The sequence below is a fragment of the Streptomyces sp. NPDC004126 genome (assembly GCF_050275515.1).
In the GTDB taxonomy this organism is placed as follows: domain Bacteria; phylum Actinomycetota; class Actinomycetes; order Streptomycetales; family Streptomycetaceae; genus Streptomyces.
Window position 1 is genome coordinate 1 of sequence record NZ_JBNNPF010000049.1, and the last position, 55,157, is coordinate 55,157.

Consider the following 55,157-nt stretch of genomic DNA (forward strand, 5'->3'; position numbering starts at 1 on the left):
CCGGGGGGGCTGTATTTCCGCTGCGCTAAATCCAGCCGGCGCGTCTTTTTTGCCCACCGGGCGCGGAGCGCCCGGTACCGGGGTCAGGGGCGGAGCCCCTGGGAACGGTGGAAGGGCGGGGAGGGGCCCCAGCCCCGCGCAGCGGCACCCGCACGGCCCGCCGCCCCAGGCCCCCGGCGGGCCCCCGCAGCACAACCCGCAACAGCCCGCGCACGCGTACCCGTACAGGAGGAGTGAGCAACCCATGAGCACGCCCTACCCGTTCACCGCAGTGGTCGGCCAGACCGACCTGCGGCTGGCGCTCCTGCTCAACGCCGTGAGCCCGGCGGTCGGCGGTGTGCTCGTGCGCGGCGAGAAGGGGACCGCCAAGTCCACCGCCGTGCGCGCGCTGTCGGCGCTGCTGCCGCAGGTGGACGTCGTCCCCGGCTGCCGGTTCTCGTGCGCGCCGGCCGCGCCCGACCCGGCCTGCCCGGACGGCCCGCACGAGCCCGGCCCCGGCGCCGACCGCCCCGCGCGGATGGTCGAGCTGCCCGTCGGCGCCTCCGAGGACCGCCTCGTCGGCGCCCTCGACATCGAACGGGCCCTCGCCGAGGGCGTGAAGGCCTTCGAGCCCGGCCTGCTCGCCGACGCGCACCGCGGGATCCTCTACGTCGACGAGGTCAACCTGCTCCACGACCACCTCATCGACCTCCTCCTCGACGCCGCCGCCATGGGCGCCTCCTACGTGGAGCGCGAGGGCGTCTCCGTGCGGCACGCGGCCCGGTTCCTGCTCGTCGGCACCATGAACCCCGAGGAGGGCGAGCTGCGCCCGCAGCTGCTCGACCGGTTCGGGCTGACCGTCGAGGTCGCCGCCTCCCGGGAGCCCCGGCAGCGCGTCGAAGTGGTGCGCCGCCGGCTGGCCTACGAGGACGACCCGTCGGGCTTCGCCGCCCGCTGGGCCGGGGACGAGAGCGAGGTGCGGGCGCGGGTCGTGGCCGCGCGGGCGCTGCTCCCGAAGGTCCGGCTCGGGGACACCGCGCTGCTGCAGATCGCCGCCACCTGCGCCGGGTTCGAGGTCGACGGCATGCGCGCCGACATCGTGATGGCCCGTACCGCGACCGCGCTGGCCGCCTGGGCGGGGCGGACCTCGGTGCTCAAGGAGGACGTCCGGCAGGCCGCCCTGCTGGCCCTCCCCCACCGGCGCCGGCGCAACCCGTTCGACGCGCCCGGCCTGGACGAGGACAAGCTCGACGAGATCCTGGACGGCTTCCCCGACGAGGAGCCCGAGCCCGAGCCCGACCCGGAGCCCGAGGGCCCGGACGACGGCGGGGACGGCGGCCCCGGCGGGGTGCCCCCGCAGGCGGGCGGCCCCGAGACCGGGCACGCGCCCGAGGAGACCCCCGCACCGCAGGAGGCTCCCGAGCCGCAGCCCTCCGCCCCGCAGCAGGGCGGCGGGGCCGGCGGGGCCGAGCAGGCCGCCGTGGGGGCCGCCGAGCCGTTCCGCACCAAGATGCTCAGCGTGCCCGGCCTCGGCGAGGGCGCGGCCGGGCGGCGTTCGCGCGCCCGTACCGCGCACGGCCGCACCACCGGCGCCCAGCGCCCCCGGGGGCAGCTGACGAAGCTGCACCTGGCGGCCACCGTGCACGCCGCCGCCCCGCACCAGAAGGCGCGCGGCCGGGCCGGGCGCGGCCTCGTCGTGCGCCGGGACGACCTGCGCCAGGCCACCCGGGAGGGCCGCGAGGGCAACCTGGTGCTGTTCTGCGTGGACGCCTCGGGCTCGATGGCCGCCCGGCAGCGGATGAGCGCCGTCAAGGGCGCGGTGCTGTCCCTGCTGCTGGACGCCTACCAGCGCCGGGACAAGGTCGGCCTGATCACCTTCCGCGGTGCGGACGCCGAGCTGGCGCTGCCGCCCACCTCCTCGGTGGACGCGGCCGCCGCCCGGCTGGAGAAGCTGCCGACCGGCGGCCGCACCCCGCTCGGCCCGGGCCTGCTCAAGGCCCACGAGGTGCTGCGGATCGAGCGGCTGCGGGACCCCTCGCGCCGTCCGCTGCTGGTCGTCGTCACCGACGGCCGGGCCACCTCGGCCGGGGCGGTCGGCGGCGATCCGCGCGAGCTGTCGGGGCGCAGCGCCCGGCTGCTGGCCGCCGAGGGCATCGCCTCGGTGGTCGTGGACTGCGAGTCCGGGCCGGTCCGGCTGGGGCTCGCGGGGGCGCTGGCCGCCGATCTGGGCGCGCCCGCCGTGACCCTCGACGGGCTGCGGGCCGACTCGCTGGCCGGGCTCGTCAAGAACGTACGTACCGCAGTGACCCACGATTCCTCCAGGAGGGCCGCGTAATGCCGCAGGGACAGCCGACCGTCGTTCCGGACGACGGGCTCACGACGCGCCAGCGCCGCAACCGTCCGCTCGTCTTCGTGCACACCGGGCCGGGCAAGGGCAAGTCGACGGCCGCGTTCGGCCTGGCGCTGCGCGCCTGGAACCAGGGCTGGCCGATCGGGGTGTTCCAGTTCGTCAAGTCGGCGAAGTGGAAGGTCGGCGAGGAGAACGCGCTGAAGGTGCTGGGCGCCTCCGGCGAGGGCGGGTCCGTCGTCTGGCACAAGATGGGCGAGGGCTGGTCCTGGGTCCAGCGGGACGCCCAGCTCGACAACGAGCAGGCCGCCAAGGAGGGCTGGGAGCAGGTCAAGCGCGACCTGGCCGCCGAGACGCACAAGCTGTACGTGCTCGACGAGTTCGCGTACCCGATGCACTGGGGCTGGATCGACGTGGACGAGGTGATCGAGGTGCTGCGGAACCGCCCCGGTACCCAGCACGTGGTCATCACCGGCCGCAACGCCCCGGAGAAGCTGCTGGAGTTCGCGGACCTGGTCACCGAGATGACCAAGGTCAAGCACCCCATGGACGCCGGCCAGAAGGGCCAGAAGGGCATCGAGTGGTGACGTCCGTGAACGTGCCCCGGCTGGTCATCGCCGCGCCGTCCTCCGGCAGCGGCAAGACCACCGTGGCGACGGGCCTGATGGCGGCCTTCGCGGAGCGCGGCCTCGCCGTGTCCCCGCACAAGGCCGGGCCCGACTACATCGACCCCGGCTACCACGCGCTGGCCACGGGCCGGCCGGGCCGCAACCTGGACGCCTTCATGTGCGGGCCGGAGCTGGTCGGCCCGCTGTTCGCGCACGGGGCGGCCGGCTGCGACCTGGCCGTGGTCGAGGGCGTGATGGGGCTCTACGACGGCGCCGCCGGGCGGGGTGAGCTGGCCTCGACGGCCCAGGTGGCGAAGCTGCTGCGGGCGCCGGTGGTGCTGGTGGTCGACGCCTCCTCCCAGTCCCGGTCGGTGGCGGCGCTGGTGCACGGCTTCGCCTCGTTCGACCCGCAGGTGCGGCTCGGCGGGGTGATCCTCAACAAGGTGGGCTCCGACCGGCACGAGGCGATGCTGCGGGAGGCGCTGGAGGAGGCCGGGATGCCGGTCCTCGGCGTCATGCGGCGGGTCCCGCAGGTGGCGACGCCGTCCCGGCACCTGGGCCTGGTCCCGGTGGCCGAGCGGCGGGCCGACGCGGTCGCCGCCGTCGCGGCGCTGGCCGAGCAGGTGCGGGCCGGCTGCGACCTGGACGCGCTGATGGCGCTGGCGCGGACGGCTCCGGAGCTGCAGTGCGAGCCGTGGTCCGCGCAGGAGGCCGTCACCCCCGTCGGGGGGCCGCGTCCCGTCGTCGCCGTCGCCGGCGGCCCCGCGTTCACGTTCTCGTACGCCGAGCACGCGGAGCTGCTGCGCGCCGCCGGTGCGGAGGTGGTCACCTTCGACCCCCTCCGCGACGAGGCGCTGCCCGAGGGCACGAGCGGGCTCGTGATCGGCGGCGGCTTCCCGGAGGTGTACGCCCCGGAGCTCTCCGCGAACGAGCCCCTGCGCAAGGCCGTCGCGGACTTCGCGGCGGCCGGCGGGCCGGTGGCCGCCGAGTGCGCCGGGCTGCTGTACCTGGCGCGTTCCCTCGACGGGAAGCCGATGTGCGGGGTGCTCGACGCCGACGCCCGGATGTCGGAGCGGCTGACCCTCGGCTACCGCGAGGCCGTCGCGGTGTCGGACAGCTCGCTCGCCGCGGCCGGGACGCGGCTGCGCGGGCACGAGTTCCACCGCACGGTGGTCGAGCCGGGCGCCGGAGCGGCGCCGGCGTGGGGGTTCACGCACCCCGAACGCCGCGTCGAGGGCTTCGTACGGCAGGGCGTGCACGCCAGCTACCTGCACACCCACTGGGCGGCGCAGCCTTCGGTCGCCCGGCGCTTCGCGGAAGCCGCGGCAGCGCACCGGTGACCGGCCTCCCCGGCCGGGGGTCAGTCCGCGAGGCCGACCACGAGCCAGATCCCGGCCACCCCGCCCACCGTGCACATCAGGGTGGACAGGGCGGGGTGCTCGTGGTGCGCCTCGGGGAGGATCTCGGCGGCGGCCAGGTACAGCAGGGCCCCGCCGAAGAACCCGAGGTACGCCCCGAGGGGTTCCTCCGGAAGGGTGAACAGCAGGGTGGACGCGGCTCCGACGACCGGGGCGACGGCGTCCGCGAAGAGCATCAGCAGGGCCTTGCGGCGGGCGTTCCCGTAGAGGCGGGTCAGCGTGTAGGTGTTGAACCCGTCGGCGAAGTCGTGGGTGATGACGGCCAGTGCCACGGCCACGCCCATGCCGCCGCCGACCTGGAAGGCGGCGCCGAGGGCCACTCCGTCGGCGACGCTGTGGCCGACCATCGCGGCGGCCGCGGTGAGGCCGACCTGCGGGACGCGTCCACCGCCGTGGCCGTGCCCGTCGTGGCCGCCGTTGTCGGCGGCGCCGTGCGCGGCCTGGCGTACGGCGAGCAGGCGCTCCACCACGTGGGCGACGAGGAAGCCGCCGACGAAGAGCAGCAGGGCCAGCGGGACGCCGAACACCTCCTGGCCGGCGGCGTGCATGGCCTCCGGGAGCAGGTCGAGGCCGACCACGCCGAGCATCAGCCCGCCGGCCAGGCCGAGCACCAGGTGGCGGCGGTCGGTGACGCGTTGCGCCGTCCAGCCGCCCGCCAGCGTCATGAGGAACGCGCCCAAAGCCACGATCACCGCCATGTGCCCCTGAATACCGACTGGCGGCCGGGTGCGCACTTCCGCGCGCGGGTGGCGGGCGGCAGCGTGTTGACGAAGACAGACGGACGAGGGACGGAGGAGGTATCCCGGTGGGCGAGTACGTGACGCGGCTGGTGGTCGGGGTCGGCGGGCGTGCGGGGGTCTCCGTCGAGGAGGTCTGCGCGCTGGTCGAGGAGACGCTGCGGGGGGCCGGGCTGGCCACCGGGGCGGTGACGGCGCTGGCCACGGTGGATTCGAAGACCGGTGAGCCGGGCATCGTGGGGGCGGCGGAACGTTTCGGCGTACCGCTGGTCGGCTATCCGGCGGACCGGCTCGCCCTGATTCCGGTACCGCACCCCTCGGCGTCGGTACGCGCCGCCGCCGGCACGGCTTCGGTGGCGGAGGCGGCGGCCCTGGCGGCCGGCGGGGAACTCCTCGTGCCGAAGCGGCGGTCGGTGGCGGCGACGTGCGCGGTGGCCACCGCCGAGGAGCACGACCTGCGCCACCACGGGGACGCGGAGGTCGCGGACGCGGGCGGGTCCCTGGTGGACCTCGCGGTGAACGTACGCTCCGACACGCCGCCGCAGTGGCTCAAGGAGCGGATCGCGTCCTGCCTGGGCGACCTGGCGGCCTACCCCGACGGGCGGGCCGCACGCGCCGCGGTGGCGGCCCGGCACGGGCTGCCGGTCGAACGGGTGCTGCTGACGGCGGGCGCGGCGGAGGCGTTCGTACTGGTCGCGCGGGCCCTGGGGGCCGTACGGCCGGTCGTGGTGCACCCTCAGTTCACCGAGCCGGAGGCGGCCCTCCGGGACGCCGGGCACCGGGTGGAACGGGTCCTGCTGCGCCCCGAGGACGGCTTCCGGCTGGACCCGGCGGCGGTACCGGAGGAAGCCGACCTGGTGGTGGTCGGCAACCCCACCAACCCGACGTCGGTCCTGCACCCGGCCGGTGTCCTGGCGGCACTGGCCCGGCCCGGACGGACCCTGGTGGTGGACGAGGCGTTCATGGACGCCGTCCCGGGCGAGCGGGAGGCACTGGCCGGGCGGATGGACGTGCCCGGCCTGGTCGTCCTCCGCAGCCTGACCAAGACGTGGGGGCTGGCGGGGCTGCGCATCGGGTACGTGCTGGCCGAGCCGGAGGTCATCGCGAAGCTGGCCGCCGCGCAGCCGCTGTGGCCGGTGTCGACGCCGGCCCTGGTGGCGGCGGAGGCCTGCGTCTCGCCCAGGGCGCTGGAGGAGGCGGAGGCCGCCGCGCGGCGGACCGCGGTGGACCGGGAGCACCTGCTGGCGGGTCTGGCGGAGTTCGAGGAGGTCTCGGTGTCCGGGGTCGCCGAGGGCCCGTTCGTCCTGGTCCGCATCCCGGGCGCGGCAGAGGTACGCACCCGCTTGCGCGCCCTGGGCTTCGCGGTACGCCGGGGCGACACCTTCCCGGGCCTGGACCCCGACTGGCTCCGTCTGGCGGTCCGCGACCGCGCGACAACGGGCCGCCTCCTCCAGGCCCTGGACCACGCCCTGGCGCTGGGCGGACGGTAGGGGGCCCTCGCCTGCGGGGCGCAAGGTCACCCGTGAACGTCCGATTCAAAGCCGCCCGTGTGGCTGCTGGATATCTCTCGCAGCAGGCGCTGGTCGAGGCGCTCGCCGGCCGCGGGGTCCCTGTCGACGTGCGCCAGGTCCGGCGCTGGGAGTCGGATGCGCCTCCGTGGCCCTACGCTGCGGCCCAACGGGCACTGACGGAGCTGCTTGGACAGGACATCGAGGCCCTCGGGTTCACACCGCCCGCCGGGCACGATCGCACGCTGACGGTCAGACGCGTACCCGTCGGGCCGGCGTTGCGGCTCCCGGTTCAGCATCCGGCCACGGCGCAGCCCGCGACTGCGGCTACCGACAGGCTGCGGGAGAGGCGGATGATTCTGTGCTCGGCGCAGCTGTGCTGGCTCACATGGCCTTCATCCCGGGGTGGGTCGGAGATCGCGCCGGCGCCGCCGAGCGAATGGTGATGGCGCGGACACATGCCCGCAGGGGTCCGGCTTCCGCAGAATTCCTGGCGTGGCTCGATGCGGTCGAGGCCGAATGCGAGACGAGGTGTGGGCAGACACGGACGGCCTTGAACCTCATCAACCACGGCGAGGATCTGCTGGCGGCGGGTTCGGAGCACGTCTCGCCTGACTGGATGGACTGGTTCAGTCCCGTCCGGCTGGCCGCTTTCAAGGGGAACACCCAGCTCGCAGCCGGGCATCTCCCACAGGCCAGAGAGACGCTCAAGGAAGTTCTCGATACCCTGCCGCCCGACGCTGACAAGCAGCGGACAGTGGTCCTCGCGGACCTGGGGGCCGTGGAGGCCGCTGCTGGGGCCCCCGAGGCAGCGTGTGCCTACGCGGTTCGGGCCCTGGAGCAGTTGGAGACGCACTGGTACGCGACCGGGACGGAGAGGGTCCGCGAGACGCGCCGCGCGCTCGCACCATGGCAGCACGAGCAGTGCGTACGCGAACTCGACGACCGGCTGTACGGCTGGGCGACGACACTCAGCGCGCTGACCCGTTGAACTCCTTGATCCGGCGCGGGAGGTCGAGGAGGCTGCCGACCCTGAAGGTCGGCAGTGCCTTGGCCTCCTCCGTTTCCCACTGGACGGTGGCCCAGGGGCCGCGCCGGATCAGCGCGCTGTGCATGCCTGCGGCAGCAGCGGGCCGCAGGTCGTTGTCGACACGGTCGCCCACGTAGAGGATCTCGTCGGGCGCGAACGGGACAACCTTGGCGACGCGAACGAAGAACTCGGGGTCGGGCTTGCTCGCGCCCCAGTCGTCGGAGGTGCCGATCAGATCGACGTCCGAAGCGAAGAGTTCGCGGAGGATCTTGCCGGCGCGGACCGTCTGATTGCCTGCGATGCCCAGCCACAGCCCGTCGGCGCGCAGCTGCGCCAAGGCTGGACGGACATCCGCGTACAGGTCTCCTTCATCGAAGTGCTCGGGCTGTCCAGCTGCGGCCCGGGCCTCGCGCTGCTCGTAGAGGTCGAATCCGGGCTGGAAGACCTGGAAGGTATCGCGGTAGTCGCGGCCCTGCGCGATCACGGCTCCGAACATCGCGGCGAAAGTGTGCCTGGGCACGCCGAGCCAGTCGGCCCATGTGCCGTACTCCCGCGTTTCGTCTACCAGGCACTCGCCGACGTCAAAGACCACTGCGCGAATCGTCATGCGCGAAGCCTAGTGACGACTCCTCGGAACCCGGCTGGCAAAGCCGAGGATTGGGGGCCTGGCGCCGTCAGTGAAACCGTCTTCCGCTGGGAAGCAGCCCAGGACGGCCGTCAGCCGCCGAGACCGGAGGAGCGCGTAGCGATCTGTCGCGCCGGGGGGCTTCCTGGGCTGCTCTGGTCGACTTCTCGTGCGGGTAGCAGCCCAGGGCGGTCGTCGGACGCTGAGACGGGAGGAGCGCGTAGCGATCTGCTGCGCTTGAGGGCTACCCGGACCTCTCTGGTCGGCCTCTCGTGCGGGTAGTCGCAACCGGCCCGGAATCGCAGATGTGGGGCCGTGTGCCCGGTGTGCCGGCCCCCGCCCCCCTGCATCCCTGACGGGGCCGCTCCTGGACTGTCTCCCCCTGTGACCGTTCCTTTTGGGGGTTTCCCGGCAGTCTTTCGGCATTCCGGGGCGGGACGCCCTGTCAAGGGTGGAGCGCAGCGACATCGCGAAGCGACGCGACCGAAGGGAGCGCCCTTGACAGGACGGCCCGAACCGGAAGGACGATGGGACTGACGGGAAACCCCCAAACCCTCCCCCACCACCGCCCAAGGAGATCCCGCCCCCAGCCCACCGGCCCGCAGACAAGGGGGCGGGTGGGCAAACACCGCCCGACCCCACCCCCTCGCGGGGGAGACAGCGGCCCACGCCACCCGGGCGACGGACGACGCCCGCGCGCCTAGCATGGCGGGAGCGGACGACACACGGGGGGCAGGGCATGAGGACGGCGGCGTGGGTAGGGGTCGGGGTGGTCGCGTTGGCCCTGGTGGGCGGGGGTGTGTATGCCGTGCCGCGGGTGCTGGGGGGCGGGGTGGACGGTGCCGCCGAGCAGCGGTTGCAGGGGAAGCCGGGGACCGGCAAGGCCGCGCCGGCCGGGACGCCGTTCACGCTGGTGGCGACCGGTGACATCATTCCGTACCCGTCGATCATCCAGCGCGCGGCGGACGACGCGGGCGGCAAGGCCGGCGAGTACGACTTCCGGAAGATACTCGCGGGCGTCAAGCCCATCGTGTCCGCCGCCGACCTGGCGATATGCCACCACGAGATACCGTACGGCCGGCCCGGCGGCCCCTACACCGGATACCCCGCCTTCAAGGCTCCGCACCAGTTGGCCGACGCCCTCAAGGACGCCGGGTACGACAGCTGTTCCACCGCTTCGAACCACACCCTCGACGACGGCTACGACGGCCTCGTCCGCACGCTCGACCACCTCGACCGGGTCGGCCTGAAGCACGTCGGTTCGGCGCGCAGCGCCGAGGAGGCCAAGGCGCCGGCGCTGCTCTCGGCCGGCGGTGCGAAGGTCGCCCAGTTGGACTACACGTACGGGACGAACGGCATACCGGTCCCGGCGGGCAAGCCCTGGGCCGTCAACCTGATCGACCAGGCCCGGATCGTGGCCGACGCCCGCGCGGCCCGGGCGGCCGGCGCGAACGTCGTGCTCCTCAGCATCCACTGGGGCACCGAGTGGCAGACGGCGCCCGACCAGCAGCAGAAGGACCTGGCGCAGGCGCTGACCGCCTCGCGCGGGGCGGACGGGCTGCCCGACATCGATCTGATCCTCGGTACGCACAACCACGTGCCGCAGCCCTACGAGAAGATCAACGGCACCTGGGTGGTGTTCGGGATGGGCGATCAGGTCGCGAGTTTCTACGAGCCGGAGAAGGCGCGGGGCAACATGTCCTCGATCCCCCGGTTCACCTTCGCCCCGTCGGCGAAGAACGGTGGCCGCTGGGAGGTGGTGAAGGCCGAGTACCTGACGCAGTTCTCGGACATGAAGCCGCCGTTCCGGGTCGTCTGCGCCTCCTGTACGCCGGACCGTGCCGACTACGCCAAGGTCGACAAGGAGGTCACGGCGGCCGTCACCTCGCGCGGTGCCGCCGGCCAGGGGCTGGAGCGCGCCACGCGCTGAGGGGCCGGCCGCTACCGGGTCCTGCCGCGCCGGGTCACGACGAGGGCGCCCGCGCCGACGGCGAGCAGGAGGATGGCGCCGCCCGCGACGTAGGGGGTGACCGAACCGGCGCCGGTCTCGGCGAGGTTGGCCTGCGCGGGGGTCTGCTTCGTGTTCGTGGTCTGCGCCGCCGTCTGCGGCTTGACGTCGGGCTTGGTGTCGGGCTTGGTGTCGGGCTTGGTCTCCGGCTTGGTGCCCTTGGGGGCTTCGCAGTGGGCTTCGGCCAGGACGACCTCGCCGTCGACCTGGGCCACGTTCAGGTCCAGCGGGTTGACCGACACCTTCAGGCGCAGCGCGGCCGCCGCCGCGGTGGTGGAGGTGGTCTGCGTACCGGAGAGTTCCAGGGAGACGGATCCGACGCCGGGGACGTCGATCTTGGTGGCGGGGCCGCCTGCGGTGACGGTGACCTTCTTGCCGAGGGCGGTGACGGTGCCGAGGACGTTCGAGGTGGCGACGGGCTTCTTGCCGGCTTCGCAGACGGCCTTGGAGGTGACCTTCTCGATCTCGACGAGGGAGAGCCGGGGCAGGCCGGGGACGTGGACCTTGGCGTGGGCGAGGTTCGATTCGGCCTGGGCGGTGTTCTCGTCGGCGGTGGCCTTGGCGGTGGCTACGTCGGCCTTCAGGACGCTGACGGGCTGCCCCTGTTCGGCGCCGTCGAGGGTGACGGTGAGGGCCGTCTTCTCGGCGGTGGCGGGGGCGGTGACCTCGTTGAGGGTGGTCTTCAGCGGGACGTGGACGGCCTTGTTGAGCAGGCCCACGTCCAGTCCGGCCCGCAGGACGACGGCTCCGGACGTTCCCTCGCTCCCGGTGCCGCCGCCCGTGGCGAGGGCGGGCGGCGCGGCGAGCAGGGCTACCGCCCCCGTGGCGAGCAGAACGGCCGCGGGCACGCGGAAGGTGTTGCTGTTCAAGATGGTGGAACCCCCGGGGAGTTGGGTGCCGCCGGGGGGCCAATGGGGGACATCGCGCGCGCCGACGGCTTCGACGTTCGAAATCCTTACGCACGGGGAGTGAACGGTCAGCAACCCGACGTGAGTTCACCCCAAAGGGTGGATTCCATGCGTGTTTTCGATTTGTGACGCACCATGCGTCTCAGGAGTCCCGTCCGGAGCAGCGGCCTAGGCGCGGACCACGCCGTTCACGATGACCCGGTCCGGCTGCGCCAGGGCCCGTACGTCGGCCCGCGGGTCGGCGGCGTACACGACGAGGTCGGCCGGGGCGCCTTCGGTGAGGCCGGGGCGGCCGAGCCAGTCGCGGGCCGCCCAGGCGGTCGCCGAGAGGGCGTCCAGCGGCGGGATGCCGGCCTTCACGAGCTCCGCGACCTCGGCGGCGACCAGGCCGTGCGGCAGGGAGCCGCCGGCGTCCGTGCCGACGTACACCTGGACGCCCGCGTCCCAGGCCGCCCGGACGGTGTCGTAGCGCCGCTCGTGGAGCCGGCGCATGTGCGCCGACCAGCGGGGGAACTTGGCCTCGCCGCCCGCCGCCAGCTTCGGGAACGTGGCGATGTTGACGAGGGTCGGGACGATCGCCACGCCGCGCTCCGCGAAGAGCGGGATGGTGTCCTCGGTGAGCCCGGTGGCGTGCTCGATGCAGTCGATGCCCGCCTCGACGAGGTCCCGCAGCGAGTCCTCCGCGAAGCAGTGCGCGGTGACCCGGGCGCCCAGCCGGTGCGCCTCGGCGATGGCGGCCTCGACCTCGGCCCGCGGCCAGCAGGCCGTCAGGTCGCCGGCATCGCGGTCGATCCAGTCGCCGACGAGCTTGACCCAGCCGTCGCCGCGCCGCGCCTCGCGGGAGACGTACTCGACGAGCTGCGGCGGTTCGATCTCGTGGGCGTAGTTGCGGATGTAGCGGCGGGTGCGGGCGATGTGCCGGCCCGCCCGGATGATCTTCGGGAGGTCGTCGCGGTCGTCGATCCAGCGGGTGTCGGAGGGGGATCCGGCGTCGCGGACGAGGAGGGTGCCGGCGTCCCGGTCGGTGAGGGCCTGCGCCTCGGCCGTGGGGGCGTCGACCGGGCCGTGGGCGTCGAGGCCGACGTGGCAGTGCGCGTCGACCAGGCCGGGCAGGGCCCATCCGGTGACCGTGGTGACCTCGCGGGCGGCGGTCGGCCGCTCGTAGGAGATCCGTCCGCCGACGACCCACAGTTCGTCGCGCACCTCGTGGGGCCCGACGAGTACGCGTCCCTTCACATGGAGCACACCGCTGTGATCACTCATGTCCGCACTGTACGTGCGCGCTGGATAGGCTCGGCCGGTAACCCCGGACGAAGAGAGCACCGACGTGACCCACCCCCTGCTGGACCTGCCGCCGCTGACCGCCGAGCGCTTCGCGTCGATCGAGCGGGGGGTGGCGCGGCTGCTGGGCACCCGGCACGACGTGGTGGTCACCCAGGGCGAGGCCCTGCTCCCGCTGGAGGGGTGCATCCGCTCGGGGGCGCGGCCGGGTTCGACGGCGCTGAACGTCGTCACCGGGCCGTACGGGACCACCTTCGGCAACTGGCTGCGGGACGCCGGGGCGAACGTGGTGGACCTGGCGGTGCCCTTCGACACGGCCGTCAGCGGCGAGCAGGTGGCCCGTGCGCTGGCGGAGCACCCGGAGATCGACTTCGTGTCGCTGGTGCACGCGGAGGCGGCCACCGGCAACACCAATCCGGTCGCGGAGATCGGTGAGGCGGTACGGGCGCACGGGGCGCTGTTCATGCTGGACGCGGTGGCCTCGGTGGGTGCCGAGCCGCTGCTGCCGGACGCGTGGGGCGTGGACCTGTGCGTGATCGGCGCGCAGAAGGCGATGGGCGGCCCGGCGGGGGTCTCGGCGGTGTCGGTGAGCGACCGGGCGTGGGAGCGGTTCGCGGCCAACCCGGCGGCGCCGCGCCGCTCGTACCTGTCGCTGCTGGACTGGAAGGAGCGCTGGATCGACGGCGGCCGCAAGGCACTGCTGCACGCTCCCGCGCAGCTGGAGATGCTGGCGCTGGAGGCGTGCCTGGACCGGATCGGGGCCGAGGGGCTGACCGGTGTGCTGGGGCGGCACGCCGCGGCCGCCCGGGCCACCCGGGCGGGCGCGGCGGCGCTCGGCGTCGCCCCGTGGGTCGGCGACCCCGCGCAGGCAGCTCCGGTGGCGACCACGCTGCGGGTCGCGGACGCCTCGCTGGTGGTGGCGAGGGCGGTGGCGGCGGATCCGTCGGCCCCGCTCGCGGCGGGCGGCGGGGCGCTGGCCGGGGAGATGGTCCGGGTCAACCACTACGGCCCGGACGCGTCGCCGGAGGCGGTCGGGGCCGCGCTGGGGGCGCTGGCCCGCGCGCTGGGCGCCGATCCGGCACCGGCGCTGGCCGCGGCTTCGGCGGCCTGGGCGTAGCTCCGGCGGCCTGGGCGGGGCTCCGGGCCCGCCGGACGTGCCCGCGGGCCGGCGGGCGCGTCCGGAAGCCGGTCGGCGCGCATGCGCGTCCGCCGGCGCCGGTCAGCGCGTCAGCCGGTCAGCCCGTCAGCCGGTCAGCGCGTCCAGCAGCCGGTCCACGTCCGCCTCGGTGTTGTAGAGGTGGAAGGAGGCCCGCAGGGCGCCGTCGCGGGCGGAGGTGTGGATCCCCGCGGCGTCCAGCCCGGGCTGCCGGTGGGCCAGGCCCGGTACCGACACGATGGGGGTGTCGCCGGGAACGGGCTCGTGGCCGAGGCGGGCGAGCCCTTCCCGGTAGCGGGCGGCGAGGGCGGTGTCGTGGGCGTGGACGGCGTCGACGCCCACGCGCTCCAGCAGCGCCAGTGAGGGCTCGGCGGCGTGGTAGGGGAGGAAGGCCGCGGACTCGTCGAAGCGGCGGGCGTCGCCGGCCAGTTGCCGCATGGGGCCGTAGACGGCGTCCCACTTGGACTCGGCCGCCACCCAGCCGGCGTGGAGCGGGGTCAGTCCGGGCTGGGCCTCCTCCGAGACCGTCAGGTACGAGGCGCCGCGGCCGCCGAGCAGCCACTTGTAGCCGCCGGTGACGGTGTACTCGTACGGCGAGGCGTCGAAGGGCAGCCAGCCGGCGGCCTGGGTGGCGTCCACGAGCATCCGCGCCCCGTGCGCGGCGGTCGCCGCGCGGACGGCGGCGAGGTCCGCGGTCCGGCCGTCGGCGGACTGGACGGCGCTGAGGGCGACGAGGGCGGTGCCGGGGCGGACGGCTTCGGCGATGGACTCCAGCGGGGCGAAGCGGACCTTGAGGTCGCCGCGGAGCACGAAGGGGTTCACGACGGAGGCGAAGTCCCGCTCGGGCAGCAGGATTTCGGCGCCGGCGGGCAGGGAGGCGGCGATCAGCCCCACGTGGACGGCGACGGACGAGCCGACGGCGACGCGCCGCGGGTCGGTCGAGACCAGCCGGGCGAAGGCGGCCCGCACCCGCTCGACGACTCCGAAGTCGCCCGCTCCGGCGGGCAGTCCGGCGCCCGCCGCCTCGGCCAGCTCCCGTACCGCGGCGACGGAGGCCTTCGGGAGGACTCCGGCGCCGGCGGTGTTGAGGTAGGTGGTGGAGTGCGCGAACTCGGCGGCGCACACGCGGGGGACGTGGGAGAGCGGAAGATCCATGCCGTCCACTCTGCGCCGCCACCGACTGAAAGTCCATTGCCGAGTTTTACGTGCGAAGCCAAAGCAAGACTTATGCACCGGTCGGTGGGTGGGGCAGGGCGGGGCAGGGCGGGTCAGCTCCAGTCGATGTCGGCCAGGCTCTCCAGCGGGGCCCGGTCCTCCAGGGACTCCGGCACCACCAGGGTGTCCGCCTCGGTCATCGCGGCGGGGAAGCGCAGGTGCGCCTGCCGCTGGATCTCGGTGGCCTTGACCTGGAACACGCGGAACTCGTCCAGTTCGAGGGCCTCGGGGAGGTTCAGGTTCTGCGTGAGCAGGAAGGCCTTGCACTTGAGCTTTCCCCGGTCCGAGTAGACGAGGACCTTCCAGAAGGCGCGGGGTATCCGTACGCCCTTGAAGAGGCGGTCGTCCTCCTGGAAGACGGGTCCGCCGAAGACGCTCACCCTGAGGTCGTCGACGTCGACGTCCTCGAACACGGCGTCCTCCAGCTTCCCCCAGATGCCGCCCCGCATGCTCTGGTTGAAGTCGTCCATCTGCGGGGTGATGTTCGTGTAGAAGAACGAGTCCCGGTTGGCCTTCTCCGCCTCGGGCAGCGGCCCCCAGCAGAGGTCGGCGCGGCGGGCGATGTGGCCGCGGTCGAGCCGGTTGTTCCTGCCGCGGTACAGCTCGTTGCTGACCTGGGCCTCGGCCGGCAGCCGGGGGTCCTTGACGAAGTCGATCCCCTCGCGGCTGAGCTTCTTGATCGCACCGCCGTCGATGTTCCAGGCCACCCAGAAGGCGAACCGCCGCTGCTTGCTCAGCGCCAGCGAGAAGTGGGTGTACGGGATCACCTCGGAGCCGTCGAGCCGGACGGCGTCGTCCTTGATCGAGGGGTTGAGGGCCGGGGTGCCGACCGGCACGGCCAGGAAGCCCGGGTCGTAGCCCGCCAGCGCCTCCAGGGAGGCGGTCGCCGGCCGCTCCAGGGTGACCTTCAGCTGCTCGAAGACCGCGTGCGGGAAGCAGGCGAGGGCCCGGTCCTCGGGGTCGGAGTCGCCCTCGCCGCCGAAGTGCAGTCCTGCCAGCACGTCCGTCGGCTTGCCCGTGCGCGAGGTGAACATCCAGGCCGCGCCGGAGTCGCCCGGCTTGCTGATCTCCTGGCCGGGGGCGGGGTGTCTGGGGTCGGGGCCTATCTCGAAGCACTCGATCTCCTTCACCCCGACGGCCCGGCCGTAGTCCACGCGGACCTTGGCGAAGGGACGGGTCACCACCCCGTGGGTGACACCGGTGGTCCGCCCGCTCTTGATCACCTTGTCGTCGATCTGCGGCTCGCCGAGCTTCTTCGGGGTCACCCCGAGGCTGAGGATGTCCGTGTCGACGGCGCGCTCCGTGATGGTCGACACGGCGCAGTCGCCGGCCGTCCCGAGGTGGGCGCGGCGCAGGGCGCCGAGGCGGTTGGCGGCGGTGCGGCTGTCGTCGTCCGTCCCCGGCTGTACGACCTCGTCGCCCATCCGGCCGTTGCGGCCGTTCAGCACGTGCCAGTTGCTCAGCAGGCAGGGGGCGCCGTCGTTCTTGTCGAAGACGATGCAGCCGAGGGTGCCGGCGTGCAGGTGGACGTTGCCGACGCTCACGCCCGGACGGACCGGGTCCACGCGCTTCTGCCGTTCCGGCGTCTGTGCCTCGGGGACGACGAGGAAGTGCGGCTGGTAGCTGCGCTCGATCACGTCGGTGGGCAGCACGATGCCGCCGCCGATGTCGATGGCGGGGGGTATCTCCGCGGTGCCCAGCGACCGCATCGCCTCGGGCTGCACCTTGCTGTCGACGGTGAACTGGAGGGTGAGTTCCTTGCCGCGCCTGCCCTTGGTCTCCTTGTAGCCGATGCCGATCGAGGAGATGTTCGGGTCCTTGAGGTAGCCGGACCCGTGGGTGCGGATGAACTGCTTGGCCGAGCTGACGATCTTGTCCTGTGCGTCCGCCGGGGTGACGGCGGTCCTGGTGGCGGCCGTCTTGGTGGCGGCGGTCCTGGCGGCCGTGGTCCCGGGCTTGGCGGGCGCACGCTTCGTGGCGGTCATCGGGGTCTCCTTCCGCAAAGGAGTACGGGTCCCCGAGTTGGTTGAAGCCGAAGCGAACTGACGCAGTGCGGGCAGGGCGGGGCCTGCGAGGTGCGCGTGTACGTCCAGCCTACGGCCGCCCCGGCGGGCGGGCGCGCCGGGGCGGCCGGCGGCTGCCCGGCGCGTGCGGCGGGGCGCCCGGTACGGGAGGTACGCGGGCGCCCCGGGTGCGGGAGGGGCGGTTCAGCCCTGGGGGACGGCACAGGCGCCGTCGGGCTCGCAGGCCTCGGCGTCGGGGGCCGTCTCCACGGTCTCGCGGCCGGCCCAGGCCTGCTCCAAGGCCTGGGTGAAGACCTCTGCGGGCTGGCCGCCGGAGATGCCGTAGCGGCGGTCGAGGACGAAGAACGGAACGGCGTTGGCGCCCAGTTCGGCCGCCTCGCGCTCGTCGGCCCGCACCCGGTCCGCGTAGGCGGAGTCGTCGGCGAGGACCGCGCGGGCCTCGGCCTCGTCCAGTCCGGCCTCGACGGCCAGGGCGAGCAGCACCTCGGGGTCGAAGACGGACCGCTCCTCGGCGAAGTTGGCCCGGAAGGCGAGGTCGAGGAGCTGCTCCTGCCGGCCGCGGGCGGCGGCCAGGTGCAGCAGGCGGTGGATGTCGAAGGTGTTGCCGTGGTCACGGCCGTCGGTGCGGTACTCCAGTCCCTCGGCGCGGGCGCTGGCGGCGACGTGCTCCTCCATCGCGCGGGCCTCGTCGAGGGTGCGTCCGTACTTGCGGGCGAGCATCTCCAGGACGGGGGCGGTCACGCCCTTGGGGCCGTTGGGGTCGAGTTCGAAGGACCGGAAGACGACCTCCACCTCGTCGCGGTGCGCGAACTCGGCCAGGCCCTTGGCGAACCGGGCCTTTCCGATATAGCACCAGGGGCAGGCGATATCGGACCAGATCTCGACGCGCATGTTCCTTCTTCTCTCCGGGTGGGACTGAACGGTTTCCGCTTCAACCATCCGGGGTGCCGTCTCATTCCCCGGACGGCGGACCGACCTCCAGCCAGAGCGTGCGGTGGGAGCCCGCGGGGGTGCCGGCCGGGTCGGGCCGCCAGCCGTGGGAGGCGTAGAAGGCCTGGGCGCGCAGGTTGTGCTCGTAGACCTCCAGGCGGACCCGATCGATCCCGGCCCGCCGCCAGGCGGCGAGGCAGGCCGCGTGCAGGGCGGCTCCGGTGCCCCGGCGCCACTGGTCGGGGTCCACGTGGAGCTGGGTGAGGGTGGTCACGCCGTCGGCCGTGAGGAAGGCCGCCACTCCGGTGACCCGGCCGTCCCGCTCGGCGCACAGCACCTGGCCCTGCGCCGCCGGGCGGGCCACCGCCCGCTCCCAGCCCTCGCGGGCGCGCGCCGCCTCGGTCTCGCCCGCGTAGGACTCCTCGGGGACGCGGCCCCGGTAGTACGTGGCCCTGGCCCTGGTGTGCAGGGCGGCGATGGCGTCGAGGTCGCTGGCGAGCGCGGTCCGGATCATGAGATGGGGAACGCCCCGGGAACCGTGTCGGTTCCCGGGGCGTCGGCCCTCGGCGGGCGGCGGCTACTTCTTCAGCCACGCCGCCATCATCTTCTGGGCGATCGGCGCGGCCAGCTTGCCGCCGCCGATCTCGGAACGGTCGGTGTCCGAGTTCTCGATCATCACGGCGACGGCGATCTGCTTGCCGCCCGCCTTGGCGTACGAGGTGAACCAGGCCAGCGGCGGGATGTTGTTGTTGACGCCGCGCTGGGCCGTGCCGGTCTTGCCGCCCACCTCGGCGCCCGCGACCTGGGCGGGCTTGCCGCCGCCCTCGGCGGCCACCGTGCGCATGGCGTCCTGGAGCATGGAGGCCGTCTTCGGGCTCATCACCTGCACGGTCTTCGGGTCCTGGAAGTCCTCCAGCACGTTGCCGTCGGCGTCGGTCACCTGGGAGACCATGTGCGGGGCGACGAGCTTGCCGCCGTTCTCGATCGCGGCGGTCACCATGGCCATCTGGAGCGGGGTGGCCTGCACGTCGAACTGGCCGATACCCGTCTGCGCGACCTGGTCGACCGACATCTTCTTCGTGGGGTACTTGCTCGGCGGGTTGGTGCGGACCGGGGTGTCGATCTGCGTGTTGAAGCCGAGCTTCTCCGCCATCGCCCGCATCTTGTCCTGGCCGAGCTTGGAGGCGAGGTCCGCGAAGACGTTGTTGCAGGACAGCTTGAGGGCGGTGCGGGCCGACACGTTGTTGCAGGCCTCGTCACCCGCCTCGCTGGGCAGCTTGGTGCGGGTCCCGGGGATCGTGTACGCGCCCTGGACGCCCGTCGGGGTGTCGATGCTCGTCACCAGGCCGTTCTCGATGGCCGCGGCGAGGGTGACCAGCTTGAAGGTGGAGCCGGGCGCCTGCGGCTTGCGCAGTGCCACGTTCTCCATGGCCTTGCCCTTGTCGGCGGACAGCTCGTCCCAGGCGGCCTTGTCGTTGGCGCCGGTGATCCGGCCGGGGTCGTAGGACGGGTTGTTGACCACGGCGAGGATCTGGCCCGTCGCCGGGTCGATGGCCACGGCCGCGCCCTGCTTGCCGTTCAGGGCGTCGTAGGCGGCCTTCTGCACGCCCTTGTCGATGGTGGTGAGGACGTTGCCCGGGTCGGCACGCTTGTTGGTGAGCATGTCCATCACCGTCTTCAGCCGGGTGTCCGAGCCGTTGAGGACGTTCTTGTAGACGCCCTCCAGCAGCGTCGTGCCGTAGGCCTGGGAGCTGTAGCCGGTGATGGGGGCGTACAGCGGGCCGTCCACGTAGGTCCGCTTGTACCCGAAGTCCTTGCCGCCCGTCTGCGTGGAGCCGGTGATCGCCTCACCGCCCACGATGATGTTCCCCAACGGGTTCTCGTACTGCCCGATGAGGTTGCGCCGGTTGTTCTTGTCGTCTGCGAGGGCCTGGCCTTGGTACGCCTGCACCCAGGTGACCCGCACCATGAGGGCCAGCACCAGAAGCAGACAGAAGACCGACGCACGCCTGATCGTCTTGTTCATCCCCCAGAAGGACGTACCAGCGGCCGCAGCCGTTCCGCTCTGCCCCGATTGTGGCGGGGTTCTCAGGCTTTCTTCATGAGGAAGCCTCCCTCGTAGGCGGCGATGACGGCCTGGGTGCGGTCCCGGGAGCCGGTTTTGGCGAGGACCGCGGCCACGTGGGTCTTGACCGTCTGCGGGCCCACGCCGAGGTGCTCGCTCACCTCCTGGTTGGACAGTCCCGTGGCCATCAGGCGCAGGACGTCGGCCTCCCGGTCGGTGAGCCGGGCCGCCCAGGCGGGGGCCGCGGGCGGGGCGGCCGCCGTGTGGGTGGCGGCCAGGGCGCGGACCGCCGCCGGGAACAGCAGCGAGTCCCCCCGGGCGACGAGGCGGACCGCGCCGATCAGCTCGTCGGGGTCGGCCCGCTTGAGGAGGAACCCCGAGGCACCGGCGCGCAGCGCGTCGTAGACGTAGGAGTCGTTCTCGAAGGTGGTGACGACGACGATCCGCGGTGGGTCGGGCAGGGTGCGCAGGATCTGCTCGGTGGCCCGGATGCCGTCGATCTCCGGCATGCGGACGTCCATCAGCACCACGTCGGGGGCCAGGGAGCGGACCAGCGGGACGGCCTCGGCGCCCGTGGCCGCCTCGCCGACGACCTCCATGTCGGGTTCCGCGTCGAGGATGACCCGCAGGGCGGTGCGGACCATCCGCTCGTCGTCGGCGACGACGATGCGCAGCGGCGGCCGGCTCATCGTCCGCCTCCGTCGGCGGTGATGGCGGCGGTGGCGGTGGCGGGGCCGAGGGGCAGGACCGCGCGCAGCCGCCAGCGGCCCTGGTGCGGGCCGGCCTCGACGCGGCCGCCGAGCAGGGCGGCCCGCTCGGCGGTGCCACGCAGTCCGCGGCCCCCGGTGGTGCGCCGCCGCTCGCCGTCGGGGGCTGTCGGGGCCTGGGCGGGCGGGTTGGTCATGGTGATCTCCAGTTGGCGGTGGCCGTCGGGTGCGTGGACGCGGATGTGCAGGGCGATGGGGCCCAGGCCGTGGCGCAGGGCGTTGCTCAGGCCCTCCTGGACGATGCGGTAGGCCTCGCGGGAGGCGATGGCCGGGAGCTGCGCCCAGTCCCCGGCCGGGCCGGGATCCTGCTGGACGGTGACGGTGGTGCCGCCGGCCCGGGTCCGGGCCAGCAGCCCGTCGAGGTCGGTGGCGAGGGTCGGGGCGGGCGCGGCGTCGGCCCGGGCGGGGTCCCCGTCGCGCAGCAGGCCGAGCACCATGTCGAGCTCGCCGACCGTGCGCCGGGTGGTCTCCTCGATCGCGGCGAGCGCCTCCCGCACGAACTCCGGGTCGCGGTCGAGGACCCGCCGGGCCGCGACCGCCTGGAGGGTGACGGCGCTCAGCGCGTGGCCCACGGCGTCGTGCAGCTCCCGGGCCAGCCGGTTGCGGACGGCGAGGTCGGCGGCCCGTTCCTCCGCGGCGGCCAGCCGGTCCGCCGCGGTCGGCCCGAGGAGCACGGGTGCGAGCCGGGCCAGCAGCGCCCCCGCAGCGGCGGAGCTCACGACGACCAGGGCCAGCAGCCCCACCCCGAGGAAGGGGGCGACGTACGGGCTCGCGTGGCTGCTGAGCCAGCCCTCCCCGAGGGACGCCCGGCGCAGGGTGGCGGAGAACGGCACCAGGAGCAGGACCAGCGCCATGGGCGTCGCCGCGAGGGTCATCCCGCTGATCACCGCCCCGACGGCCAGGTGCAGGGTCCACCAGGCGGAAGCCCGCCACCGTGAGCCCCACGAGCGGGCGGGCCCGTCGGCCAGCCGCTCCCCCGGCACCCCGGACAGGGCCCGCACGGCCGTCACCGACAGCGGCCGGACCAGCCCGAGCAGCCCGGTGACGGCGGCCAGCGGCAGCGCGGCCGCGTAGGCGGCGAGGGTCAGCGGCAGGGAGGAGAACACGTTGCCCCGGCCGGCCGCGACGCCCACGCACACCTGGCTGAGCAGGAAGTACGGCATCAGCAGGGCGCCGCCGAGTATCAGGTGCACCCAGCGCAGCCGGGCCCGTGCCCCCAGTGCTGCCCCACCCAGCCGGCGCACCGCCCCCGTCCCGCTCATGTCCCTCCCCCGTTCGTCTCCGTGGCCCCGTGGCCCCTGTGCCCCCGTGGCCCGCGTCAGTCCTCCCGGCGGGAGTGGATGTGGCGGACGAGGACAGCCACCGCGAGCAGGCCGGTGATCATCTGGCCAGCGTAGGTCAGGCCGGTGACGGCGGTGGCCCGTTCGTCCGTCCCGAAGTTCGCTCCGGCGGAGGCGGCCAGCATCCACGCCCCCCAGCTCAGCGTGGCCGCCGAGCCGGTCCAGGTGAGGGCCAGCGGCCATCGCGCCGGCCGCGCACCGCCCCGGGCCAGGAGCAGCGCCCCCGCTCCCGAGGCGAACGCGCATATCGCGTGGGCCCCGAACACCACGGCCGTCTCCACCGAGTAGGACTCCACCTGCCGGGCGGGCAGCCCGGCGCTGCCGCCGAAGGCCCAGTACAGCTGTGCGGCGCCCGCCACGAGGCCCGCCAGCGCAGCGGCTCCTGCCACCACCCCCGTGGGAGACGGGAGCCGCTGCCCGGCCGCGCCCAGCCGGCGTCCGCCCCAGCGCTCCCGCGCATAGGACACGAACAGTCCGGCCAGGGCGATGCCCTGGATGATGAAGCCGGTGTAGACGACGACGAACACCCAGGAGTCGAGGAAGGGTTGCCGGCCCGCCTGCGCCGCTGCCGCGGTGCCCAGGCCCAGGGCCTTGACGAGGGCCTGGGCCGGGAAGCCCAGGACGATCGGGGTGAGCAGCCCGGTGGCGACGTAGGCGGGCACCGTCAGGAGCCATCCCGGGACCCGTCTCCCCCAGGGCCTGGTGAGCGCCAGGACGAGCACGATGACGCTCGCGTCCATGGCCACCGTCACCGCGTTGGCCACGGCGAGGAACGGGCCGCCCTTCAGCAGGACGCTGCCGTCCGGTATCCCGATGTGGCTCCCGGCCAGCCAGGCGGCCTTGAGGCTCAGGTAGGGCACGGTGGCGGTGATCGCCACCGCCCGCAGGACCCGCCGCCCGGCCCCGGGGCGCGGGGAGGTGGTTCCGGTGGTGCCGGTGGTGCCGGTCGGCCGGTTCGCGTGGACTGCCCGTGTCGTCGTCATGCCCCCACGGTCGCCCGCGTCGGCCCCCCGCCGCCTCCCCCGCGGAGGTGAACCGCCTCCCCCGCACGGGGGAGGCGGTTCCCGGCGGGGTCTCACATGCGCCGGGTCACGACCGACAGCCGGTCCCGCGCCTCGAACAGCGCCGCCTTGATGGCCCGTTCGTGGTCCTCCGTCAGCCGTGCCACCGGCACCGAGCAGCTGACCGCGTCGCGGGCCGGCGTCCGGTACGGGATGGCCACGCCGAAGCAGCGCAGGCCGAGCGTGTTCTCCTCCCGGTCCACCGCGTACCCCTGCTCCCGGACCAGCGCGAGCTCCTCCATCAGCTGCTCCCGGTCGGTGATGGTGTGTTCCGTGACCGCCTCCAGCCGCTTCGGCAGCAGCGCGCGCACCTCCTCGTCGGTGTGCGAGGCCAGCAGCGCCTTGCCGAGGGCCGTCGAGTGGACGGGGAGCCTGCGCCCCACCCGGGTGAAGGGCCGCAGGTAGTGCTGGGACTGGCGGGTGGCGAGGTAGACCACGCTCGTCCCGTCCAGCCGTGCCAGGTGGATGGTCTCGGTGGTGTCGTCGGAAAGCCGGTCAAGGGTGGGCCGGGCCGCCGCGACGACCTCGTCGCCGTCGATGTACGAGCTCCCCACCAGCAGGGCCCGTACGCCGATGCCGTACCGCGTGCCGGTGGCGTCGGTCTCCACCCAGCCCAGGTTCACCAGCGTGCGCAGCAGCATGTAGAGGCTGGACTTGGGCAGGGAGAGGTCGTTCTGGATGTCGGCGAGGCTGTGCAGGCCCGGCCGTGCCGCGAAGTGCTCCAGCAGCAGGACGGTACGCACCGCCGACTTCACCGGCGCCGCCGGCCCGGGGACCCCCGGCTCGGCCGGACCGGCCGCCTCCGCTGTCGTCATACGCCTCTTCCCCTCTGGTCGGCTCTGATCGCCTCTTGTCACCCGGTGGACGCGGAAATAGAGTCCGCAGCAGAAGTGATCATTCATCCACCGGAACGGCGTTCAGAATACTGAACGGTCCAGGAGGTAGCGGGCCATGGCAGGGACACCAGTCTGGAGTGTGGACCCCCGCACCGGGAAGCAGCTCGCAGAGGTTGCGGCGCAGGCCACACCCGAGGACGTGGACCGGGCCGTACGCGCGGCCCACGACGCCCGCGGGGCCCTGGCGGACGCGGCCCTGCGGGCCCGTTTCCTGCGCACCGCCGCCGGGCTCCTCGACGGGGCCGGGCAGGCCGTGGTCGAGGCCGCCGACGCCGAGACCGCGCTCGGCTCCGCCCGCCTCACCGGCGAGCTGGCCCGCACCACCGGCCAGCTGCGCGCCTTCGCCGACGTCGTCGAGGAGGGCTCCCACCTCGACATCCGGATCGACCGGGCCGACCCCTCCCTCAGCCCGCCGCGCCCCGAACTGCGCCGCTACAAGGTGCCGCTGGGCGTGGTCGCCGTCTACGCCGCCTCCAACTTCCCGCTGGCCTTCTCCGTGCCCGGCGGCGACACCGCGAGCGCCCTGGCCGCGGGCTGCCCGGTGGTGGTCAAGGCCCACCCCGACCACCCGGCCACCTCCGAGCTGTGCGCCTCCCTGCTGCGCCGGGCCGCGGTGGAGTGCGGGCTGCCGGCCGAACTGGTCACCGTCCTCCACGGCTTCGACGCCGGGGTGGAGCTGGTCCGCCACCCCCTGGTGTCCGCCGCCGGGTTCACCGGTTCCATCCGGGGCGGCCGGGCGCTGTTCGACGCGGCCGCCGCGCGGCCCGTGCCGATCCCCTTCCACGGCGAGCTCGGCTCCCTCAACCCCGTCGTGGTCACCCCGGCGGCCGCCGCCGAGCGCGCCGAGGAGATCGGCTCCGGGCTCGCGGGCTCGGTCACCCTCGGCGTGGGCCAGTTCTGCGTCAAGCCCGGCCTGGTCCTGGTCCCCGGGGGCCCCGACGGCGACCGGCTCACCGGCGCCCTCGCCAAGTCCCTCGGCGAGAGCGGCCCGGGGGTCCTGCTCGACCACCGGATGCGGGAGAACTTCCTGGCCGGCGTACGGGAACGGGCCGCCCTCCCCGGCGTCACCGCGCCCGTCGCCCCCGGTCCGGGCGGCGAGCACGCCGTCGGCGCCGGCTTCCTGAGCGTGCCGGCGGCCGCCCTGCTGGAAGACGGCGCCCACGGGGTGCTCCTGGAGGAGTGCTTCGGGCCCGTCACCGTCGTCGTCCGGTACGCCGACCAGGACGAGGCCGCCGCGGTCCTGGACCGGCTCGGCGGGAACCTGAGCGCCACCCTGCAGCTCTCGCGGGCCGAGACCGAGGGCGCACCCGGACCGGCCGCCGCGCTGATCGCGCAGGTCACGGGGCTGGCCGGGCGGATCGTGGTGAACGGCTGGCCGACCGGCGTAGCGGTGGCCCCGGCCCAGCACCACGGCGGCCCGTACCCGGCGGCCACCTCGCACTCCACCTCCGTCGGCGGCACCGCGATCGAGCGGTGGCTGCGCCCGGTGGCCTACCAGTCGGTGCCCGACGCGCTGCTCCCGCCGGAGCTGCGCGAGGCCAACCCGCTGGGCCTGCCGCGCCGCGTGACCGGCACCGCGTAATTCCGTTGCCGCCCCGCCCCCGGCGGGGCAGGCTGCGCTCCATGCCGAAGCCGCAGGGGTTCACGTACGAGGTGCACAGCGACCGCACCGTCCGCATCACGCACCGGGGCCGCGCCGCGGGCACCCTCCGGGGCGCCCGGGCCGAGAAGTTCCTGACCGCGGTCGAGTCCGGTGACGCACAGCTGGTGATGGCCCGCTGGACCGGCTCCTACAAGTTCGGCAACGAGCGCACCGCCCGGGACCACCCCCGCAACCGGCGGTGAAAATCCCGCCGAGGGTAAGGGAACGGCAAAGCCGCTCCGGTCGTTCTCCGGGCATGACCGCTATGACCCCTGGTTCCAACCTGCCGCTCGACACCGTCCGCGTGACGGTGGACGTGGCTGCCCCGGTGCGTCTCGACGTGTCGGGGCTCCTGCTCGCGGCGGACGGCAAGGTGCGCTCCGACGCCGACTTCATCTTCTACAACCAGCCCTCCGGGCCCGGTGTCAGCTACCGGTCCGGCGGCGGTGCGGCGCCGGACTCCATCACCGTGGACACCGGCGCGCTGCCGCCCGGCATCGAGCGGATCGTGGTCACCGCCAGTCCCGACGCGGCCGGCCAGACCTTCCAGGGCATCGAGCCCACCGCCACCGTGCGGGACGCGTCCGGCGGCGCGGTGATCGCCACCTTCACCCCGCCGCAGCTCGGCCAGGAGACCGCCCTCGTGGTCGTCGAGATCTACCAGCGCGGCGGTGTCTGGAAGGTGCGCGCCGTCGGCCAGGGATACGCCAACGGCCTCGCGGGCATCGCCACCGACTTCGGGGTCTCCGTGGACGAGGAGCCGGCCCCGCCGGCGGCGGCCGCCGCTCCGGTCACCCCCGCTCCTGTCGCCCCGGCCGCTCCGGTCACCGCCGCCCCCGTCACCCCGCCGGCACCCGCCGCGCCGCCGGCACCCGCCCCCGTCGGCGGCGGGAAGATCAACCTCGACAAGGGCCGGGTCAGCCTCCAGAAGAACCAGACCGTGTCCCTGGTCAAGGGCGGCCGCCCGCTGCTCTCCCAGGTCAAGATGGGTCTGGGCTGGGAGCCGGCCTACGGCGGCCGCGACATCGACCTCGACGCGTCCGTCATCGCCTACGGCCCGCAGCGCAACTTCATCGACAGCTGCTACTTCGGCAAGCTGTCGATCCTCGGCGGAGCGGTCAAGCACTCGGGTGACAACCTCACGGGTGACGGCGCCGGGGACGACGAGGTGATCGTCGTGGACCTGGGCCGGCTGCCCGCCGAGGCCACCGGACTGGTCTTCACGGTGAACTCCTTCTCCGGCCAGAAGTTCACCGAGGTCGCCAAGGCCTACTGCCGGCTGATCGACGCCGCGAGCGGGGAGGAGCTGGTCCGCTTCGACCTCACCAGTGCCGAGCCGCAGACCGGGGTCATGATGGCCAAGCTCATCAAGCAGTTCTCCGGCGAATGGGAGATGACGGCCATGGGCGAGTTTGTGAAGTCCCGCACAGTGCGCGGCATGGTCAAGCCCGCCTCGCAGGCACTCTGAGCAGGTGGGCGGGCATATGCCGACACCGTGGAGCCGACGGGCGGCCGTCCGGGTGATGGATGCCACGCGTAATCCGGAGGTGGCTGTCAGTGCCCGCCCGTAGCCTTGGACCCATGCAGAACACACTCCAGCCCGCGGGTCCCGCGCGCCCGTCCGCCGCCGAGGCGAACGAGGCGATACGGCACCTCGTCGAGACCTGGGACGGGGAGTGGCCCTCGGAGGCGTACGAGTTCCTGCTCGAAGAGTGGGCGGCGGCCTCCCGTGCCGAGGAGCTGGCCGCCGTCCAGTAGCCGGCGTGACCCGGGGCACAGGGGTGCCCCGGGACCGCCCGCCCCGGCGCCCGCGTCAGCGCGGGGAGCGCCGCCAGGGGCCGGTGATGGCCAGCATGATGCCCGGGTCCTGGATGTTGGCGTACAGGGTGCGCCCGTCCGGGGAGAAGCAGACCCCGGTGAATTCCGAGTACTCCGGCTTGTCGGCCGTGCCGATGTTGAGTTCGTTGCGGGCCAGCGGGTAGACGCGGCCCGACTCCGTGGCGCCGAGCAGGTGTTGCAGGCCCTCGCCGTCCTCGGCGATGACCAGGCCGCCGTAGGGCGACACCGTGATGTTGTCGGGGCCGTCGTAGCCGCCGTCGGCGCCCGGGTCCCGGTTGACGCCGATGAGGACGACGAGCCGGATCGTGCGCCGCTTGGGGTCGTAGAACCACACCTGGCCGTCGTGCGCGGCGCCCGGGCTCTCCTCGCGCGCGTAGGAGGAGACGAAGTAGGCGCCGCCGTCGGCCCACCACATGCCCTCCAGCTTGCGGGCCCTGGTCACCGCGCCGGCCGCGAACTGCTTGCGCACCGAGAGGCTGCGCGCGTCGCGGTCGGTCACCTCCACCCAGTCGACCCCGTACACGGTGCCGGTCTTCGTGGCGCGCGAGAGGTCGTCCACGAAACGGCCCTGGCCGTCGAAGCACTTGGCGGCGGCGAGCACCCCGGCGTCGGGGGCGAGGGTGCGCAGCCGGCCGCGCCCGTGCCGGAAGCCGTGCGGCGGGGTCCAGCGGTAGAGCAGCCCGTTGGGGCCGGAGGCGTCCTCGGTCAGGTAGGCGTGGCCCTGGCGCGGGTCGATGACCACGGCCTCGTGGGCGTACCGTCCGAACGCCTTGACCGGCCGGGGGTCGCGGTTGGCCCGGCGGTCGTGCGGGTCGACCTCGAAGACGTAGCCGTGGTCCTTGGTCATGCCGTTCTTGCCGGCCAGGTCCTCGGTCTCCTCGCAGGTCAGCCAGGTGCCCCAGGGGGTGGCTCCGCCGGCGCAGTTGGTCGACGTGCCGGCGACGCCGACCCATTCGGCGACCTCGCCGCCGCGCCGGACCTCCACGACGGTGCAGCCGCCGGACGCGGCCGGGTCGTAGACGAGGCCCTCGGCGAGCGGTACCGGGTGCGCCCAGCCGCTGCGCGGGCCCTTCAGCTCGTGGTTGTTGACGAGGAGGGTGACTCCGTGGTGCCCCTCGAAGGCGGCGGTCCCGTCGTGGTTGGACGGGGTGCTCTCCCCGGATTCGAGGGTGGTGACACCGCTGCGGGTGATCACGCGGTAGGTGAACCCGGCGGGCAGGGCGAGGAGTCCGGCGGGGTCGGGGAAGAGCGGCCCGTAGCCGGGGGCGTGCGGGCGGCCGTGGGCGTCGAGCGCGTCGGGCCGGGGGTCGTCGGCGGCGAGTGCCCCGGGGGCGGTGGCGAGGGCGCCGACCGTCCCGGTCAGTGCGACGCCCGCGCCGGCGATGACGGTGCGGGCGGTGAAGTCTCTGCGGCTGAGGGGCATCGGGTCTCCAGGGGTGGGGAGGTGGTGCGCCTGGCGTACGGTCGCAGGCGCACACGCTCCCGCCCGTACGTGAACGGCGGCTGAACTACCCGCGAATGCGGGCCGAGTCCTTTCCGGTCGTCGGAATGGCGGAATCCATTCGAATGCCGTCCCGGAATCGGCCTGTTGTGCACCCTGGCCGCAACCTCCCCCGGCCTCCCGAGCCCCCACAGCAGCGCCCGCCCGGCCCCCGCTCCCCCACAGCAGCGCCCGCCCGGGCGCCCGTCGTCCGCCGACGGGCGCCCGGGCGGGCCGCCGCGCTGGTCAGGGCTGCCGGGAGCGGGCCTTGAACGCGGCCTTCCGCGCCTCCTTCGCGGCCTTCTTGTCCGGGTGCAGACGGCCCATGGCCTCCAGGACGTACGCGGTCGCGGGGTGCTCCACCCGCCACGCCTGCTCGAAGAACCCGGCGTGGTGCTCCGTCAGGCTCCGCATCAGCAGCGGCAGCTCCTCGGTCTCCCCGTCCGCCGCGAGCTGCGCCGCGATGGTGTCCACCGTCAGCCAGAACACCATCGCCCCGTCCGGCGCCGGTACGCCGGTCACTCCGTGTTCGGCGAGCCAGACCCGCGCGAGCCCGCCGAGTTCCGGGTCGTCCAGGACGGCCCGGACCGCCGGCTCGGCCTCCGGCCCGGCCGGGGCGAGGGCCTGCTGGCAGCGCAGCCGGCGCAGCGGGGCGCCCTCGTCGTCACCGCGTGCGGCGGCCAGCAGTTCGGCGACGGCGTCCGGCAGTCCGCGCCCGGCCAGCCACTGCTCGATTTCGGCCTGGGCGGCGTCCTCCGGGTAGTAGGAGACGGCGTCGAGCAGCGCGTCGGCGCCCTTGTCGGCCAGCTCCCCGACGGCCGGCGCCTCGACCCCGGCTTCGAGCATCCGGGCGCGGACGCCGTACAGGCCGAGCGGGGTCAGCCGTACCATCCCGTACCGGGACACGTCCTCGTCGTCCTCCGGACCCGCCGCGGCGTCCTGACCCGCCTCCCCGGAAGCGGGTTCGTCCGCCTCGGCGAGCAGCGCCTCGTCCACGGGGCGGTACTCGACGAGCCCGATGGGCTCCAGCTGCCGGAACTGGTCGTCGAGGCGCATCATCGCGTCCGACACCTGTTCCAGGACGGCGTCGGTGGGGTCGCCCATCTCGTCGGGCACGATCATCGAGGCGGCGAGCACCGGCAGCGGCACCGGGCCCTCGCCGGAGCCGCCCTCGGTGACGGTGAGCAGGTAGAGGTTGGCGAGGACGCCGTCGAGGAAGTCCGCTTCCCGCTGGGGGTTCCAGTCGAGGCGGTCGAAGTCGATCTCGCCGCCCGCGTCGAGGGCGTCGACGAGGTCGTCCAGGTCGGGTACGGCCGCGTCCGCGAGGACGGTGTCCAGGGCGGCGAGCCACAGGTCGAGCACGTCGCCGGGCGCGCCGCCGGTCAGCAGGGCGAGGTCCTCGCCGGGGGTGGCGGTGCCGTATTCGGGCTCTCCCGCCTCGGCGCCGTCGCCGCTGTCCTCCTCCGGCTCGGTGACGTCGACGAGGCCGGTGTCCACGGCGACCCGCCAGGCCTGGCTCGCGTACACGGGCGAGTCCTCGTCGGCGGCGTCGAGGCCGAGGACGGTGACGGCCTCGGGGAGCTGGTCGGGGGCGAGTTCGCCCCCGACGTCCACGCGGGTGTCGGGGCCGGCCCAGCGGGCGAGGCGTACGGCGCGGGCGAACAGCGGGGCGACGAGGGCGTCGCGGGCCAGCTCCGCATCGGAGTGCAGCCGTACCGGCGGCAGCGTGGGGTGCGGCTCTGCGGACATGGGGTGGTTCTCCTCGGACGGGACGCACGGGGCGGTGGGGCGGTGGGGCGGCTGAGCGGTGGGGCGGTCGGGCCGGTGGCGGCCGGGCGGCGGGACGCCGTCCGGCCGTGTGGCCGAAAACACATGCGAACGGACCGTCAGGCCCGTCGCGGCGACCCAGCGTAGACGCAATCGGGGTGCGCCCGACGGCCATCACCTTTGGTTCATCCCACAGTCAGCCTCCGTATCCCCTGGAGGCCTTGACAACGTCCCTGGTCACACAGGAAATTGACGCGCGTAGATGTACACGGGCCGTCAAGAGCCCGCACCTTCTCCTCCACACACCGGAGTTCCCGCCAATGCGCTCCTCGCATCCCCGTTCCGCCGCCGTCGCGGCCCTCGTCGCCACCGCCCTGGCCACCGGCCTCCTCGCGGGCACCGCCGACGCGGCCGAAGGCGCCGTGTCCGCCGATCCGATACGCATCCACGACATCCAGGGCACCACCCGGATCTCCCCCCTGAACGGCAAGCAGGTCGCCGACGTCCACGGCATCGTCACGGGCGTGCGCACCTACGGCTCGCGCGGCTTCTGGATCCAGGACCCGGACGCCGACGACAACCCCGCCACCAGCGAGGGCGTCTTCGTCTTCACCAGCTCCGTCCCGACCGTCGCCGTCGGCGACGCCGTGAAGGTCTCCGGCACGGTCGGCGAGTACGTCCCGGGCGGCGCGAACTCCGGCAACCAGTCCGTCACCCAGATCGCCAAGCCCACGGTGGCGGTCCTCTCCTCCGGCAACGCCCTGCCCGCGGCCACCGCGGTCAACGAGTACTCCGTCCCCGCGGAGTACGCCCCCGCGGGCGACGCGGCGGCCGGCGGCAGCATCAACGGCCTGGCCCTGGAGCCCTCCCGCTACGCCCTGGACCACTACGAGTCCCTGGAGGGCATGAACGTCAAGATCGGCACCTCGCGCGTGGTCGGTGCCACCGACGCGTACGGCGAGCTGTGGGTGACGGTCAAGGGCTGGGAGAACGCCGCCAAGCGCGGCGGCACCGTCTACGGCTCGTACGAGTCCCAGAACACCGGCCGCCTCCAGGTCCAGCAGCTCGCGCCGCTGGCGCAGCAGCCCTTCCCGGTCGCCAACGTGGGCGACAAGCTGACGGGCACCACCGAGGGCCCCCTGGACTTCAACCAGTTCGGCGGCTACACGCTGGTGGCGCGCACCCTCGGCACGGTCAAGGCGGGCACCCTGGCCCCGGAGAAGACCAAGGCCCAGTCGCCCGGCGAGCTCGCGGTGGCCACGTACAACGTGGAGAACCTCGACCCGACCGACCCGCAGGAGAAGTTCGACAACCTCGCCAAGGCGGTCGTGACCAACCTGGCCTCGCCCGACATCGTGGCCCTGGAGGAGATCCAGGACGACAACGGCGCCAAGAACGACGGCACCGTCTCGGCCGAGCAGACGCTGACGAAGTTCACCGAGGCGATCAAGGCGGCGGGCGGCCCGGCCTACCAGTGGCGCTCCGTCACCCCCGAGAACAACAAGGACGGCGGCGAGCCCGGCGGCAACATCCGCCAGGTGTTCCTGTTCAACCCGGCGCGGGTCTCCTTCACCGACCGCGCCGCCGGCGACGCGGTGACGGCGACCGGTGTGACCACGGAGCGCGGCAAGGCCGCCCTGACCCACTCCCCCGGCCGGATCGACCCGGCGAACCCGGCGTGGGCCGACAGCCGCAAGCCGCTGGCCGGCGAGTTCCTCTTCCGCGGCCGCACGGTGTTCGTGATCGCCAACCACTTCGCCTCGAAGGGCGGCGACGAGGGCCTGGCCTCGCACCACCAGCCGCCGGCGCGCAAGTCGGAGGAGAAGCGGCTCCTGCAGGCGCAGGCCGTCAACGGGTTCGTGAAGCAGCTGCTGGCGGTCGACAAGAACGCGGCCGTGCTCGCGGTCGGCGACATCAACGACTTCGAGTTCTCCGGCACGGCGCAGGCGCTGGAAGACGGCGGCGCGCTGTACTCGGCGATCAAGTCGCTGCCGAAGGCGGAACGTTACTCGTACGTCTACCAGGGCAACGCCCAGGTGCTGGACCAGATCCTGACCAGCCCGTCGATCAAGAACTTCGTGTACGACAGCGTGCACATCAACGCCGAGTTCTCCGCGCAGAACAGCGACCACGACCCGCAGGTGCTGCGCTTCCGCCCGTAACCCGCACAGCGGGGCCCGGCCGCCCTCCGGCGGCCGGGCCCCTGCCACAATCCGGCCATGATCTTCCGTATAGCCACCCGCCGGGACCTGCCCGCCGTGCTCGCCCTGCTGGCGGACGAGGAGCGGGTCACGGACCCGGCCTCGGTCACCGTCGGCGAGGCACACGAGCGGGCCTTCGCCGCCATCACGGCGGACCCGCGCAACGAGATGCTGGTCCTGACGGACGAGGACGCCGACGCGGACGCCGACGCGGAGGCGGTCCTGGGCTGCCTCCAGCTGACCTACGTTCCGGGCCTGGGCCGGGGCGGCCGCGAGCGGGCCCTCGTGGAGGCCGTGCGCATCCGCGCGGACCGGCGCGGCGGGGGCCTGGGCGCGGAGCTGATGCGCCTCGCGGTCGAGCGGGCCCGCGAGCGGGGCTGCGGACTGGTCCAGCTGACCAGCAACAAGGGGCGCGGCGACGCGCACCGCTTCTACGAGCGGCTGGGCTTCGCGCGCAGCCACGAGGGCTTCAAGCTGCCCCTCGAACCGTAGGTCGGGACTTTCGGCCCTGGCGTGACGCTGGACACACAGGGGACAAAATCTTCCGGTTGTGGTGTTGAGTGTCCCCACGCCCGAACTTGCCCTCCTTGTACCCCCGCATCCCGGGAGGACCGCGTGTTCCCCTCCATGTCCCTCGCCCAGGAAATCGGCCTCGCCGTCCTCGCCGTGGCCGTCCTCGTGTGGGTCGTCGGTCTCGGCCACATGCTGTGGGACAGCCGCTTCCACCACCCGGAGCCAGGCGCCTACGAGGGCCTGCCGGTGATCCCGGCCCAGCGCACCGCGGACACGCACCCGATGGAGTCGGTGGAGCTGACCGAGGCGGAGGAGCGGGCCTTCGCGGGCCTGATCCGCACGATCGCCCTGAACTGACCTCCCTGACCGCCCTGACCTCCCGGAACGCCCCTCGCCCCCGCGGCGCGAGGGGCGTTCCGGCGCGTCCGGCGCGTCCGGGCGGCGGCGCCGGCTTCGGTTGCGGGGCCGGTCGCGCGCCCCGATAGTGGGAGAGGCAGCCGCGCCTTGATCACCGGGGCCCGGGCGCCGGACCCGCGCCGCGGACGACGCGGCGGGCCGCGACGGCATGAGCCCCTGGGCGCTCCCCCCTCCCCGTTCCGCACCCGGCGACCGGCCGGGTGCACCCCCGCACGGCGCGGAGCCCTGCCGATCCCCTTCAGCAGGACCGAGAGGAGCACCCTCATGCGTCCCACACGCCCCAAACCCCGGGTACGCCGCCTCCTGGCGACGGCATCGGTCTTCGCGGCCGGAGGCCTCATGCTGCTGCCCGCGCCCGGCACCGCGGCCCAGCCCGCCGCGCCCGCGGTCACGGTGGCCGACGTCCCGGAGGGCACGTACCAGCTCGTGAACGTCCAGACGGGCAAGTGCGCGACCGTCGCGGGCGGGTCGACCACCGCCAACAACCACCCGCTGGTCCAGTTCGACTGCGACACGCACCCCTCGCGCCGCTGGCAGGTGACCAACGAGGAGGACGGCGCCTTCCAGATCGTCAACGGGCAGACGCGCAAATGCGCCACCGTCGCGGGCGGGACCACGGACGCGAACAACCATCCGCTGGTCCAGTTCGACTGCGACAGCCACCCCTCGCGCCGCTGGCGCATCACGAACGGCGACGGCCGGTCCTTCCAGCTCGTGAACGCGCAGACGGCCAAGTGCGCCACGGTCGCCGGCGGGACCACCACCGCCAACAACCACCCGCTCGTCCAGTTCGACTGCGACAGCCACCCCTCGCGCCGCTGGTTCCTGCGCCTGGTGGGGTGAGCGTCCCGCCCCGCCCGGAAAGCCGAGTGCCCTCCCGCGTACGGCGGGAGGGCACTCGGTGGTGACGCGGGGGCAGGCGCTGCCCGCGGCGTCAGTTGTGGCTGTGCAGGACCTCGTTGAGGCCGCCCCAGTTCGCCTTGTACGGGCGGGCCTCGACGGCGCCGGTGACCGAGTTGCGGCGGAAGAGGATGTTGTCGGCGCCGGAGAGCTCCAGGGCCTTGACGATCTGGCCGTCCGGCAGGGTCACCCGGGTGCCCGCGGTGACGTAGAGGCCCGCCTCGACGACGCACTCGTTGCCGAGCGCGATGCCGATGCCCGCCTCGGCGCCGACCAGGGTGCGCTCGCCGATCGAGATGATCTGCTTGCCGCCGCCCGAGAGGGTGCCCATGGTGGACGCGCCGCCGCCGATGTCGGAGCCGTCGCCGACGACGACGCCCGCGGAGATGCGGCCTTCGACCATGGAGGTGCCGAGGGTGCCGGCGTTGAAGTTGACGAAGCCCTCGTGCATGACGGTGGTGCCCTCGGCGAGGTGCGCGCCGAGGCGGACGCGGTCGGCGTCGGCGATGCGCACGCCCTTGGGGGCGACGTAGTCGGTCATGCGCGGGAACTTGTCGATCGAGGTGACCTGGAGGTGCAGGCCCTCGGCGCGCGCGTTCAGCCGGACGGTCTCGACCTGGTCGACGGCGACGGGGCCGAGCGAGGTCCAGGCGACGTTGGTGAGCAGGCCGAAGACGCCGTCCAGGTTCTGGCCGTGCGGCTTGACCAGGCGGTGGCTCAGCAGGTGCAGGCGCAGGTACGCGTCGTGCGCGTCCAGCGGCTTGTCCTCCAGGGAGGCGATGACGGTGCGGACGGCTACGACCTCGACCCCGCGGACCGCGTCCGAGCGGATGGCCTTGGCCGCGGCGGCGCCGAGGAGCTCCACGGCCTGCTCGGCGGTGAGGCGCTCGGTGCCGGCCGGGCCGGGCGCGTCGGCCAGCTCGGGGGCGGGGAACCAGGTGTCGAGGACGGTGCCGTCGGCGGTGATGGTGGCAAGTCCGGCGGCGACGGCGCCGGTGGTACGCGTAGCAGTCATGCCCGAAACCTAACCGGCGACGGGCCGCGGTCGCGAACCGGTCTCATGTGCCGGGCGCGCGGCGTGTCGCGCGGCATGTCGCTCCGCGCGCCGCCGGGCTTCGCGCGCCTCGGTGCGGTGCCGGGCCAGGACGACCGCGCCGGCGCCCGCCGCCAGGGCCGCGCACAGCGGCCACAGCAGGCCGGGGGCGGCCGCGTACAGGGCTCCGCCGGCGGGCGGGGCGAGGACGGTGCCGCTGACCGAGACCCCGGCGTACAGGCTCTGGAAGCGGCCGACGGCGTGCGCGGGCGCCTGGTCGGCGACGTAGGCGGTGGCGGTGGTCTTGTAGAGGATCTCGCCGAGGCTGAGCAGCACCATCATGGCGACGGCGGTCGCCGCGCCGGCGCCGAGGAGCAGCGTCGCGTACCCGGCGCCGACCAGGACGAGTCCGCTGCCGATGACCGCGAGCGGCGGCCGGTCGCGCAGGGCGACGGCGGCGGGCAGTTCCAGGAGCAGGATGACGGCTCCGTTGAGGGCGACGATCAGCCCGAAGGCCCGTACGTCGAGGCCGTGGTCGGCGAGGAAGACGGGGAAGAGGGAGTACTGCTGGCGGTAGACCACGTCCACGACGAGGACCGCGCCGAGCAGCACCAGGACGCCGGGGCGCGCCCGCAGCTCCGCCCACACGCCTCCGCGGCCCTGACCCCCGTCCGGGGCCGCGGAGGGAGTGCGGGCGGCGCCGCGCGCCGGGACGACGCGGGCGGTCCAGGCGGCGAAGAAGAGGGTGCCGAGGCCGTCGGCGAGGAAGAGCCAGTCGTACGAGAGCCCGGAGGCGATCAGGGCGCCCAGCGGCGGGCCGAGGGTGAAGCCGCCGTTGGAGACGCAGCGGACCACGGCGAAGGCCTGGCGTCGGGCCCCCTCGGGGACGGTGACGGCGACCAGGGCGGAGTTCGCCGCGCGGATGACGCCCGAGGCGTACTGGGCGGCCGTCAGGGCGGCGTACAGCAGCGGGGTGGGCAGTACCGGGAGGGACATCAGGGCGAGCCCGCCGAGGGCGGAGGCGGCGAGCAGCACCCGTCGGTGGCCGAAGCGGTCGCCGTACCAGCCGCCCGTGAAGTTGCCGGCGACGAGGCCGATGCCGCCGATGCCGGTGGCCAGGCCGGCCTGGGCGGCGCCGAGGCCGCGGGGGCCCGTCAGGTAGAGGAAGACGAAGACGAAGGTGAAGCTGACGACGGCATTGACGAAGACCCCCGCAGCCAGCAGCCACACGACCCTCGGTACGTCCTTGAACCCCTGCAGCACACCCGTGCCCCCGCATCGCTCGATGGTCAGTTCCTTTTGGGAACGGACTATGTCAGCATGACAGCCTTGGGTCAACGGACAAAGGAGTTCCCATGGCCCAGCGCACGCACCTCGGCGACGCGGACTGCTCCATCGCCCAGGCCCTCGACGTCGTGGGCGACTGGTGGACGCTGCTGATCGTGCGGGACACCGCGCGCGGCCTGTACCGCTTCGAGGAGCTCCAGCGCGAGCTGGGGGTGTCCCGGAAGGTGCTCGCCGAGCGGCTGAAGCTGCTGGTCGAGGCCGGGGTGCTGACGCGCGAGCCGTACCAGGAGCGCCCGGTGCGGCACGAGTACCGGCTGACCCCGCGCGGGCGGGGGCTGCTGCCGGTCCTGGTGGCCCTCCAGGACTGGGGTGACACCTGGGTCCTGGGAGAGGGAGAGATGACGGCGACGACCGAGGAATCCTCGAAGGAGGCCGTACGCGTCCACGCGCTGCGCGGCACCCGACTGCCGGAGCTGCTGCTGCCGGACCGTTTCGGCGAGCTCCGCGACCCGGTGGCGGACACCCCGTTCACCGTCCTGTACTGCTTCCCCGGCGCGTACGCCCGGGCCGAGTCCTACCCTCCCGGGTGGGCCGGGATCCCCGGCGCGAAGGGCTGCACCCTCGAATCGTGCACGTTCCGCGACCAGCTGGCGGAGTTCACCGCCACCGGCGCCACCGTGCACGGCGTCTCCACCCAGCGGCCGGACGAGCAGCGGGAGTTCGCGGAACAGGAGCGGCTGCGCTTCCCGCTGCTGTCGGACGCCGGGCTGGACCTGGTGACGGCGCTGCGGCTGCCGACGTTCCGCGCGGCGGGGGTGAGCCGGATCAAGCGGCTGACCCTGGTCGTCGACCGCGAGCGGACGGTGCGCGAGGTGATCTACCCGATCACGGACATCGAGGCGAGCGTGGCGGCGGCGCTGGCGGCGGTGCGGTCCGCCAGCTGAGGGGGCGGGTGGGCGCCGGGGGCGGTACGGGTGGCCCCGCCGAGGGCTAGGGCCTTTCGTCAAACTCCCGTCGTCGCCCGAAGGGCGGCCCCGCGGCTCCCCCAGCTACCGCTGGGAGGTGCCCCCAGGTGCGTGCTCTCGGTGCGCCGGGCGGAAGCCCGCGTACTGGACGTACTTGGCTTTCGCCCGGTGCGGCGAGAGCGCGTGCCAGGCGTCGCGGGGCTGGGGGCCCCTCCCAGCGGTAGCTGGGGGAGGGAGTTTGACGACAGGCCCTAGGCGGGCCGCAGTACGCGGGACAGGACCTCGCGGGCGTAGCCCTCGTCGTACGGGGTGCCCGTCAGGAGGACCTGGAGGCTGATGCCGTCCATCACCGCCACCAGGGCCCGCGCCGTGAGCGGGTCGGTGTGGTCCTCCAGGGCCGTGGTCACCGCCTCGCACCATTCGGCGGCGACCGGCCGCAGCGCCGGCCGGCGCAGGGCGGCCAGGTAGAGCTCGTACTCCAGCTCCGCCCGCCCCCGGTCCGCGTCCAGGACCTCCCCCAGCAGCCGCGCCAGCGCCCCGGCGAGGTCCTCGCCCTCGCGGAACACCAGCACGGGCGCGTACGCCTCGTTGGCCTGCCGCAGGGCGGCGATCAGCAGGTCGTCCAGGGTCTTGAAGTGGTACGTCGTCGAGCCCAGCGGCACGTCCGCCTCCGCCGCCGCGCTGCGGTGGCTGAGCCCCGCGATCCCCCTGTCCCCCACGACACGGATCGCGGCGTCGATGATGCGCTGCCTGCGGCCGGGGTCGTAGCGGCGCGCCGGGGCGGCCATCAGTGCGACGCCCCGCCCAGGTTCAGCAGCACCACGCCGCCGATGACCAGCGCGATCCCGGCGATCTTCGCGGCGGTGGCGGCCTCCCCCAGGAACACCATCCCTATCGCGGCGATGGCGGCGGTGCCGACCCCGGCCCAGATCGCGTACGCGGTGCCCACCGACATCGACTTCAGCGTCTGCGCGAGCAGGGTGAAGGCGATGACGTAGCCCAGCAGGGTGCCCAGCGAGGGCCAGAGCCGGGTGAAGCCGTCGCTGTACTTCATGGCGGTGGTCCCGGCCACCTCCGCCGCTATGGCCATGGCGAGCAGTACGTAAGGCATGTGTACGACAGTACACATCGATGCGTACAGATGTACACATGCACGGGCGGTCACAGCCGCGCACATCGGAGCTACGGTGGCCCCCTCAGGGGACAGGGGGCCGCTCATGGCACAGCATTGGACCCACGCGGGCGGCGGCTGGCTGCCCCCTCGACGGCCCCGTCCCGGCGTGGTGCCGCTGCGGCCCCTGGGACCCGGGGAGATCCTCGGGGGTTCTGCCGCCACCCTGCGCCGGTACGGCGGAGCGCTGTGCGGGGCGCTGCTGCTCGGCCAGCTCGCGGGAGCCCTGCTGGTCGCCGCGGCGGCCGGGGCGGCCACCCTGGCCTCCCTCAGCCGCAGCTCCGGCAGCCGGGTCTTCGTCTGGACCCTGTTCCCGGCGGCGGCCCTCTTCCTGCTGTTCACCTGCGCCCTGGCCACCGCCCTGATCGCGGTGCTGCTGCGCCCGGCGGTGCTCGGCCGCGCCGTGACCGTGCCGGGGCTGCTGCGGGCGGCGCTGACCCGGACCCCGGCGGTCCTCGGGGCGCAGCTGCTGGCGCTGTGCGCCGCGGCGGCCCCGGTAGTCGCGGCCGGGGCCGCCGGGCTGCCGGCGCTCGCGCTGCTGCCGCTGCTCCCGGTGGCCCTCTGGCTCGGGGTGCTGTTCGCCCTGGCGCCCACCGCCGCCGGGTACGAGGGGCTGCGGCCGGTGGCGGCGCTGCGGCGTTCGGCGCGCCTGGTGCGGGGCGCCTGGTGGCGGACCCTCGGGGTCACCGCTCCGGCGGTGGCGTTCACCGGCGCCGCCGGGTACGCGCTCCAGGCCTGGTTCGGCCTGGCGGGGGCGCTGTCGGCGCTGGTGCTGCTGCCGGCCTTCCCGCAGCTGCCCGCCGGGCTGCTCTACGTGGACCGGCTGATCCGCCGCGAGCACCTCGCCGAGGCGCTCGCGACGGAGCCTGAGCCGGAGCCTGAGCCGTTCAGTTGAGGGTGAACCAGGCCGCGCGGGCCTTCTTCCACTCCGGGTGCGTGAGGTCCTTGGCCTCGGTGCCGTCGCCGTACAGGTCGGCGGACCCGCTGTCGGTGACGACCTGGACCCGGGCGCCGGGGGCGTTCAGGTCCGGCACCTCCACGACGGCCTCCCAGCCGCCGGGGTCCGTGGTGGGCAGGTCGGCCCGCTTGACGGGGGCGTGGCCGGGGACGCCGTCCCACTGGTAGAGCGCGTACGGGTCGGAGTTGTCGTCCGCCGCCCAGGAGCCGGCCAGGATCAGGTACTGGTCGGCGGCGTTCTTCTTGACGTCCCGTACCGACAGCCCGCCGAGGTCGAGCTCGATGCCGGAGCCGAAGACGGCCTTGGCGCCGCTCGCCAGCACCTGGTCGAAGTTGGTGACCGGCACGAGCAGGGCCTTGCCGCCGGGCACGGCCGGGGCGAGCGGCGCGCGGAAGCCGAGGTAGGCGGTGGTGGTGGAACCGGGCGCGAACTCCAGGCCCTCCACGTTGAAGCCGTCGATCTGCTTCGGCGCCTCGCCGGCCGCGGTGCCCGCCGCGAAGCCGTACCGGTTGCCGTTCGCGGTGTCCCAGGCGACGAGGTCGTCGCGGAGCTTCTTGTACGAGCGCCCGTACGCGAGCTGCGTGCCCGGGCCGGAGCCGCTGACGGTGGTGGTGAACACCGTGTTGCGGGGCGCCTTGTACTCGCCGTCCTTGTTGTTGCCGAGGGATCCGGTCCAGTAGATGGTGTTCCCGATCCGGGTGGCGCCCTCGATGTCCACCTCCTTGGTGACGCCGAGCTGGGAGCTGAAGTCCCAGGTGCGCACGGGGGCGGCGGAGCGGGAACGGTCGTACAGGCGCAGCACGTTGTTCTCGTCGTCGGCGACGACGGTGTAGCCGCCGCCGACGTCGACGGCGGCCGAGGAGTCGGAGGCGCCGCTGAAGTAGCGGGCGTCGGCCGGGTTCTGGACGGCGGCGGACGCGGCGTAGGAGAGGGTCTTGGTGGCGGTCTTGCCGCCGAGCCCCGTGACCTTGATCGTCAGGTTGGTGTAGCCGCGGGCGTGCGCGGTGACGGCCAGCTGCCGCACGGCCCCGCTGCCGGTGACGGTGACGTCCCCGGTGCCGGCGACGGAGGCCTTGCTGGAGGCCGAGGCGCTCACGGTCAGCGCGGAGGCGTCGGCACCGCTCTGCCCGACGGTGACGTCGACCGTCTGGTCGCCGACCCCGTTCACGGAGCCGGACAGGTAGCCGGCGGACAGCGAGATGGTCGGGGTCCCGTAGGTGACCGCGTGCGCGGGCATGACCGTCGCGGCGACGATCAGTGCGGCGGTGCCCGCGGTACCGGCGATGCCGAACTGCTTCTTCAAGATGGCGTCCTCTCCCTCACGGCGTCACGCTGTGACGGCCGTCGAGAAGATTCGGCCACCGTGGCCAACTCCCGGTGCACGTCACGCGTCGGCCCGGGAAAATCCCCGGAGAACCCCCGAGAACAGGGAGGGCCCCCGGCACGACCGTGCCGGGGGCCCTCACGCGTACGCGTCGCTCAGACGTTGAAGCCGAGCGCGCGCAGCTGCTCACGGCCGTCGTCCGTGATCTTGTCCGGGCCCCACGGGGGCATCCAGACCCAGTTGATGCGGAGCTCGTTGACGATGCCCTCGGTCGCCGACTTCGCCTGGTCCTCGATGACGTCCGTCAGCGGGCAGGCCGCCGAGGTCAGGGTCATGTCGAGGGTGGCGATGTTCGCGTCGTCGATGTGGATCCCGTAGATCAGGCCCAGGTTGACGACGTCGATGCCCAGCTCGGGGTCGACCACGTCGTAGAGGGCCTCGCGGACCTCTTCCTCGGTGGCCGGCTTGATCGACGCCTCGGGCGTCGCGTTCTCGGTCATGCCGTCTTCCTCTCCGCGTCGCCCAGCACCTGGGCGGTCGCGTCCTTCCACGCCATCCAGCTCAGCAGAGCACACTTCACGCGCGCCGGATACTTGGAGACGCCGACGAACGCGACCGCGTCCTCCAGCACCTCCTCCATGGCCTCGTCGGGCTCCAGCTTGCCCTTGGACTGCATCATCTCCAGGAACACGGCCTGGATCTTCTGCGCCTCGGCCAGTTCCTTGCCGACGAGCAGCTCGTTCAGCACGGACGCGCTGGCCTGGCTGATGGAGCAGCCCTGGCCCTCGTAGGAGACGTCGGTGAGCGTCTCCCCGTCGTACTTCACACGGAGCGTGATCTCGTCGCCGCACGTCGGGTTGACGTGGTGCACCTCGGCGTCGCCGTCGCGCAGGCCGCGCCCGTGCGGGTGCTTGTAGTGGTCCAGGATCAGTTCCTGGTACATCGAATCCAGCTTCACAGCCTCGTCCTCGTCGCCTTCGTCAGCCGAAGAAGTTCCGTACGTGCTCCAGCCCGTCGATCAGCGCGTCGACCTCGGCGGGAGAGGAGTACAGGTAGAAAGACGCTCGCGTGGTCGCGGGAATTCCGTACCGGAGGCACACGGGGCGTGCGCAGTGGTGTCCCACGCGGACCGCGATGCCCTGCTCGTCCAGCACCTGGCCCACGTCGTGCGGGTGGATGTCGCCGAGCGTGAAGGAGATCGCCGCGCCGCGGTCCTCGGCCGTGGTCGGGCCGATGATCCGCAGGTCGGGCACCTCCAGGAGGCGCTTGACCGCGTACTCGGTGATCGCGTGCTCGTGCGCGGCGATGTTCTCCATGCCGATCGAGGTCAGGTAGTCCACGGCCGCGCCGAGGCCTACGGCCTGGGCGATCGGTGGCGTGCCGGCCTCGAACTTGTGGGGCGCCGGGGCATAGGTGGAGGAGTGCATCGAGACGGTCTCGATCATCTCGCCGCCGCCGAGGAACGGGGGCAGGTCCTCCAGGAGCTCCTGGCGGCCCCACAGGACGCCGATGCCGGTCGGGCCGCACATCTTGTGGCCGGTGAAGGCCACGAAGTCGGCGCCGAGGGCCTGGACGTCCAGCGGCATGTGCGGAGCGGCCTGCGAGGCGTCGATCAGCACCAGCGCGCCGACCTCCTGCGCGCGGCGGACGATCGCCTCGACCGGGTTGACGGTGCCCAGGATGTTGGAGACCAGCGTGAAGGAGACGATCTTCGTCTTCTCCGTGATGACCTCTTCGATGTTGGACAGGTCGAGCCGGCCGTCGTCGGTGAGGCCGAACCACTTCAGCTTCGCGCCGGTGCGCTGCGAGAGCAGCTGCCACGGGACGATGTTGGAGTGGTGCTCCATCTCCGTGATGGCGATCTCGGTGTCGCGGTCGACCCGGTAGGGCTCGTCGGCCCAGCCGAGCATGTTCGCGACCAGGTTGAGCGACTCCGAGGCGTTCTTGGTGAAGATGACCTCGTCGCGGCTCGGCGCGTTGATGAAGGCGGCGACCTTGTCGCGGGCGCCCTCGTACAGTGCCGTGGCCTCCTCGGCGAGCACGTGCACGCCGCGGTGGACGTTGGCGTTGTGCCGCTCGTAGTACGCGTTCAGCGCGTCGAGCACCTGGCGCGGCTTCTGCGAGGTCGCCGCGTTGTCCAGGTAAACGATCTTCTTCCCGTCGTGGACCACACGATCCAGCAGGGGGAAGTCCTTGCGGATCGCCTCGATGTCGAGGAGGCCAGGCAGCTGTGTCACGCGGTCGCGCCACCCTTCACGTACTTGTCGTAGCCCTCGTTCTCCAGCTGGTCGGCGAGCTCGGCGCCGCCGGACTCGGCGATGCGGCCGTTCGCGAACACGTGCACGAAGTCGGGCTTGATGTAGCGCAGGATGCGCGTGTAGTGGGTGATCAGCAGGGTGCCGACCTCACCGGTCTCGCGGACGCGGTTGACGCCCTCGGAGACGATGCGCAGGGCGTCGACGTCGAGGCCGGAGTCGGTCTCGTCGAGGATCGCGATCTTCGGCTTGAGGAGCTCCAGCTGGAGGATCTCGTGGCGCTTCTTCTCACCGCCGGAGAAGCCCTCGTTGACGTTGCGCTCGGCGAAGGCCGGGTCCATCTGGAGCTGCTCCATCGCGGACTTGACCTCCTTCACCCAGGTGCGCAGCTTGGGGGCCTCGCCGCGGATGGCGGTGGCGGAGGTGCGCAGGAAGTTGGAGACCGAGACGCCGGGGACCTCGACCGGGTACTGCATGGCGAGGAAGACGCCGGCGCGGGCGCGCTCGTCGACGGACATCTCCAGGACGTCTTCGCCGTCGAGGGTCACGGTGCCACCGGTGATGGTGTACTTCGGGTGACCGGCGAGGGAGTACGCCAGGGTGGACTTGCCGGAGCCGTTGGGGCCCATGATGGCGTGCGTCTCACCCTGCTTGACCGTCAGGTCGACACCCTTGAGGATCTCGCGGGTGCCATTCGCCGAGTCACCAGTCTCGACGGAGACGTGCAGGTCGTGGATTTCAAGCGTTGCCATGGGTACCTCAGGACTCCTGGGCGAGGGAGACGAGCACGTCGTCCCCTTCGATCTTGACGGGGTAAACGGGAACGGGGCGCGTCGCGGGCAGACCGGAGGGCTTGCCGGTGCGCAGGTCGAAGGCCGACCCGTGCAGCCAGCACTCGATCATGCAGTCCTCGACCTCACCCTCCGAGAGCGAGACGTTCGCGTGCGAGCAGATGTCGTTGATCGCGAACACCTCCCCCTCGGTGGAGACGATGGACACCGGCGTGCCGTCGAGTTCCACCCGCTTGGGGGTGTTCTCCTCCAGCTCGCTCAGCGCACAGGCCTTGACGTACGTCATCAGACGGCCGCCGCCAGCTCGGCCTCGATCTTGGCGATGAGGCGCTCCTCGATGTCCGCGACACCGATCTGCTGGACGAGCTCGGCGAAGAAGCCGCGGACGACCAGGCGGCGGGCCTCGTCGGCCGGGATGCCGCGGGCCTGGAGGTAGAAGAGCTGCTCGTCGTCGAAGCGGCCGGTCGCGGAGGCGTGGCCGGCGCCGACGATCTCGCCGGTCTCGATCTCGAGGTTCGGCACCGAGTCGACGCGCGCGCCGTCCGTGAGGACGAGGTTGCGGTTCATCTCGTAGGTGTCGGTGCCCTCGGCGGTCTTCTCGATGAGCACGTCGCCGATCCAGACGGCGTGGGCCTCCTGGCCCTGGAGCGCGCCCTTGTAGACCACGTTGGACTTGCAGTGCGGGGCGTCGTGGGTGACCAGGAGGCGGTGCTCCTGGTGCTGGCCCGCGTCCGTGAAGTAGACGCCGAGCATCTCGGCCTCGCCGCCGGGGCCCGCGTAGCTGACGCGCGGGTGCAGGCGGACCAGGTCGCCGCCGAAGGTCACGACGACGGACTTGAAGCTGGCGTCGCGGCCGACGAGGGCGTTGTGCTGCGAGGTGTGGACCGCGGTGTCGTCCCAGTCCTGGACGGACACGAAGGTCACCTTGGCGCCGTCACCGACGAGGATGTCGACGTTGGCGGCGCGCACGCCGTCGCCGGTGTGGTCGATCACGATGATCGCCTCGGCGAAGGGCTTGATGTCGAAGACGGTGTGCCCGAAGGTCGTGCCGCCCTCGCCGTGGAGCGCGACCCGGATGGGCTCGGCGAGCACGGTCTCCTTGGGCACGGTGACGACCGTGGCCTTGGCGAACGAGGAGAAGGCCTGCGCGGCGACGCGGTCGACGGGGGTGCCGGCCTTGCCGATCCGCTCGTCGCCGCGCTCGACGGACTCGACCGTCACGCCCTCGGGGGCGTCGATCTGGGCCTTCATGGTGCCGTTGGCGACCGCGGTGCCGTCGTGCAGACCCTTGAGGCGGGCCAGCGGGGTGAACCGCCACTCCTCCTCGCGGCCGTGCGGAACGGGGAAGTCGGCCACGTCGAAGGACGGGGGCGCGCTCATCCGGGTGGCGACGGTGGACTCGGCGGCCACCGCGATCGCGCCGGCGGTGGTGGAGCCCGCCGGAATGTTCTGAGCCTCAGCCATGGCTGTCGTCTTGCTCTCTTCCATACGTGTGACGAATGTGCTGCGGGACGGGGGCGGCCGCGGTGACGGCCGCCGTCGGGGTTAGCCGACCGAGCCCTCCATCTGCAGCTCGATGAGCCGGTTGAGCTCCAGCGCGTACTCCATCGGCAGCTCCTTCGCGATCGGCTCGACGAAGCCGCGCACGATCATGGCCATGGCCTCGAACTCGGTGAGCCCGCGCTGCATCAGGTAGAAGAGCTGGTCGTCGGAGACCTTGGAGACGGTGGCCTCGTGGCCCATCGTCACGTCGTCCTCGCGGACGTCCACGTAGGGGTAGGTGTCCGAGCGGGAGATGGTGTCGACGAGGAGCGCGTCGCACAGCACGTTGGACTTGGAGCCCGCGGCGCCCTCGCCGATCTCGACCAGACCGCGGTAGGAGGTGCGGCCGCCGCCTCGCGCCACCGACTTGGAGACGATGTTGGAGGAGGTGTTCGGCGCCATGTGGACCATCTTGGAGCCGGCGTCCTGGTGCTGGCCCTCGCCCGCGAAGGCGATGGACAGGGTCTCGCCCTTGGCGTGCTCGCCCATCAGGTAGACGGCCGGGTACTTCATGGTGACCTTGGAACCGATGTTGCCGTCGATCCACTCCATGGTCGCGCCCTCGTACGCCACGGCGCGCTTGGTGACCAGGTTGTAGACGTTGTTCGACCAGTTCTGGATGGTCGTGTAGCGGCAGCGGCCGCCCTTCTTCACGATGATCTCGACGACGGCGCTGTGCAGCGAGTCCGAGGAGTAGATCGGGGCGGTGCAGCCCTCGACGTAGTGGACGTAGGCGTCCTCGTCGACGATGATCAGCGTCCGCTCGAACTGGCCCATGTTCTCCGTGTTGATGCGGAAGTAGGCCTGGAGCGGGATGTCCACGTGGACACCCTTGGGGACGTAGATGAACGAGCCGCCCGACCACACGGCGGTGTTCAGCGACGCGAACTTGTTGTCGCCGACCGGGATGACCGTGCCGAAGTACTCCTGGAAGAGCTCCGGGTGCTCCTTGAGCGCGGTGTCCGTGTCGAGGAAGATGACGCCCTGCTCCTCCAGGTCCTCGCGGATCTGGTGGTAGACGACCTCGGACTCGTACTGGGCCGCGACACCGGCGACGAGGCGCTGCTTCTCCGCCTCCGGGATGCCGAGCTTGTCGTACGTGTTCTTGATGTCCTCGGGCAGCTCCTCCCAGGAAGCGGCCTGCTTCTCGGTGGAGCGCACGAAGTACTTGATGTTGTCGAAGTCGATGCCGGAGAGGTCGGAGCCCCACATCGGCATGGGCTTCTTGCCGAACAGCTTGAGGCCCTTGAGGCGGAGGTTCAGCATCCACTCCGGCTCGGACTTCTTCGCCGAGATGTCGCGGACGACGTCCTCGGACAGACCCCGCTTGGCAGCGGCACCGGCCGCGTCGGAGTCGGCCCAGCCGTACTCGTAGTTGCCCAGACCCTCGAGCTCAGGGTGAGCAGTCTCCGTGGTCATGCGGGGTTCCTCCCGGCCGTACTTGCAGATGCTGATGTGTCGGTCTGTGTGGCGCTTCGCGGGATGAACGTGGTGCACACCCCGTCGCCGTGGGCGATCGTGGCGAGGCGCTGCACATGCGTCCCGAGCAGGCGGGAGAAGACCTCGGTCTCCGCCTCGCAGAGCTGCGGGAACTGCTCGGCGACGTGTGCGACCGGGCAGTGGTGCTGACAGAGCTGTTCACCGCTGTGCGGACCGGGAGCGCTCTTCGCCGTAGCAGCGTACCCGTCCGCGGTCAACGCCTTGGCCAGGGCCTCGGTGCGGGCCGCGGGTGCGGCCGCCTCCACGGCTTCCCGGTAGCTCCGCGCCTGCGTCTCCATCCGCGCCCTCGCGAAGGCGGCGACGGCCGCCTCGCCCTCCTCGCCCCCTCCGACGGACTGCGCGATCCAGCGCAGGGCGTCGGCGGCGAGGGTGTCGTAGGACTGGTCGAAGGCGTCCCGGCCGCAGTCGGTCAGCGCGAAGACCTTGGCGGGCCGGCCCCGGGTGCGCGTGCCGTACACACGCTGCTCACGGGGTGCGACCACGTCGTCGGCGACGAGCGTGTCGAGGTGGCGGCGGACGGCGGCCTGGGTGAGGCCGAGGCGCTGCGCGAGGTCGGCGACGGTGGAGGGGCCGTGGTCCAGGATGGACCTCGCGACCCGGTTGCGGGTTGACCGCTCTCCGGTCGCGAGCTCCCCCTGGGGGGCCTCGCTCATCCGTTCGCCGTTTTTCACAACGCCATTGTTGCGTAATTAAGCGAGCCCCGACAAGCCGTGACGGACGCCACGCCCGGTGGCGTCCATCACTAAGGGTTACCTTATTTATCTACGGAGAGTTAATCGGTAGATGGAATTCCGTTTCCATTCCTGCCGGAAGAAGGCGTGCCCGGCGGCCCGTGTTCGAATCGATTCCGCCTTTCCCACCCGGTCCACCCCGGGGCCGAGGCCCTCTTCCCCGCCTCCGTAGACTCAGTCACCATGAGCAACGACCCCGCCGTGGAAATCCGCGGACTGGTGAAGCGGTACGGCCCCAAAACGGCGGTGGACGGCCTGGACCTCACCGTCCCGCGCGGCTCCGTCACCGCGGTCCTCGGCCCCAACGGCGCGGGCAAGACCACCACGGTGGAGACCTGCGAGGGCTATCACCGCCCCGACGCCGGCACCGTCCGCGTCCTCGGCCTCGACCCGGTCGCCCAGGCCGAGCGGCTGCGCCCGCGCATCGGGGTGATGCTCCAGTCGGGCGGCGTCTACTCCGGCGCCCGCGCCGTGGAGATGCTGCGCCACATGGCGAAGCTGTACGCCGACCCCCTCGACGTCGACACCCTCGTGGAACGCCTCGGCCTCGGCGGCTGCGGCCGTACGAACTACCGCCGGCTCTCCGGCGGCCAGCAGCAGCGGCTCGCCCTGGCCATGGCCGTCGTCGGCCGCCCCGAGCTGGTCTTCCTGGACGAGCCCACCGCCGGCCTCGACCCGCAGGCCCGGCGCGCGACCTGGGACCTCGTACGCGAACTGCGCGCCGACGGCGTCACCGTCGTCCTCACCACCCACCACATGGACGAGGCCGAGCAGCTCTCCGACGAGGTCGCCATCGTGGACGCCGGCAAGGTCATCGCCCACGGCAGCCCCGAGCAGCTGTGCCGCGGCGGCGCCGAGAACACCCTGCGCTTCACCGGCCGCCCCTCCCTCGACCTCGCCTCCCTGCTCAAGGCCCTGCCCGACGGCACCCAGGCCGCCGAGCTCACCCCCGGCGCCTACCGGGTCACCGGCGACGTGGACCCGCAGCTGCTGGCCACCGTCGCCTCCTGGTGCGCCCAGAACGGGGTCATGCCCGACAGCCTCTCCGTGGAGCGGCACACCCTCGAAGACGTCTTCTTGGAACTGACCGGTAAGGAGCTGCGCGCATGAGCGCCGGTACGTTCACCCCCCGGCCGGGGGCCGCGCCGGTGTCCCGGATGATCTGGGCGCAGACCGCGCTGGAGACCCGGATGCTGCTGCGCAACGGCGAGCAGCTGCTGCTCACCGTGATCATCCCGGCGCTGCTGCTGACCCTCTTCTCCGCCGTCGACATCGTCGACACGGGAGAGGGGAAGTCCGTCGACTTCCTGGCTCCGGGCGTCCTCGCGCTCGCCGTGATGTCCACCGCCTTCACCGGCCAGGCCATCGCCACCGGCTTCGACCGCCGCTACGGGGTGCTCAAGCGGCTCGGGGCCTCCCCGCTGCCGCGCTGGGCGCTGATGGCCGCCAAGACCCTGTCGGTGCTGGTCACCGAGGTGCTCCAGGTGGCCCTGCTGACGGTGATCGCCCTCGCGCTGGGCTGGTCCCCGCACGGGAACCCGCTGTCGGTCGCGGTCCTGCTGCTGCTCGGCACGGCCGCCTTCTCCGGGCTCGGCCTGCTGATGGCGGGGACCCTCAAGGCCGAGGCGACCCTGGCCGCGGCCAACCTCGTGTTCCTCCTGCTGCTGGTCGGCGGCGGGGTGATCGTGCCGCTGGAGAAGTTCCCCGAAGCGGTGCGGTCCGTGCTCGGCCTGCTGCCGATCTCGGCGCTCTCCGACGGGCTGCGCGAGGTGCTCCGGGGCGGGGCCGCGCTGCCGTGGGGCGACGCGGCCGTCCTCGGTGTCTGGGCGGTCCTCGGGCTGGGCGCCGCCGCCAGGTGGTTCCGCTGGGAGTGATCCGGCCCGGCGGGCCCGGCCCGCTCCACCGGGAGTGAATCGGCGCCCCGGAACGTTGGCCCCGCGGGAGGATGACCAGCCTCCGCACATCGGAACGCCGGGGGGCACGGCATGGAGCAGCGGGAGGCCGCGCTGCGGCTGGACGGACAGTGGGCGCGGATCCGGTCGGGGGCCGACCCGGCCGGGCCCGCCGAGAGCGAGCGGCTGCTGCGGGAGCTGATCGGGGCGCTGCGCGGGCCCGCGCGGACCGACCCCGAGTGCGCCGCCCGGCTCGGGCTGCGCCTGGGCGACCTCGCGGCACGCCGGTTCGGCGGCGGGGACCGGGCCGGGGCGCTGGCCGCCGTCGAGGAGGGGCTCGGGCACGCGCGCCGGGCCGCGCCGCACGCGCCGGAGTTCGCCCGCTGGTACGCCCGGGGGCTGATCAACCAGGGGGTCTGGCTGGCGTGGCCGCTGAGCGACGGGGCCCGCCTCCCCCGGCACCCGCTGGGCCCGGGCGGCGAGAGCGGCCCGGGCGCGATGGAACGGGCGGCCGGCGAACGCGCCCGTGACGTGACGCGGGCCGCCGTGGAGGTCTGGGCCGGGCTGGACCAGGAGGACCCGGTCAACCGGCGGGGGCTCGCGCAGGCCAAGGTGTTCCTCGCGGACCGGCTCGCGGAGCTGGGCTCCGCGCCGCAGGCGGTCGCCTGGGCGGTGGACGCCGAGGCCGGGTTCCGCCGGCTGCTGCTCGCGGACCCCGGGCCCGAGGCGGCGCAGGAGGCCGAGGAGGCCCTGGACCACATCGGCCGCCAGCTGGAGCTGCGGCTGCGCTTCCTGGACTTCGACGCGCTGGCGGGGCTCCGGGCCGACGGGCTGCTGCCCGAGCGGCTGCTGCCGCAGGCGGTGGTCGCGGCCCTGATCCAGGGCGTGCCCTCGGCGGTGATCGGGGGCCGGCTGGGGCTGGACGCCGACCAGGTCGCCACGATGCTGGAGGTGACCCCGTGGCTGGCGGTGTGGCGGGTCGAGGTGCGGGGCGCCGACGGGCTGTGGAACGTACAGCCGGACCCCTGGCAGGGGTCGGCGCAGGTGCGCGGGCTGACCGCCGAGGAGGTGGGGGCCGACCTGGTGCGGGGGTTCGCCGCCTCGCCGCTGCACCCCGGTGAGGGCGGCCTGTGGCGGGTGCTGGTGTGGTGGCACGAGGAGGGGGATCCGGCCGGGGCCAGGTTCCGCCTGACGCTCGGGCCCGACGCTGCCGCCGGCACCCCCTCGTGAAAGTTTGCACAAGGCGCCGCATACGATAGGCGCCGTGTTGAACCCATTCGCATACATCGCCGACCGCTGGACGCCGTCACCCCGGACCGTCCGGCGGGCCGCGTCCGCCGCGCTCCTGATGAGCGTGGCCATCATCGTCACCGGCGGCGCGGTGCGGCTGACCGGATCCGGTCTCGGCTGCGACACCTGGCCCAAGTGCACCGACGACAGCCTCGTCGTCACCCAGGCCCAGGGCTTCCACGGAGCCATCGAGTTCGGCAACCGGATGCTGACGTACGTGCTGTGCGCGGCCGTCGGCTGGTTCATCCTCGCGGCGCGCGCGGCCACGCCGTGGCGGCACTCGCTGACCCGGCTCGGCTGGACCCAGTTCGCCCTGGTCATGGGCAACGCGGTCCTCGGCGGCATCACCGTGCTGACGGGGCTCAACCCGTACAGCGTCGCCGGGCACTTCCTGCTGGCGACCACCCTGATCGCGGTCACCACCGTCTCCTGGCAGCGCGCCCGCGAGGGCGACGGTGCCCCCCGGCCGCGCGTACCGGGGCCCGTGCGCAAGCTGTCGTGGGCGCTGATCGCCACCACCCTGGTGCTGATCGCGGCGGGCACGGTCGTCACCGGTTCCGGTCCGCACGCCGGCGACAAGAGCGAGATCAAGCGCATGCCGTTCGACTGGGCGGCCACCGCCCACGTGCACGCCGTCGCCGCCTGGCTCGTCTGCGCGCTCGCCGTCGCGATGTGGCTGGTGCTGCGCGTGGTCGACGCCCCCGCCGACACCCGGGCGCGCGCCCGGGACCTGCTCGTCGTGCTGCTCGCCCAGGGTGCGATCGGCTACGTCCAGTTCTTCACGAAGCTGCCCGAGGTGCTGGTCGCCGTGCACATGCTGGGCTCCTGCCTGGTGTGGATCTCGGTGCTGCGCCTGGCCCTGAGCCTGCGCGAGCGCTCCGCCGACCCGGTGGAGGCCCCCGCGCGGGACGAGGAGCAGCTCTCGGCGGTCTGAGGCACCGCCCCCCGGCCGGCGGTGCCCTGCGCCCTCAGCCGCGCTCGTCGAGCCGGTAGACGCGCCGGGCGTTGCCGGCCGCGAGCAGTCCCGCGACGCGCTGCGCGTCCTGCCAGGACCAGGCGCCCTCGGCGACCCAGCCCCCCAGGACCCGGCCCAGCGCCTCGCGGAACACCAGGGCGCCGACCGCGTGCAGCTCGGGCAGGTCCCGCCCGCCGCTGGAGTAGAGCAGCTTGCCGAAGGGCGCGGCCTCCAGCAGCTCCGCCAGTACGGCGGCGGCCCGCGCCCCCGTGCGTGCGAGGGCCGGGCCGAGGTCGGCGTGGACGTGCGGGTGCTCCGCCGCCAGGCGGGCCGTCTGCCGGTGGTACGGGTACGCGCCGCCCAGCACCAGCCGTGCGCCCAGGCCCGCCGTGGCCCGTAGGAAGCCGCCCAGCGGCTCCGGGTCGGCCCCGCCCGTGTTCAGCTGGAGCGGCAGCCCGGAGGCCAGCGCGCTCCACACGAGGTGCCGCAGCAGCACGGGGTCCCGCAGCTCCCCTCCCCTGGTGCGCCCGGCCAGCCAGCGTCCGGCCGCGGCCCGGACCTCGCCGGGCCCGGGCGGTGCCGGAGCCCCGGCCAGGGCGGCCGCACACCCCGTACGGGCCCCGCAGGCGAAGCCGACGGCTCCGGCCGCGGCGTGGTGGACGGCCCCGGCGAGGTTGGCGAGGAAGGCGGCGACGGTCCCGGAGGTGTCGGCGGCCTGCTCGGCCAGTAACTCCAGCCGGGCCACCTCGAAGGCCTCCGCGTCCCCGGCGAGGGCCAGCTCCTTGGGCCCGGTGAGGTCCCCGGGGGCTCCCGTGTCGACGAGGTACGCGCCCGTCCCCGAGCCCCGCAGCAGCCGTCTGGTGCTCTCGGCGGTGCCGAGCTCGCGCCGCCGGGCCAGGTACCGGGCGGGCGGGCAGTGCGGCTCCAGGCCGAGCAGGGGCGGGCACCAGCGGCGCACGGCGAAGCCCGTCTGGGTGTCGAAGAAGGTGGTGCCCGGGGCGGGCGGGCCGGCCGAGCGGATCAGCTGGGCCTCGAAGGTGGCGATGCCCAGCTCCGTGCGGAGCACCCCACGGCAGTGCTGGTCCACCAGCGGCGGCGTTTCGATCATCCGGTCATCCCGTTGCGGACGTGGGGAAGCGGCTTCCACACGTCCTAACGGGTGAGCGGGGTGTGAAGTATTGCCCGCTCTGTTGACCGAGCCGCTGTTCGAGGATTCAGGCGGCCGGGTTGGCGGGGCCGCCGATCTGGATCCCGGCCATCCGGGTCCACTCGTACGGGCCGGTCTTCACCCGGGCGGCGAACTCCCCGTCGAACTCCTCGTGGAGGGTCAGCCCGGCCTGTTCGGCGGCGAGCTGGGCCACGGCGTACGTCGGGGCGACGAGGTCGCCCCAGCCGCCGTCGGTGCCCACGAGGACGATCCGGGTGCCCGCCTGGCCGATGTGCGCGAGCTGGCCCTCGGCGCCGCCGTGCTGCTTGGCGAACGCGCCGATCTGCCGGGCCAGCTTCGCGGCCGTGCGGCTGTGCTTCTTGTCCGCGGGCGCTGCGGCCCCGGAGGTGTCTGCGGTGTCTGCGGTCTCTGCCATGGACGGCATGCTACCGGCGAGTAATCAGCGGAGGAAGGGATCCACGGCCACGGCGACGAAGAGCAGCGAGACGTAGGTGATCGACCAGTGGAACAGCCGCATCTCCTTGAGCTTCGCGCCCGTCACCCCGGCCTTGGCCCGGGCGCTCAGCGCGTGCGCCTCCCACAGCCACCAGCCGCCGGCCAGCAGCGCGACCGAGGTGTAGAACCAGCCCGTGTACCCCAGCGGGGTCAGCAGCAGCGAGACCGCCACCATCACCCAGCTGTAGAGGACGATCTGGCGCGCCACGGCCTTGTTGCCCGCCACCACCGGCAGCATCGGCACGCCGACCCGCGCGTAGTCGTCCTTGACCTTCATGGACAGCGGCCAGTAGTGCGGCGGCGTCCAGAAGAAGATGACCAGGAAGAGGATGACGGCGGCCCAGGAGACCTCGTTCTTCACCGCCGACCAGCCGATGAGCACCGGCATGCAGCCGGCGATCCCGCCCCAGACGATGTTCTGCGCGGTGCGCCGCTTCAGCAGCATCGTGTAGACGACCACGTAGAAGAGGAGCGCGCCGAGCGCGAGGGCGGCCGACAGCCAGTTGATCAGAAGCCCGAAGAACAGCGTCGAGACGACGCCGAGCGAGATGCCGAACACCAGGCACTCGGTCGGGCTCACCATGCCGGTCACCAGCGGGCGCTGGGACGTGCGGTCCATCAGCGCGTCGATGTCGCGGTCGATGTACATGTTCAGCGCGTTCGCGCCGCCCGCGGACAGGTAACCGCCGAAGCAGGTGGCGAGCACCAGCCACAGCGACGGCACGCCCTGCTCCGCGAGGAACATCACCGGCACTGTGGTGATCAGCAGAAGTTCGATGATCCGCGGCTTGGTCAAAGCCACGAAAGCCATGACCCGGGCCCCGAACGGCCGGTGACCGGGGCTCGTCCCGAGCACCCCCGCTGGACGGGATTCGACGGCCGTCACGCACACCCCTGAGAGAGAATCCAGCAAGCTTCCGAAGCGATGCCTCCAGTAAATGAAGGCTCGGTAAAGGCTTGCGCGTACCACGCCACTGTAGACGTAGCTCTTACCTCGCCCTGCGCGGGGGTCGCCTCGTGTTGAGCCGATCGGACCGATGACAAGATCACCAACGGCGGATCCCAGGTGAACGGCGGACGCCGGGACGGCGACGCACTGCGTGCACTCGAATAGCCGCACGCCTTGGCGGGGGTAGGC

51 protein-coding genes and 1 pseudogene are annotated in these 55,157 nt (G+C 73.1%); 21 read left to right on the plus strand and 31 right to left on the minus strand.

What is annotated here, in order from left to right; genetic code table 11:
• Positions 1–244 precede the first annotated feature (244 nt).
• Genes ACQKM2_RS32635 through ACQKM2_RS32645 form a run of 3 tightly spaced genes read left to right on the plus strand, consistent with a single transcriptional unit; the run spans position 245 to position 4,274 of the window.
• Complete coding sequence (locus tag ACQKM2_RS32635) at positions 245–2,314, plus strand: putative cobaltochelatase (RefSeq protein WP_427716210.1); 2,070 nt, start codon at positions 245–247, stop codon at positions 2,312–2,314.
• Entirely contained in the window at positions 2,314–2,913 is a 600-nt protein-coding gene (cobO, locus tag ACQKM2_RS32640) for a cob(I)yrinic acid a,c-diamide adenosyltransferase (RefSeq protein ID WP_079425618.1), read from the plus strand. Before ACQKM2_RS32635 ends, cobO begins: the two co-directional genes overlap by 1 nt.
• Positions 2,914–2,918: 5 nt before the next feature.
• Positions 2,919–4,274, plus strand: coding sequence for a cobyrinate a,c-diamide synthase (locus ACQKM2_RS32645; protein WP_427716314.1), 1,356 nt, complete (start codon positions 2,919–2,921; stop codon positions 4,272–4,274).
• Positions 4,275–4,294: 20 nt separating this feature from the next.
• Here the strand turns inward: ACQKM2_RS32645 and ACQKM2_RS32650 are convergent, their stop codons facing one another.
• The gene (locus ACQKM2_RS32650) at positions 4,295–5,050 is read right to left on the minus strand and encodes a ZIP family metal transporter (protein WP_427716214.1); all 756 of its coding nucleotides are present in this window, start codon (positions 5,048–5,050) and stop codon (positions 4,295–4,297) included.
• Positions 5,051–5,169: 119 nt separating this feature from the next.
• Here ACQKM2_RS32650 and cobC point away from each other — a divergent pair, with 119 nt between their 5' ends.
• Complete coding sequence (cobC, locus tag ACQKM2_RS32655; RefSeq protein WP_427716317.1) at positions 5,170–6,579, plus strand: Rv2231c family pyridoxal phosphate-dependent protein CobC; 1,410 nt, start codon at positions 5,170–5,172, stop codon at positions 6,577–6,579.
• A gap of 11 nt (positions 6,580–6,590) precedes the next feature.
• Positions 6,591–7,588 (plus strand): annotated as a pseudogene (locus ACQKM2_RS32660) (transcriptional regulator).
• On the opposite strand, the gene ACQKM2_RS32665 reads toward ACQKM2_RS32660, so the two are convergent.
• On the minus strand, positions 7,569–8,234 hold the full coding sequence (locus ACQKM2_RS32665) for an HAD family hydrolase (protein WP_427716216.1): 666 nt from the start codon (positions 8,232–8,234) through the stop codon (positions 7,569–7,571). The pseudogene ACQKM2_RS32660 and the gene ACQKM2_RS32665 sit on opposite strands and share 20 nt — an antisense overlap.
• Positions 8,235–9,051: 817 nt before the next feature.
• On the opposite strand from ACQKM2_RS32665, the gene ACQKM2_RS32670 reads away from it, so the two are divergent.
• Complete coding sequence (locus tag ACQKM2_RS32670) at positions 9,052–10,182, plus strand: CapA family protein (protein ID WP_427716217.1); 1,131 nt, start codon at positions 9,052–9,054, stop codon at positions 10,180–10,182.
• A gap of 11 nt (positions 10,183–10,193) precedes the next feature.
• Here ACQKM2_RS32670 and ACQKM2_RS32675 read toward each other — a convergent pair whose 3' ends face one another.
• Both ACQKM2_RS32675 and ACQKM2_RS32680 read right to left on the minus strand, forming a co-directional pair.
• Positions 10,194–11,129, minus strand: a complete 936-nt coding sequence (locus ACQKM2_RS32675) for an SCO1860 family LAETG-anchored protein (RefSeq protein WP_427716220.1) — start codon at positions 11,127–11,129, stop codon at positions 10,194–10,196.
• A gap of 207 nt (positions 11,130–11,336) precedes the next feature.
• Positions 11,337–12,431 (minus strand): amidohydrolase family protein, encoded by a 1,095-nt coding sequence (locus ACQKM2_RS32680; protein WP_427716222.1) that lies wholly within the window; start codon positions 12,429–12,431, stop codon positions 11,337–11,339.
• A gap of 64 nt (positions 12,432–12,495) precedes the next feature.
• Between ACQKM2_RS32680 and ACQKM2_RS32685 the strand changes: the two genes are divergently transcribed.
• On the plus strand, positions 12,496–13,566 hold the full coding sequence (locus ACQKM2_RS32685) for a pyridoxal-phosphate-dependent aminotransferase family protein (RefSeq protein WP_427716224.1): 1,071 nt from the start codon (positions 12,496–12,498) through the stop codon (positions 13,564–13,566).
• A gap of 126 nt (positions 13,567–13,692) precedes the next feature.
• Here the strand turns inward: ACQKM2_RS32685 and ACQKM2_RS32690 are convergent, their stop codons facing one another.
• The 9 genes from ACQKM2_RS32690 to ACQKM2_RS32730 form a co-directional block, all read right to left on the minus strand.
• Positions 13,693–14,760, minus strand: a complete 1,068-nt coding sequence (locus ACQKM2_RS32690; protein ID WP_427716226.1) for an aminotransferase class V-fold PLP-dependent enzyme — start codon at positions 14,758–14,760, stop codon at positions 13,693–13,695.
• Between the two features lie 113 nt (positions 14,761–14,873).
• Positions 14,874–16,805, minus strand: a complete 1,932-nt coding sequence (locus tag ACQKM2_RS32695) for a DNA/RNA non-specific endonuclease (protein WP_427716229.1) — start codon at positions 16,803–16,805, stop codon at positions 14,874–14,876.
• A 222-nt stretch (positions 16,806–17,027) separates the two neighbouring features.
• Positions 17,028–17,735, minus strand: a complete 708-nt coding sequence (locus tag ACQKM2_RS32700) for a DsbA family oxidoreductase (RefSeq protein WP_427716231.1) — start codon at positions 17,733–17,735, stop codon at positions 17,028–17,030.
• A gap of 61 nt (positions 17,736–17,796) precedes the next feature.
• Positions 17,797–18,288, minus strand: a complete 492-nt coding sequence (locus ACQKM2_RS32705) for an N-acetyltransferase family protein (protein ID WP_427716234.1) — start codon at positions 18,286–18,288, stop codon at positions 17,797–17,799.
• A 63-nt stretch (positions 18,289–18,351) separates the two neighbouring features.
• Positions 18,352–19,800 carry a peptidoglycan D,D-transpeptidase FtsI family protein gene (locus ACQKM2_RS32710; protein ID WP_427716236.1) on the minus strand — a complete coding sequence of 483 codons (1,449 nt, stop codon included), beginning with the start codon at positions 19,798–19,800 and terminating at the stop codon, positions 18,352–18,354.
• A gap of 62 nt (positions 19,801–19,862) precedes the next feature.
• Positions 19,863–20,528, minus strand: coding sequence for a response regulator (locus ACQKM2_RS32715; protein WP_427716238.1), 666 nt, complete (start codon positions 20,526–20,528; stop codon positions 19,863–19,865).
• Positions 20,525–21,868: a sensor histidine kinase gene (locus ACQKM2_RS32720; protein WP_427716240.1), complete on the minus strand. Its 1,344-nt coding sequence runs from the start codon at positions 21,866–21,868 to the stop codon at positions 20,525–20,527. The genes ACQKM2_RS32715 and ACQKM2_RS32720 overlap by 4 nt, the downstream gene beginning before the upstream one ends.
• A 56-nt stretch (positions 21,869–21,924) precedes the next feature.
• Entirely contained in the window at positions 21,925–22,929 is a 1,005-nt protein-coding gene (locus tag ACQKM2_RS32725; protein WP_427716242.1) for a hypothetical protein, read from the minus strand.
• 92 nt (positions 22,930–23,021) lie between these two features.
• Complete coding sequence (locus ACQKM2_RS32730; protein ID WP_427716245.1) at positions 23,022–23,822, minus strand: IclR family transcriptional regulator; 801 nt, start codon at positions 23,820–23,822, stop codon at positions 23,022–23,024.
• Positions 23,823–23,958: 136 nt separating this feature from the next.
• On the opposite strand from ACQKM2_RS32730, the gene ACQKM2_RS32735 reads away from it, so the two are divergent.
• The 4 genes from ACQKM2_RS32735 (at position 23,959) to ACQKM2_RS32750 (ending at position 27,303) form a co-directional block, all read left to right on the plus strand.
• Positions 23,959–25,485: an aldehyde dehydrogenase (NADP(+)) gene (locus ACQKM2_RS32735; protein ID WP_427716248.1), complete on the plus strand. Its 1,527-nt coding sequence runs from the start codon at positions 23,959–23,961 to the stop codon at positions 25,483–25,485.
• 41 nt (positions 25,486–25,526) lie between these two features.
• Positions 25,527–25,748 (plus strand): hypothetical protein, encoded by a 222-nt coding sequence (locus ACQKM2_RS32740; protein WP_427716251.1) that lies wholly within the window; start codon positions 25,527–25,529, stop codon positions 25,746–25,748.
• A 53-nt stretch (positions 25,749–25,801) separates the two neighbouring features.
• On the plus strand, positions 25,802–27,013 hold the full coding sequence (locus ACQKM2_RS32745) for a TerD family protein (protein ID WP_427716252.1): 1,212 nt from the start codon (positions 25,802–25,804) through the stop codon (positions 27,011–27,013).
• A 113-nt stretch (positions 27,014–27,126) separates the two neighbouring features.
• A complete protein-coding gene (locus ACQKM2_RS32750) occupies positions 27,127–27,303 on the plus strand; it encodes a hypothetical protein (protein WP_401253558.1) in 177 nt (58 codons plus the stop codon).
• A gap of 55 nt (positions 27,304–27,358) precedes the next feature.
• Here ACQKM2_RS32750 and ACQKM2_RS32755 read toward each other — a convergent pair whose 3' ends face one another.
• Together ACQKM2_RS32755 and ACQKM2_RS32760 are read right to left on the minus strand one after the other, a co-directional pair.
• On the minus strand, positions 27,359–28,807 hold the full coding sequence (locus ACQKM2_RS32755) for an alkaline phosphatase PhoX (RefSeq protein ID WP_427716256.1): 1,449 nt from the start codon (positions 28,805–28,807) through the stop codon (positions 27,359–27,361).
• 303 nt (positions 28,808–29,110) lie between these two features.
• A complete protein-coding gene (locus ACQKM2_RS32760; RefSeq protein WP_427716257.1) occupies positions 29,111–30,613 on the minus strand; it encodes a hypothetical protein in 1,503 nt (500 codons plus the stop codon).
• A gap of 338 nt (positions 30,614–30,951) precedes the next feature.
• On the opposite strand from ACQKM2_RS32760, the gene ACQKM2_RS32765 reads away from it, so the two are divergent.
• The 4 genes from ACQKM2_RS32765 (at position 30,952) to ACQKM2_RS32780 (ending at position 34,605) form a co-directional block, all read left to right on the plus strand.
• Entirely contained in the window at positions 30,952–32,793 is a 1,842-nt protein-coding gene (locus ACQKM2_RS32765; RefSeq protein WP_427716259.1) for an endonuclease/exonuclease/phosphatase family protein, read from the plus strand.
• 57 nt (positions 32,794–32,850) lie between these two features.
• The gene (locus ACQKM2_RS32770; protein ID WP_427716262.1) at positions 32,851–33,324 is read left to right on the plus strand and encodes an N-acetyltransferase family protein; all 474 of its coding nucleotides are present in this window, start codon (positions 32,851–32,853) and stop codon (positions 33,322–33,324) included.
• A gap of 123 nt (positions 33,325–33,447) precedes the next feature.
• Complete coding sequence (locus ACQKM2_RS32775; RefSeq protein WP_427716264.1) at positions 33,448–33,702, plus strand: hypothetical protein; 255 nt, start codon at positions 33,448–33,450, stop codon at positions 33,700–33,702.
• 324 nt (positions 33,703–34,026) lie between these two features.
• On the plus strand, positions 34,027–34,605 hold the full coding sequence (locus ACQKM2_RS32780; RefSeq protein ID WP_427716265.1) for an RICIN domain-containing protein: 579 nt from the start codon (positions 34,027–34,029) through the stop codon (positions 34,603–34,605).
• Between the two features lie 91 nt (positions 34,606–34,696).
• Here ACQKM2_RS32780 and dapD read toward each other — a convergent pair whose 3' ends face one another.
• On the minus strand, positions 34,697–35,677 hold the full coding sequence (dapD, locus tag ACQKM2_RS32785; RefSeq protein ID WP_125594337.1) for a 2,3,4,5-tetrahydropyridine-2,6-dicarboxylate N-succinyltransferase: 981 nt from the start codon (positions 35,675–35,677) through the stop codon (positions 34,697–34,699).
• Between the two features lie 9 nt (positions 35,678–35,686).
• Entirely contained in the window at positions 35,687–36,955 is a 1,269-nt protein-coding gene (locus tag ACQKM2_RS32790) for an MFS transporter (RefSeq protein WP_427716319.1), read from the minus strand.
• Between the two features lie 95 nt (positions 36,956–37,050).
• On the opposite strand from ACQKM2_RS32790, the gene ACQKM2_RS32795 reads away from it, so the two are divergent.
• Positions 37,051–37,926 carry a winged helix-turn-helix transcriptional regulator gene (locus tag ACQKM2_RS32795; RefSeq protein ID WP_427716268.1) on the plus strand — a complete coding sequence of 292 codons (876 nt, stop codon included), beginning with the start codon at positions 37,051–37,053 and terminating at the stop codon, positions 37,924–37,926.
• Between the two features lie 272 nt (positions 37,927–38,198).
• Here ACQKM2_RS32795 and ACQKM2_RS32800 read toward each other — a convergent pair whose 3' ends face one another.
• Together ACQKM2_RS32800 and ACQKM2_RS32805 are read right to left on the minus strand one after the other, a co-directional pair.
• On the minus strand, positions 38,199–38,735 hold the full coding sequence (locus ACQKM2_RS32800; RefSeq protein WP_427716270.1) for a TetR/AcrR family transcriptional regulator: 537 nt from the start codon (positions 38,733–38,735) through the stop codon (positions 38,199–38,201).
• Positions 38,735–39,058, minus strand: coding sequence for a DMT family transporter (locus tag ACQKM2_RS32805; protein ID WP_427716273.1), 324 nt, complete (start codon positions 39,056–39,058; stop codon positions 38,735–38,737). The genes ACQKM2_RS32800 and ACQKM2_RS32805 overlap by 1 nt, the downstream gene beginning before the upstream one ends.
• A gap of 106 nt (positions 39,059–39,164) precedes the next feature.
• Here ACQKM2_RS32805 and ACQKM2_RS32810 point away from each other — a divergent pair, with 106 nt between their 5' ends.
• Positions 39,165–40,013: a hypothetical protein gene (locus tag ACQKM2_RS32810; RefSeq protein ID WP_427716275.1), complete on the plus strand. Its 849-nt coding sequence runs from the start codon at positions 39,165–39,167 to the stop codon at positions 40,011–40,013.
• Here the strand turns inward: ACQKM2_RS32810 and ACQKM2_RS32815 are convergent.
• From ACQKM2_RS32815 to ACQKM2_RS32855, 9 genes are all read right to left on the minus strand, one after another.
• Positions 40,006–41,313, minus strand: a complete 1,308-nt coding sequence (locus tag ACQKM2_RS32815) for a hypothetical protein (RefSeq protein WP_427716322.1) — start codon at positions 41,311–41,313, stop codon at positions 40,006–40,008. The two genes, ACQKM2_RS32810 and ACQKM2_RS32815, sit on opposite strands and share 8 nt — an antisense overlap.
• A gap of 242 nt (positions 41,314–41,555) precedes the next feature.
• A complete protein-coding gene (locus ACQKM2_RS32820) occupies positions 41,556–41,900 on the minus strand; it encodes a metal-sulfur cluster assembly factor (protein ID WP_007263433.1) in 345 nt (114 codons plus the stop codon).
• A complete protein-coding gene (sufU, locus tag ACQKM2_RS32825; RefSeq protein ID WP_427716279.1) occupies positions 41,897–42,358 on the minus strand; it encodes a Fe-S cluster assembly sulfur transfer protein SufU in 462 nt (153 codons plus the stop codon). The genes ACQKM2_RS32820 and sufU overlap by 4 nt, the downstream gene beginning before the upstream one ends.
• A gap of 22 nt (positions 42,359–42,380) precedes the next feature.
• Positions 42,381–43,637: a cysteine desulfurase gene (locus ACQKM2_RS32830; protein ID WP_362468568.1), complete on the minus strand. Its 1,257-nt coding sequence runs from the start codon at positions 43,635–43,637 to the stop codon at positions 42,381–42,383.
• Positions 43,634–44,407: a Fe-S cluster assembly ATPase SufC gene (gene sufC / locus ACQKM2_RS32835; protein ID WP_427716283.1), complete on the minus strand. Its 774-nt coding sequence runs from the start codon at positions 44,405–44,407 to the stop codon at positions 43,634–43,636. The genes ACQKM2_RS32830 and sufC overlap by 4 nt, the downstream gene beginning before the upstream one ends.
• 7 nt (positions 44,408–44,414) lie before the next feature.
• Positions 44,415–44,732 carry a bifunctional 3-phenylpropionate/cinnamic acid dioxygenase ferredoxin subunit gene (locus ACQKM2_RS32840; RefSeq protein ID WP_427716286.1) on the minus strand — a complete coding sequence of 106 codons (318 nt, stop codon included), beginning with the start codon at positions 44,730–44,732 and terminating at the stop codon, positions 44,415–44,417.
• Positions 44,732–45,910, minus strand: a complete 1,179-nt coding sequence (gene sufD, locus ACQKM2_RS32845; protein ID WP_427716288.1) for a Fe-S cluster assembly protein SufD — start codon at positions 45,908–45,910, stop codon at positions 44,732–44,734. The genes ACQKM2_RS32840 and sufD overlap by 1 nt, the downstream gene beginning before the upstream one ends.
• Positions 45,911–45,991: 81 nt before the next feature.
• Positions 45,992–47,407 carry a Fe-S cluster assembly protein SufB gene (gene sufB / locus ACQKM2_RS32850; protein ID WP_427716291.1) on the minus strand — a complete coding sequence of 472 codons (1,416 nt, stop codon included), beginning with the start codon at positions 47,405–47,407 and terminating at the stop codon, positions 45,992–45,994.
• Positions 47,404–48,141 carry a helix-turn-helix transcriptional regulator gene (locus tag ACQKM2_RS32855; protein ID WP_362468584.1) on the minus strand — a complete coding sequence of 246 codons (738 nt, stop codon included), beginning with the start codon at positions 48,139–48,141 and terminating at the stop codon, positions 47,404–47,406. The genes sufB and ACQKM2_RS32855 overlap by 4 nt, the downstream gene beginning before the upstream one ends.
• 261 nt (positions 48,142–48,402) lie before the next feature.
• Between ACQKM2_RS32855 and ACQKM2_RS32860 the strand changes: the two genes are divergently transcribed.
• The 4 genes from ACQKM2_RS32860 to ACQKM2_RS32875 all read left to right on the plus strand — a co-directional run bounded on the left by ACQKM2_RS32860 (position 48,403) and on the right by ACQKM2_RS32875 (position 52,335).
• Positions 48,403–49,329 carry an ABC transporter ATP-binding protein gene (locus tag ACQKM2_RS32860; protein ID WP_427716294.1) on the plus strand — a complete coding sequence of 309 codons (927 nt, stop codon included), beginning with the start codon at positions 48,403–48,405 and terminating at the stop codon, positions 49,327–49,329.
• Positions 49,326–50,093 carry an ABC transporter permease gene (locus tag ACQKM2_RS32865; protein WP_427716297.1) on the plus strand — a complete coding sequence of 256 codons (768 nt, stop codon included), beginning with the start codon at positions 49,326–49,328 and terminating at the stop codon, positions 50,091–50,093. Before ACQKM2_RS32860 ends, ACQKM2_RS32865 begins: the two co-directional genes overlap by 4 nt.
• Positions 50,094–50,204: 111 nt before the next feature.
• Positions 50,205–51,341, plus strand: a complete 1,137-nt coding sequence (locus tag ACQKM2_RS32870) for a hypothetical protein (RefSeq protein ID WP_427716299.1) — start codon at positions 50,205–50,207, stop codon at positions 51,339–51,341.
• A 4-nt stretch (positions 51,342–51,345) separates the two neighbouring features.
• Positions 51,346–52,335 (plus strand): COX15/CtaA family protein, encoded by a 990-nt coding sequence (locus ACQKM2_RS32875; RefSeq protein ID WP_427716301.1) that lies wholly within the window; start codon positions 51,346–51,348, stop codon positions 52,333–52,335.
• 34 nt (positions 52,336–52,369) lie between these two features.
• Here ACQKM2_RS32875 and ACQKM2_RS32880 read toward each other — a convergent pair whose 3' ends face one another.
• From ACQKM2_RS32880 to ACQKM2_RS32890, 3 genes are all read right to left on the minus strand, one after another.
• A complete protein-coding gene (locus tag ACQKM2_RS32880; RefSeq protein WP_427716302.1) occupies positions 52,370–53,464 on the minus strand; it encodes an amidohydrolase in 1,095 nt (364 codons plus the stop codon).
• A 106-nt stretch (positions 53,465–53,570) separates the two neighbouring features.
• Positions 53,571–53,948, minus strand: coding sequence for a hypothetical protein (locus ACQKM2_RS32885; RefSeq protein ID WP_007263446.1), 378 nt, complete (start codon positions 53,946–53,948; stop codon positions 53,571–53,573).
• Between the two features lie 15 nt (positions 53,949–53,963).
• The gene (locus tag ACQKM2_RS32890; protein WP_125817115.1) at positions 53,964–54,905 is read right to left on the minus strand and encodes a heme o synthase; all 942 of its coding nucleotides are present in this window, start codon (positions 54,903–54,905) and stop codon (positions 53,964–53,966) included.
• Between the last annotated feature and the right edge of the window lie 252 nt (positions 54,906–55,157).

What these genes read in the sequence shown, in the direction of transcription:
- ACQKM2_RS32635 (WP_427716210.1), top strand. Translation starts at nt 245, where the DNA reads ATGAGCACGCCCTACCCGTTCACCGCAGTGGTCGGCCAGACCGACCTG.
- cobO (WP_079425618.1), top strand. Translation starts at nt 2,314, where the DNA reads ATGCCGCAGGGACAGCCGACCGTCGTTCCGGACGACGGGCTCACGACG.
- ACQKM2_RS32650 (WP_427716214.1), bottom strand. Translation starts at nt 5,050, where the DNA reads ATGGCGGTGATCGTGGCTTTGGGCGCGTTCCTCATGACGCTGGCGGGC.
- ACQKM2_RS32665 (WP_427716216.1), bottom strand. Translation starts at nt 8,234, where the DNA reads ATGACGATTCGCGCAGTGGTCTTTGACGTCGGCGAGTGCCTGGTAGAC.
- ACQKM2_RS32680 (WP_427716222.1), bottom strand. Translation starts at nt 12,431, where the DNA reads ATGAGTGATCACAGCGGTGTGCTCCATGTGAAGGGACGCGTACTCGTC.
- ACQKM2_RS32690 (WP_427716226.1), bottom strand. Translation starts at nt 14,760, where the DNA reads ATGGATCTTCCGCTCTCCCACGTCCCCCGCGTGTGCGCCGCCGAGTTC.
- ACQKM2_RS32695 (WP_427716229.1), bottom strand. Translation starts at nt 16,805, where the DNA reads ATGACCGCCACGAAGCGTGCGCCCGCCAAGCCCGGGACCACGGCCGCC.
- ACQKM2_RS32700 (WP_427716231.1), bottom strand. Translation starts at nt 17,735, where the DNA reads ATGCGCGTCGAGATCTGGTCCGATATCGCCTGCCCCTGGTGCTATATC.
- ACQKM2_RS32705 (WP_427716234.1), bottom strand. Translation starts at nt 18,288, where the DNA reads ATGATCCGGACCGCGCTCGCCAGCGACCTCGACGCCATCGCCGCCCTG.
- ACQKM2_RS32710 (WP_427716236.1), bottom strand. Translation starts at nt 19,800, where the DNA reads ATGAACAAGACGATCAGGCGTGCGTCGGTCTTCTGTCTGCTTCTGGTG.
- ACQKM2_RS32715 (WP_427716238.1), bottom strand. Translation starts at nt 20,528, where the DNA reads ATGAGCCGGCCGCCGCTGCGCATCGTCGTCGCCGACGACGAGCGGATG.
- ACQKM2_RS32720 (WP_427716240.1), bottom strand. Translation starts at nt 21,868, where the DNA reads ATGAGCGGGACGGGGGCGGTGCGCCGGCTGGGTGGGGCAGCACTGGGG.
- ACQKM2_RS32725 (WP_427716242.1), bottom strand. Translation starts at nt 22,929, where the DNA reads ATGACGACGACACGGGCAGTCCACGCGAACCGGCCGACCGGCACCACC.
- ACQKM2_RS32730 (WP_427716245.1), bottom strand. Translation starts at nt 23,822, where the DNA reads ATGACGACAGCGGAGGCGGCCGGTCCGGCCGAGCCGGGGGTCCCCGGG.
- ACQKM2_RS32735 (WP_427716248.1), top strand. Translation starts at nt 23,959, where the DNA reads ATGGCAGGGACACCAGTCTGGAGTGTGGACCCCCGCACCGGGAAGCAG.
- ACQKM2_RS32740 (WP_427716251.1), top strand. Translation starts at nt 25,527, where the DNA reads ATGCCGAAGCCGCAGGGGTTCACGTACGAGGTGCACAGCGACCGCACC.
- ACQKM2_RS32745 (WP_427716252.1), top strand. Translation starts at nt 25,802, where the DNA reads ATGACCGCTATGACCCCTGGTTCCAACCTGCCGCTCGACACCGTCCGC.
- ACQKM2_RS32750 (WP_401253558.1), top strand. Translation starts at nt 27,127, where the DNA reads ATGCAGAACACACTCCAGCCCGCGGGTCCCGCGCGCCCGTCCGCCGCC.
- ACQKM2_RS32755 (WP_427716256.1), bottom strand. Translation starts at nt 28,807, where the DNA reads ATGCCCCTCAGCCGCAGAGACTTCACCGCCCGCACCGTCATCGCCGGC.
- ACQKM2_RS32760 (WP_427716257.1), bottom strand. Translation starts at nt 30,613, where the DNA reads ATGTCCGCAGAGCCGCACCCCACGCTGCCGCCGGTACGGCTGCACTCC.
- ACQKM2_RS32765 (WP_427716259.1), top strand. Translation starts at nt 30,952, where the DNA reads ATGCGCTCCTCGCATCCCCGTTCCGCCGCCGTCGCGGCCCTCGTCGCC.
- ACQKM2_RS32770 (WP_427716262.1), top strand. Translation starts at nt 32,851, where the DNA reads ATGATCTTCCGTATAGCCACCCGCCGGGACCTGCCCGCCGTGCTCGCC.
- ACQKM2_RS32780 (WP_427716265.1), top strand. Translation starts at nt 34,027, where the DNA reads ATGCGTCCCACACGCCCCAAACCCCGGGTACGCCGCCTCCTGGCGACG.
- dapD (WP_125594337.1), bottom strand. Translation starts at nt 35,677, where the DNA reads ATGACTGCTACGCGTACCACCGGCGCCGTCGCCGCCGGACTTGCCACC.
- ACQKM2_RS32795 (WP_427716268.1), top strand. Translation starts at nt 37,051, where the DNA reads ATGGCCCAGCGCACGCACCTCGGCGACGCGGACTGCTCCATCGCCCAG.
- ACQKM2_RS32800 (WP_427716270.1), bottom strand. Translation starts at nt 38,735, where the DNA reads ATGGCCGCCCCGGCGCGCCGCTACGACCCCGGCCGCAGGCAGCGCATC.
- ACQKM2_RS32805 (WP_427716273.1), bottom strand. Translation starts at nt 39,058, where the DNA reads ATGCCTTACGTACTGCTCGCCATGGCCATAGCGGCGGAGGTGGCCGGG.
- ACQKM2_RS32810 (WP_427716275.1), top strand. Translation starts at nt 39,165, where the DNA reads ATGGCACAGCATTGGACCCACGCGGGCGGCGGCTGGCTGCCCCCTCGA.
- ACQKM2_RS32815 (WP_427716322.1), bottom strand. Translation starts at nt 41,313, where the DNA reads ATGCCCGCGCACGCGGTCACCTACGGGACCCCGACCATCTCGCTGTCC.
- ACQKM2_RS32820 (WP_007263433.1), bottom strand. Translation starts at nt 41,900, where the DNA reads ATGACCGAGAACGCGACGCCCGAGGCGTCGATCAAGCCGGCCACCGAG.
- sufC (WP_427716283.1), bottom strand. Translation starts at nt 44,407, where the DNA reads ATGGCAACGCTTGAAATCCACGACCTGCACGTCTCCGTCGAGACTGGT.
- ACQKM2_RS32840 (WP_427716286.1), bottom strand. Translation starts at nt 44,732, where the DNA reads ATGACGTACGTCAAGGCCTGTGCGCTGAGCGAGCTGGAGGAGAACACC.
- sufD (WP_427716288.1), bottom strand. Translation starts at nt 45,910, where the DNA reads ATGGCTGAGGCTCAGAACATTCCGGCGGGCTCCACCACCGCCGGCGCG.
- sufB (WP_427716291.1), bottom strand. Translation starts at nt 47,407, where the DNA reads ATGACCACGGAGACTGCTCACCCTGAGCTCGAGGGTCTGGGCAACTAC.
- ACQKM2_RS32855 (WP_362468584.1), bottom strand. Translation starts at nt 48,141, where the DNA reads ATGAGCGAGGCCCCCCAGGGGGAGCTCGCGACCGGAGAGCGGTCAACC.
- ACQKM2_RS32860 (WP_427716294.1), top strand. Translation starts at nt 48,403, where the DNA reads ATGAGCAACGACCCCGCCGTGGAAATCCGCGGACTGGTGAAGCGGTAC.
- ACQKM2_RS32865 (WP_427716297.1), top strand. Translation starts at nt 49,326, where the DNA reads ATGAGCGCCGGTACGTTCACCCCCCGGCCGGGGGCCGCGCCGGTGTCC.
- ACQKM2_RS32870 (WP_427716299.1), top strand. Translation starts at nt 50,205, where the DNA reads ATGGAGCAGCGGGAGGCCGCGCTGCGGCTGGACGGACAGTGGGCGCGG.
- ACQKM2_RS32880 (WP_427716302.1), bottom strand. Translation starts at nt 53,464, where the DNA reads ATGATCGAAACGCCGCCGCTGGTGGACCAGCACTGCCGTGGGGTGCTC.
- ACQKM2_RS32885 (WP_007263446.1), bottom strand. Translation starts at nt 53,948, where the DNA reads ATGCCGTCCATGGCAGAGACCGCAGACACCGCAGACACCTCCGGGGCC.